The following is a 56,235-nucleotide window of genomic DNA, read 5'->3' as shown; positions in this document are numbered from 1 at the left end:
TGACAACCGCACCTGGCAACCCGAATCACCCCCGATCACCAAGTCGGCGGCTTGACATCTTCATTGAGAGTCCTTTCACCACTACCCCATCGGTCACTGTTTAGCGACGTTAACGAGGCAGGGTGAGCCGGCCACAAGTGCCAGCTGTGCGTTGGCTATGAGGTGGCTCTGAGGGCGGCGGAGCCGCTTACCGACGCAGGTCGGTGGCCGCCACCTGGACGAACACCCCGGTGTCCTCGGCCATCAGCAGGCCCCGGCCGCGAGGCAGCGGGCCGCCCTTCATCTTGCCGCGGATGAAGCCCTCGTCGGGGTCGGCGTCCATCACCAGCAAGGGCGCGTTCGCCTGGTGCAGCGCCCGCAGCATCGGGTCGCTGCCCGCCGACGACCAGCCGCCGAAGGTGCGGGTGATGATCACGTGCAAGCCGACATCGGCCGCCCTGGTCACCCACGGCGCCGCCTTGTGCAGCGGAGAATCGAAGCCCGGCGGGAGCTGCTGCACGTCGTCGATGATCAGGAAGATCTCCGGCCCGCTCCACCACGAGTGCGACAGCAGCTCCTCGGCGGACAGCCCGGGCGGCGGCTCGCGGCGCGCCAGCGCGGCGGCCAGCTGGTCCATCATCGCGGCGACCCCGTCGAGGTTGTACGCGAAATTCTCGACGTAGTCGGAGCCCAGCGTGGTCAGCAGCTGACGACGCGGGTCGACCAGCCACACCTGCGCGGAGGGCCGCGACGTGGGCGGCGCGGTACTGGCGCCGGGTGCGTAGATCCGCCCGATCTCGCGCATGATCGTGGCCAGCGTGGTGGTGCGACCACATTCGCGACGTCCGGTCACCATCAGGTGCGCGTTGTCGTCGAAGTTGAGGTAGACCGGCTGCAGATCCAATTCCGATACAGCCCAAGCGATTCCGCCCGCGCCGACGCCCTGGCGGCGGTCGGCCGCGGCCAGTGCCTGCAGCTGCTCGAGCTCGAAACGCGCCGGCAGGCGGCGCACCGGACGGGTCCGGCCGACCGCTATCTGGCTGACCGCTGCGGCCACGCTGTCCGACTCAAACACCGAGTCGGACGTGGTGCCGAGCGCGGGCCTGGCGATCAGCGTGTGCAGACCGGACTGCGGATCGCTGTCCAACCGCACGTAGTTCACCGCTACCATGCCGCGGCCCGGCTTGACCGGGACGTCCTTGGCGAACCGGGACCGCACCAGCTTGGCGTCCTCCACCGCGGCCAGCCGCAGCTCCACCCGCGAGCCGAATCCGCTGCGGACCGGCGGCCGCAGCTCCGATTCCCGGTCGGCGGTGACGATCACGTGCACACCGAACGACGGGCCCTGGTTGATGATCTGGTTGACCTGCTCGATCAGGACCTCGTTCTCTTCGGCCAGCGCCCGGTAGTTGTCGATCACCAGGTACACGTCGCCGAAGCCGTCATCGGGCACGGGGCCCGGCTCGCCGGCGAACTTGCGCCGCCGGAACATCTCCATCGACGCGATTCCGTGCTCGAGGAAGCTGCGCTTGCGGTCACGCACCAACGCCAGCATCTCGGCGACCGTGCGCCGCACCCCGTAGGGGTCGGTGGGCCCGACGACCTCGCCGACGTGGGGCAGTCCGGCCACAGTCGTCAGCGCGGTGCTGCTGTAGGCCAGGCAGTAGAACTGCACCTGCTCGGGCGTGTGGGTCAGCGCGGCCGAGCAGATCAGTGTCTGCAGCGCGGTGGTCTTGCCGGACCCGCCGGCGCCCAGGACCAGCACGTTGGCGCCGGCCCCGGAGGTGTCCACCGTCCACGGCGGCTGGTCGTGCTTGTACGGCCGGTCGATGATCCCGATCGGGAACACCAGATTGCGAGCGCTGCCGTAGTTCTGCTGCCAGGGCCGGCCCAGGAAGCGGTTCACCAACTCGTCGATCGCCACCGGCTCGTCCAGAGGCGGGTGCCACAACCGGTACGGCTCAAACGGGATCTGGCGCAGCCGGTCGATGATCACGGTGCCGACCTTCGGCGTCCTGATCGCCTCTTCTTCCTCGTCGTCGACGTCGCCGTCGACATCGAGGTCGCGGTCGTCGGCGTCGATGATCACTTCGCCGTTGGTGATCTCGCGCTGCTCGTCGAGATCCGCGCCGCCCACGCTGACTTCCAGTGGCGTGAACGCGGTGGTAAAGAGTTGCGGGCGAATGTAATCGACGTTGTGCACCACGGGCGCCTGGCCGTCCTCGTCGAGCGATACGCCGCGGCGGTAGTCGCGCCACAGGAACTCGGCCTGGAAGCGGATGATCTCGTCGCCGCTCTTTCGGAAATAGCCGAGACCGGCCTGAGCCGGCAGATTGACCGCGTTGGGCACGCCGGCGGCCTGCGCCGCGCCGGCGGTGCGCGCTTTCAGCACCAACCGATAACCCATGTTCTCCATGAGCTTTTCGGCCCGGCTCTCGATGGTCTGCGAGGCCATCATCAGGTGGATCCAGTAGGCGCGGCCCTGCCGGCCGATCGAGTCGAGGACGTCGACCGCGGTCGGCATGATCCGGAACCACTCGTAGAACTCGTCGATGACGACCACCAGCATCGGCAGCGGCGGCATGTCCTGGCCGCGTGCGCGCAGCCGGGCGCGCATCTCGTTGTACTCCTTGGCGTCGTCGACACCGGCGTTGTCGCAAATCGCCTTGCGCCGGGCGATTTCGCCCCACAGGGCGTCCAGGAAGCGCTCCATCAGCGCCTGGTCTTCTTCCAGGTCGGTGATGATCCGCGACACGTGCGGCACCCCGGCGAACGGCTTGACGGCCGAGCCACCCTTGAGGTCGGCGAGCACGAATTGCAGTTCGTCTGGCGGATGGGCCAGCATCAGCGACTCGAGCACGGTGCGCACCAGCGTCGACTTACCCGAACCCGTCGTTCCGGACATCACGCCGTGCGGGCCGTCGCCGCCCTCGTCGAGCGACTTCATGTCCAGGAACAACAATTCGCCGTTGTCGGAGCGGTTACCGAATGGCACCCGCAACCGCGACCGGCGCATCGAATCGCCGCGACCGTTCCACAGCGTGTTGAAATCGATCGACGCGGGATCCTCGATCCCGTAGTAGGACAAGATGTCTCGCGCACCGATGTGCGCTACTCGCTGCCCGATCTCTTCGTAGGCCTCGGCGAGCCGCCACTGCGCCATGCGCAGCGAGAACTGTTCGGCCTCGGCTTCGGTCAGCTGATCGGCCAGCGCGAAGAACCACTTGTTGTCGTCGATCACCATCCAGGTGTCGCGGTCGCGCGGCAGCGCCTCGATCACCCCGGTTTTGTCGAAGGTCAGCACCCGCTCGGGGACGGCGGTCCACAGGGCTGAACCGGTCAGGTCGAAGAACGTCACACCGTCGACGCCGCCGGTGCTGACCACGTATTCCCACTGCGGATCCTCGATGTCGCAGATGACCACGTGGTGCGGGGTGGGCGTCTCGGCCGACGAGCTGGCGTGCCGCGGCGTGAACGACCCACGGCCAGCGAACAATTCGGCCTGGTCGGCGGCGAACTCGCGGACCGACCCGTACACCATCCGCGCGTTGCCCGCGGCGTCGCGGCGGCGCGGATCACCGAAGTGTGGCAGCCACTTGACCCAATCCCATTGCGCCACATTGGAAGTGACGACGATCATCTGGACGTGGTCGGGTCCGTGCGAGAACGCCAGCTGGCAGATGATCGCTCGCATCAGGCCCAGCGCCTGCTCGCGCTGGCCCACCAGGGAATACCACGGCTCGACGAGCAGGGACAACATTTTGGGCAGGTTGTAGACGACGCTTTGGTAGCGGCCGAACTCCTGCAGGGCCTTGCCCGTGACCGGCTCCAGTTCGATGTCGGTCGGCATGTTCTGCGGCTCGCCCCAGGTCACCTCGGGCCGGGTCATTCCGACGCCGACGCGGGCGACCCCGAAGTTGAGGTCCTTGCCGTCGGGCTTGCGCTCCCACATGCGCGGCGAGCCCACCGCGGCCGACAGGGTCGTCGGTTCCGGGTGGTACCACCGGTAGTTGGCGTCCATGGAATCGGCTGATTCCTGGGCGGTTTCGCGCAGCATGTCCAGCATCAGCATGAACTGGGCGCGCATCGCGTCCAGTTTCGGCCGGCTCATCTGCTGCTGGCCGCCGAAGCGCCCGCCGAACATCATCATCGCGACACCGCCGATCATGAAGATCGGGAAGATCGCGCCGGCACCAAGGAACATCCGCGAGCCGCTGGCGACAGTCATGCCGACCATGCCGACCAGCAGGCCGACCACCAGCACGCCGACGACCACCAGCCACCACGGCTTGCCCTCGGGGGGTGGAACACTCAGCGGCGTCGGAAGGACGATGTTTTCCGGCTTGACTACCGGCGCCCGCTCCGGTGTGGGCCGCGCAAAGCCACGTTTCACTTGGGTACCGCCAATTCTGCAGGGTTCATGTCGGTCGGAAGGGTGTCATGGCGCACCAACGCGTCAGCTCGTGACAGCGTCGGGCCCGGTGCCAGCAGCCGCAACGCCACCCACGGCGCTGGGCTCGGCGTCGAAGTCAGGCCCAGCGCGGTGCGGGCGTCGCGGGTGTTGTCGACGCCGAACCGCACACCCGAATCCGAAAGCCACCACAGCGATTCCGTCGTCGACGCACCGGGGTCATTGCCGGTGACGGCGACGAAGTTCGCAAAGTTGGGGCCGAAGTAGACCCGGTCGGCTTCCCGGCCGGAATTGTCGGCCTTCACCAGCGACACCACCTTTTTGGTGTCGGACTGGGCCACCGGGATGGTGGGACCGGACACCACCTCGGTGCGCGCCCGCTCCTCACCGGCGGTCTTCTCCCACCACCAGCAGGTCGCCGGGTTGTCGCGAATGTCGACCACCTTCAGCGGGCCGTCGGGATAGGCCGACAGATCCAGACCGGTGACCACCGGCATTTTCGCCAGCGCAGGCGGCGCCACCGTCACCAGGTGAGCGCCCGGGGTGGCGCCGGCGTTCTGCAGGATCTGGGCCACCACGGGTGTGACGGTCTGCACGCCGTCCATCAGCACCACCGAATATTGTTGCGGCCCACTGATTTGCGGTGTCACGAACACCGTTCCCACTGGACCGGGGGCGCCCGGAAAATTGGCCGGACTACCGGCGTCGGGCACCTTCGGCACCGTCAGCTCGGGGCCCACCGGCAAAGCGTCGTAGAGCGCGCGGCTCATCGGGCGGGCCTGGGTGACTTGTTCCGGCGTGATGCCGAGCGGCAGCAGCACGGCCCGGTTGCCCGCGTCGATGCGCGACCGGCGACCTTCCCTGATCACCCAGGTGTCGTTGCCGTAACGCAGTACCACTGCGTCCGATCCGCTCAGCACTCGCCGGTGATTCGACAGGTCAGGGGTGCCGTCGATCACCGTGACTGTCACCGGGGACGGCGCCCCCGCCCCTGCCGTCGAGGTGACCGCGTCACACACCAGCCACGATGACGACGCGGGAGTGGTCGGCGAGAACGACGACGGCGCCCCGGGGATACCGACCATGGGGCCGTGCGGTTGCTCGGCGATCTGGCTTGAGCGCACCTTGTGCGGGTTGTCGGCGCGGCCGGCGATCAGCCGGGCCGATGCCAGGTTCAGCGCCGGATACAGGGTGTCGCCAACCCGGACGTACAGCGCGCCGGAATCGCGGTCGGCGATGATCGGCGACTCGTTCAGCTGACCGGAGGGGTTGAGGAACGACCACAGCAGGGCGCCCAGGCAGATCACCGCCGCTGCGGACACCGACGCAACCACGGCCAGCGTCTGGCGCCGGCCCGGTTCGATCTCCATCCGGACGCGCCAGCGCGTCAACGCCATCGCGGTCCGTCGTGCCAAGAACTGGTAGCCGGTTACCTGGGTGCGCGTCGACAGCCCGAGGCCGTACCCCGAGCCGCGCTGGCCGCCCTGCTCAGACGGCACGGTGGATCACGGCCCGAACCGGCGGAACGCTTGCAAAGTGCTGATCGCCACTATTCACATCGATAACCGTAGGGCACCCTCACCGACCTCGCCACGCGAGCAGCGATGTCGTGGCCCCTCCCGATCGTGGCCTGCACCACAATGTCATCACTTGCCATCTGTCCTGCTGGAATCCTCAAGCCTTCATTGGAATGGTAGCGACGCGGAGCAAAGTCGGCTCGTCTTGCAAGACTGGCTGCATGACGTCCACTGCCCCGTCGTTGACCGAACTTGCCGATCGGCTGGGGATCGCCACCGACTACGAGGACTGGACCGGTCGGCGGGTGCCCGTCCCGGACAGCACCGTGGTGGCGGTCCTCGCCGCGTTCGGGGTGGCCGCGGGTACCGAGTCGGAACGTGCCGCCGCGCGGGCCGCCCTCGACCGCGCGTACTGGGCGCGTCCGCTGCCCGCCACCGTCGTCGGCCGCGCGGGCGCGCAGACCCGATTCTGGGCCCATGTGACCCACGGTCATCCCGCCGAGGTGTGGGTGCAGCTCGAGGACGGAACGCGGCGCCGCGGGGTGCGGCAGGTCGACAACTTCACCGGACCGTTCGACCTCGACGGCCGCCTGGTCGGCGAGGCCAGCTTCGAGCTGCCCACCGACCTGCCGCTGGGCTACCACCGCCTGCATCTGCGGTCCGGCGACCAGAAGGCCGACACCGCGCTGATCGTCACGCCCGACTGGCTGGGACTGCCGGAGCGGCTCGGCGCTCGCCGCACCTGGGGCCTGGCGGCACAGTTATATAGCGTGCGATCGGCGCGGTCGTGGGGTGTCGGCGACCTGACCGACCTCACCGACCTCGCGGTCTGGTCGGCGTCGCGGCACGGCGCCGGCTACCTGTTGGTCAACCCGCTACATGCGGCCACCCCGACCAAGCCGATGGAACCGTCGCCGTATCTGCCGACGTCGCGGCGCTTCGTCAACCCGCTGTATCTGCGGGTCGAGGCGATCCCGGAGTTCGCGTATCTACCCAAACGCGGCCGGGTTCGGCGGCTGCGTGACCGGGCCCGCGACCGCGCGGCCACCTCCGACTCCATCGACCGCGACACCGCGTGGGCGGCCAAGCGCAAGGCACTGCAACTCGTCTACCGGGTTCCGCGTTCGGCGGGCCGGCAACTGGCCTTTGCGGCGTTCTGCGCGCGCGAGGGCACCGCCCTCGACGACTTCGCCACCTGGTGTGCGCTGGCCGAGGAGTACGGCGGTGACTGGCGTCAATGGCCGGAATCGCTGCAGCACCCGGGCGCGCCCGGCGTAGCCGATTTCGTCGCCGAGCACGCTGCGGAGGTGGACTTCCATCGCTGGCTGCAATGGCAGCTCGACGAGCAGCTGGCCACCGCCCAGTCACGGGCGGTGGCGGCCGGCATGTCGCTGGGCATCATGGCCGACCTGGCCGTTGGCGTGCATCCCAGCGGCGCAGACGCCTGGGCGCTGCAGGACGCGCTGGCGCTGGGTGTGACGGCCGGCGCGCCACCGGACGAGTTCAACCAGCTCGGCCAGGACTGGTCGCAGCCGCCGTGGCGCCCGGACCGGCTCGACGAGCAGGAGTACCAGCCGTTCCGGGCGCTGATCCGCGCCGTCCTGCGGCACGCCGGCGGGGTGCGCATCGACCACATCATCGGACTCTTCCGGTTGTGGTGGATCCCCGACGGTTCGCCACCCACACACGGCACTTATGTGCGCTACGACCACGAGGCGATGGTCGGCATCGTCGCGCTGGAGGCCCATCGCGCCGGAGCCGTGGTGGTCGGTGAGGATCTCGGCACGGTCGAGCCGTGGGTGCGTGACTATCTGCGGGCGCGCGGCGTGCTGGGCACCTCGATTCTGTGGTTCGAGCGCGACCGCGACGGTGACGGCGGTCCGCTGCCGGCCGAGCGCTGGCGGGAGTACTGCCTGTCGTCGGTCACCACGCACGACCTGCCGCCGACCGCGGGGTATCTGGCCGGTGAGCATGTGCGGCTTCGGGATTCGCTGGGGCTGCTGACCCGGCCGGTCGACGAGGAACTTGCCGCCGCCCAGGCCGATCGGGAGGCGTGGCTGGCCGAGCTGCGCCGGGTCGGGCTGCTGGGCCGGCACGCCGACCTCGACGAAACGGTGGTGGCGCTGCACGAGTACCTGGGCCGTACGCCGTCGCGGCTGCTGGGTCTGGCGCTGACCGACGCGGTCGGCGACCACCGCACCCAAAACCAGCCGGGGACCACCGACGAGTACCCCAATTGGCGGGTCCCGCTGTCCGGTCCGGACGGTCGGCCGGTGCTGCTCGAGGACGTCTTCACCGACCCGCGTGCCGCCCGGCTGGCCGAGACGCTGCACGCCCAGACGGCCGGTTAACCTCACGGGTGATGAAAGTCGCGGTGGTCGCCCCGGTCGGCGCCGGTGTCACCGGCGATCCCGCGTGGATGGCGGCGTTTGCGCGGCATCTGGAGGTCTGCGGCTTCGAGTCGATCGTGGTCGTCGAGCACACCGTGCTGGCGACCCGCTACGACAGTGTCTACCCCTACGACAGCTCGGGCCGGGTGGAACTCGCGGCGGACTGCCCGGTCCCCGATCCGCTTGACCTGCTGGCGTTCTTGGCTGGTCACACCGAGCGGCTCGGTCTGGCCACCGGGGTTCTGGTGCTGCCCAATCACCATCCGGTCGTGCTGGCCAAGCGGGCGGCCACCGTCGACGTGCTGTCGGGCGGGCGGCTGCGGTTGTGCGTCGGTGTCGGTTGGCTGCGTGAAGAAATCGAAGCCTGCGGAACCGAATTCGGCAGCCGGGGCCGGCGGGCCGACGAGCAGTTGGCGGTGCTGCGGGCGCTGTGGGACGACCGAGCGCACGGGGTCAGCCACCATGGCGAGTTCTTCCACTTCGACGACATCACTTGCTATCCGAAACCCGTTGCAGGCGCCGGCCTTCCAGTGCACATCGGCGGGCACAGCGCCGCGGCGGCCCGACGGGCCGGGCGCCTCGGCGACGGTTTTCAGCCGTTGGGGGTCGCCGGCTCCGGGCTGAGCGCACTGCTGTCGCTGATGCGCGACGAGGCCTTGGCCGCGGGCCGCGACCCTGACCGCCTGGAGGTGTCATTGGGCCACTCGGTCAGCAAGATCGACGCCGAACGCGCGGACAGGCTGCTCGAGCAGGGCGCCGACCGGATCGTGTTGGCCATGCCGCCGATCACCGACATCGAGCAGGCCAAAGACGCATTGTCAGCCTGCGCACAACGTCTGTCGCTGGCGCCATGACGCTCACCGCGAGCGAGCGCGCGGCACTGTCCGATCTGGTGCACCGATACGCCGCCGACGTCGATGATCGCCAATTCGACGCTGTTGCAGCACTTTTCACTGAAACAGCCCAACTTGCGGTGCCCGACCCGCCGGCCTCGCTGGAACCGGTTCAGCGCCACAGCGGTCGGGCCGCCATCGCAGCGGCGATCGCCAGGGTCGCCGTCACCGTGCGCACCGAGCACGCGATCGTCGGCGAGGTCTACGACGAGGGCGCGCGACCCGACACCGCGCTCGGCCGCATTACCTGCATCGCGCACCATTGGAGCCGCGATGCGGACCGGATCACCGACGTCGTCTGGCACCTGCGCTACGACGACGAGTATCTGCGCGCCGACGGCGGCTGGCGGATCAACCGGCGTGAGCTGACGATCAACGCGATCGAAACCCGGCCGGTGCGACGCGTACGGTCGCGCTAATCCATACGGCCACGGCGGGCGGTGTCTTCCAGCAGATCGGCTGCCAGAGCGGCGCTTTCGGCGGGTTTAGTCAGCTGGGCGGCGACCTCGCGGGCGCGGGCGAGGCATTGCGGCGTCAGGAGCGATTCCATGTCCGCCACCAGAGATTCCAGCGTGGTATCCGAAAACTGGTGTCCTGAACCGATTTTCAGGCGAGTAACCACGTCTGCCCAGAGCGGCTGATCCAGCCAGCGCCAGAGGATCAACGTGGGGACCCCGGCCCGCATGCCCGCGGCGGTGGTCCCGGCACCGCCATGATGGACGACCGCTCGGCACGCCGGCAGGACGGCCGCGTGGTTCACTGTGTCGGCGACCTTGACGTGGTCGAACTGCGGAATGTCGCCGAATTCGCTTGCGCCAGAGCAAATCAACGCTCGCTCACCCAGCTGCGCGCATGCCTCGCCGATCACGGCGATCGTGTCAGCCACAGATGCCAGCCGAACGCTGCTGCCGAAGCCGAAGTAGACCGGTGGTGTTGCCGCGCCGATCCACGCCAAGACCTCGTCGTCGGCATCGGTAGGCAACTCCAGCGTCAACGCGCCGACGAAAGGCCGTCGGGTATTGCCTTTCGCCCATTCGGCCGCCAGGTCGGGAAAGCACAGCTCGTCGTAGGCCTGGATCTCCAGCGTTGGGCCCCGCACCACCTGCTCCGCAGGCAATCCCAGGGCCCGGCGTTGAGCCTCGTCCACCTGTGCTGTCACGTTCTCGAACGGCGATCCGGGCGCCGACACCGGCGCCGGGAAGAAGTGCAGCGCGGCCAGCGGAATGCCGTAACGCTCCGCGACGTTGGCGGCCAGTCCCTGCTCGCTGGTGCCCGTCAACAGCAGGTCGGCACTCTGTGCCAGCTGCGTGAGTGTCGCGGCCGATGCCGCCAGAGCCTGGCTGACGTGGTCCATTAGCTCGCCGATCATGCTGAGCGGATTTTGGGCGTGGCGAGGCTGTGGGTTCGGCCCGTAGGCCACTCCGGCAAGCCCGGCCGACTCGACGATCCCGAGCATGTGTGGCGGGGCGGCCATGCACACGTCGTGGCCGCGACGCAGTAGCTCGCGCCCCACCGCGGCGAACGGCTCGACGTCGCCGCGGCTTCCGTAGCTTGCCAACGCAAATTTCATTTCGCAGGACCTCACTCGCGCGCCGTCCGGCGTGACGTTAGTTGCCCGGCGGCCAACGTGCCGGGTGGGCTTGCGTGACGCCGTGCGTAGTGGCGCGCGCAGTGTGACGAATCTCACTGCCGTTGCCGGTCCTGGCTCGTGGGCGGGGCTGGTGCTGACCACCTGTGTGTGCTAAGAGCCCAGCGCCAGAACGTTTTCGGCGGCCACCAACGATTAGGCACCACCGACAGGCAGCCGAGCCGATCGGCTTTCGGCCGGCGCAACCGCGCGAACAAATGGGCGTCCTAACCGTATATTCGGAATAGCAGGCTAAAAATATCCGCATATGCGACTCAATTCGGGGCGCCGCGTTTGCACCACTCTCCAGACGCGGCTATGAGCAGGGAATTCACGGCCAGTGTTTCCCTGATGTTTACCGCGGTAACAATGGCGTTTCGTGTATGTTCGGCCGCGTGACGACCACGGACGCTAATGGCCCCGAGGGGCGCATCGATTTGGCCGAGACCGACGTCGTACCGACAGACTCCACCCACCATGTCGACTTTCCCGCCGAGGTCGTCGACGTGGAAATGGAGCTGGAGCAGGGCTACCGCACCGAGGTGCACAAGGCCCACGACGTCGTCGATGTGGAGAACTACGGCGGCGGATTCGACCTCACCCGGCGGGCCACTGCGCCGAAACTGCGGGTGGGCCGCGACAAGTGGTTCAATCTGCTCTGGCTGATTCCAATCGGCTTCGCGCTGCTGGTCGCCGGGGTGGCGATCGGCAAGGGCCTCTACAACACGCCCGCTGTGCGGGACTTCGTCGGGCGATACCCCGGTTCTGACCCGTCCGGTGTCATCCCCGGCATGCCGGCCTGGGTCGGCTGGACCCACTTCTTCAACCTGTTCATGATGATGTTCATCATCCGGACGGGCATCCAGATCCTCTGCGATCACCCGCGGTTGTACTTCAGCCGCAACTCCACGCCCGGCAAGGACGAGTGGCTGCGGGTCGGCCCGCCAGTCCCAGACGACGAGTACTGGACCGCCAACGCCGACACCGTCGCACTGCCCCGGCATTTCGGGCTGCCCGGCTTCCGCCACTCGATCGGGCTGGCCCGCTGGTGGCATCTCGGTGTGGACGTGCTGTGGCTGCTCAACGGCGCGGTGTTCTACGTGCTGCTGTTCACCACCGGGCAGTGGCGGCACATCGTGCCGACCAGTTGGGACGTCTTCCCCAACGCCGCGTCGGTGGCCATCCAGTACCTGTCGCTGCACTGGCCGACCGACAACGGGTGGGAGGCCTACAACGGCATGCAGTTGCTGGCGTACTTCACCACCGTCTTCATCGCCGCGCCGGCGGCGCTGATCACCGGCCTGGGCATGTCGCCGGCGCTTTCGCAGCGCCTCACCATCATCAGCAAGCGGCTGAATATCCAGATCGCCCGCTCGCTGCACTTCGTGGTGCTGGTCTACTTCCTGTTCTTCATCCTCGTGCACGTCACGCTGGTGTTCGCCACCGACGCGCTGCGCAACCTCAACCACATGTTCGCGGCCCGCGACGACAACAGTTGGGCCGGCTTCCTGGTGTTCACCGTTGCGATGCTGGTGACGGCGGTCGCCTGGGTGTGGGCCACGCCGTTCACCATCCGGCACCCGCGCGTGGTGCAGCGGGTCGGATACGCGTTGATCGGCCCCTTCCAGCGGCTGCTGGAAAACCTCAACCCGAAGCCAGGCGCTTTCACCGAAGAAGACATCTCGCCGCACCACTGGCGCAACGGCCGGTTGCCGGAGACCGTCGAGTACAAGGAATTGGAGAAGAACGACTTCCGGGATTGGCGGCTCAAGGTTTACGGGCTCGTCGAGAACCCGATGGAGTTCTCGCTCGACGATTTGAAGGCTCTGCCCTACCACGACCAGATCACCCAGCACTTCTGCATCCAGGCCTGGTCGGGTGTCGCCAAATGGGGTGGCGTGCAAATGAAGACGCTGATGGAGATCGTCAAACCGCTGCCTCAGGCCAAGTGGGTGGTGTTCTACTCGATGGGCCTGGGCGCCACCGGTGGGATCTACTACAACGCGCATCCCATCGACCAAATGTGGCACCACATGTCGATGCTGGCCTACAACATGAACGACCAGCCGCTGCCCTACATGCACGGTAAGCCGCTGCGCTTGCGCAACGAGTTGCAGCACGGCTTCAAGCAAGTCAAGTGGATCAAGGGCATCGAGTTCGTCGAGCACTACTCCGAAATCGGCAGCGGCTACGGCGGTTACAGCGAAGACCACAAGTACTTCGGTCGCCACCAGACGCTGTAAAGGCACGCCTCAGTCGGTCTTCGGCAGCGGAATCCCTTCGCTGGTGGAGAACTCGGCGTCGCTTTGCGTCGACAATCCCATCGACACCAGCGTGCGGGCGAAGAACATGTCGGTCACGTAGGCCAGCGACACCGCCCACCGGTTGACGAATCGCGGTATGGCGTAGAGGTGATACGACCGGGTGACGAACTTCGCCGGGTATCCGGACAGGTGCACGCCCAGCGGATTGGCGACTGCGGAGCGCGGCCCGAGATCGACCACCAGGCCCATGTTCCGGTGCTTGTACTGCTTCGGCTTGCCGTAGCCGAGGCTGGCGGCGACGTTGTTGGCCAGCACCTTGCCCTGACGGATCGCGTGCTGGGCGGTCGGCGGGGTGATCTTCCCCGGCTGGGTCACATCGGGAACGGCGGCGGCGTCGCCGGCGGCGAAGACGTCGGGATGGTCGGGGACCTGTAGGTCGGTCTGCACCTTCAAGCGGCCCTTTTCCGTTGGCAGGCCGAGTGTCTCGATGAGCGGCGCAGCCGTCACCCCGGTTACCCAGGCGACGGTGCGGGTGTTGACCCGCGAGCCGTCGCTCAGCACCACGTAGTCGGGATGCACCTCTCGCAGCGTCACGCCCAGCCGGACGTCGACACCGCGGCGCCGAAGCACGCGCATTGCCTTGTCGCCCAGCTTTTCTCCGACTTCGGGCATCACCTGTTCCGCCAGGTCGAGAAGCAGAAACTTGACGTCGCCGGATTCAAAATCCATGTGCTTGGCGGCGGCGTCGGCCAGCGCGCGCAGCTGTGCGGTGAGCTCGGTTCCGGAGTACGACGCCCCGACGACGACGATCGTGCGCCGCGCCTGTGCGCTTTCGTGGTCAGACTCCAGACAGGACAGCTCGAGTTGCTCGAGGACGTGGTCGCGGAGGTACAGCGCTTCCGCGATGGACTTCAAACCCCTTGCGTACGTGGCTAGTCCGGGGATGTCGAATAGCCGGGTGACCGATCCCGGGGTGAGCACCAGCCGATCCCAGGACAGCTCACTGGCGCGCTGCTCGAGGTCGGTGAAGGTGAGGGTGTGCCGGTCCAGGTCGACACTTTCGACGCGGCCCCGCACCTTGCGCACACCATGCAGCGTGCCGGCCAGCGGGATCGTGACGAACCGGGCGTCGACCACACCTCCCGCCACGTCGGGCAGCAACGGTGTGTAGAGCATGTAGTCGACCGGCGAAACGATCGTGATGTCGACATCGCGTCTGCCCACCTTGCGGGCCAGTCGGCGCGCGCACTCGAAACCGGTGAAGCCACTACCCACGATCACGACGGACGTCATTGTCCCCAGGGTAGCGACCCCGTCCGGTTACGGGCTGGCCAGCAGAGTGGCGAACTTGGCCGCCAGCCAGGGCTTGCGGCCGCCGGCGACCAGCTTGCCGCGGATGATTTGCGGCCACTGCGCCACCCGGCCGAAGCCGAGCAGCAGGAACGTGACCGGGTCGGCGGTGATGACGCAGTCCGCCTTGCCGCCTGCCGCGGAAACGACGGCGCTGCCGTCGTCGACGGCGATCCGATACCGGCCGCCGCCGCGCATCCGCAGTTCGAAGCTGACGTGCATGTCGCGAGTTCGCGACTGCCGCAGGTAGTTCGGCGCCAACGCCAGCGCGGCGGGCACCACCCGCAAGGCATCCTCGCGGCTGATCGTCCATGGTCTGCCGGTGGCCCGCGCGATGTCCAGCCCGTGCACCAACTGCTCGCCCAGCAACAAACACGTCATGAACGACGGTTCCAGGACGAGGCTGTCGGCGGTGACGATCGGGGTGTGGTCCACGGCAGCCGCGGCTCCCAGGTAGTGCTCGGCCGTTTCGTGCAGCATGTCGGCCAGCCGACGTGGGTCACGTTCGGCGACATCGACGAGGTGGCGGTCGTTGACCGCGTCCGCAACTTGGCCGGCGACCCGGCCGGGATCGCGTCGCCGTCGACGTCGCCGCGCAGCTGGCGGGTCAGCGCTTCGGCGTATTCACGCATATCGCCGACCACATGCGCCGCGGTCTCGGCGGCGGTCCACCTCAGCCCAGGCACGCGCGCGCCGGGATTGTCGATACCGCGCCACAACTCGACGCCGCGGGCGACCGCGGCGGCCAAGGCGGCTCTGGTGTCTGCGTCGGCGCGCCGCACCTCGTCGACGGGCCCGGCGAGAACAGGCGCTGGTTTCATCCGAAAACCTCCATCCATAGTGAGATAGTGTCACTATGTCACATAGTTGTACTATGTCAATAGGCTGATCAGCATGCCGGAAGCGACGCCGCCGTCGTCGCTGCGCGCCCAACAGGTTGCGCAGACGCGCGACGCGCTGGTTCGCGCGGGTCGGGAGCTGTTCGGCAAGAACGGTTTTCGCGAAACGTCGGTGCAAGACCTGGCGCGCGCTGCCGGTGTCACCACTGGCGCGCTCTACCACCACTTCCCCACCAAGACCGCGCTGTTCGAGGCCGTTTTCGAGCAAGCACACACCGAGCTGATCACGGCGGCCGTGGAGGCGGCCCAGGACGCGTCCGCCGACCTCGACGAGCTCGCGCGCGGCTTCGAGGCATTCCTGGACGCGGTGCTGGAACCGGAATTGCAGCGCATCCTGATTCTCGACGGACCCGCGGTGCTGGGGCTGGCCCGCTACACCGAACTCGATGAGCGCTACGCCTTCGCGGTCATCGTCGAGGCGCTGCGGGCCGCCACCGAGGCCGGCACGTTGCGGGTCGACGATCCCGAGACGGTCACCCGGCTGCTGCTCGGCGCGCTGACGCGCGGTGCGATGCTGATCGCGAACTCTGCAGACCCCGTCCGGACGCGGCATGCGGTCGCACAATCCATGCGCGCACTGCTGAACGGCTTTGCCCCACAGTGAGACTCACGCCACGACGCGGATCTGCTCCAACCGCGGGTCCGCACAGTCGGGCAACGGCATGCCGGCCTCCATTCCCGTCCGCAGGAATTCGATAACGGCGTCGTTGAGCCGTTCGCCGGGCACCACAACGGGAATGCCGGGCGGATACGGCGTGATCTGCTCCGCGGCGATCCGGCCCGCTGCCTTCTGCGCGGCGACCAACTCGGTGGGACCGAAGAACGCATCCCGCGGAAGCATCACGTTCTCCAGCTGCAGCTCGTCCGGCGTCGGCAGCCGCACCTGTGGCGGCCGGTCGAACGAGTCGGCCGCTTCTCGCCAGGCCGCCAGTGCATCGACCAGACGGTCGACGCTGCGTCGATCGTCGGCAAAGGACAAGGTCGCCAAGACGCGGCGGTGGTCGGCCAGCCCCACGTCGAGGTAGCGGTGCTCGCGCAGCCAGTCACGGGCCTGATACCCCGACGTGCCTGTCGCCGACACGTCCAGCAGCACTTGCAGGCGGTCCAGGTCGTGCGACGCTTCCACGCCGAGCAGCTCGTCCTCGAGAACCACCACGTCGGGGATCCGGCTGAGCCGGTCGCGCACCTCGGCGGCCAAATCCAATGCGGCACCGAGTAATTCGCGTCCGTGCTGCACCATCTGCCGTCGCCAGCCGTCCAATGCGGCGTAGATCAGCACGTTGGGACTCGTCGTCATCAACTGGTCCGCGCACGCCGAAAGCCGGTCGGGGTCAACCAAATCCCCTTGCACGTGGTAGACCGAACCCTGCTCGAAGCCGGCCCCCATCTTGTGCACGCTGACCACGCAGACGTCGGCGCCGGCGTCCATCGCCCAGGTCGGCAGGTCCGGATGGAACGGCAGATGCGCGCCCCACGCCTCGTCGACGATCAACGGCTTGCCTCGCTCGTGGCAGATCTCCGCGATCTTCGCGATGTCCGCGCAGGTGCCGTACGGGGACGGGCTGACGATCAACGCGCCCGCGGCGTCGGGATACTGCTCCCACGCGCCGGCGACCCGCTCCGGTGACGGCGGGTGAGAAAGATGGCGTTCGGCGTCCCATCGCGGGGTGATCCAGCGCGGCTGGATACCGGAAAAGATCAACCCGCCGACGATCGACTTGTGGCTGTCCCGGGGCACCAGCAGACCGCCGTCGGAGCCGCCGGCCACCGCCATCATCGCCGCCCTGACCGACAGCGAGCTGCCACATGTCGAGAAGAACGCCGACGACGCCCCGACGGCGTCCGCCATCAGCTCCTCGGCGTCGGCCAGATGGCCGCCGGACGAGCGCCAGTCGTCCAGCCCGCCGCTGGCCAGCACGTCGTCCCGGAACGGGTCGCGGCCCAGAACCGCCACTACCCGCTGGTCGGCGCCGCGACCCTGACGGTGGCCGGGCGGGCTGAATCCATATCGGTCGAGCCGGTGATAGTCGGCCAAAGCAACCAACAGCGGCGCCCGGCTATGGTCCATTACGCTGGCTTACCCCAACGGCGACGTTTACTGCAATGCGGCCAGGTTGTCGATCGACCGGCGCACGTCGGACTTGAGCACCCGCGCCACCAGCCGGCCGATCGGGCCGTTGAGCAGCCCGCCCTTGAGCTCGGCGCTCAACTGAAAGGTGGACCCCGGATCGTTGTCACGGACCGACATCGTCACCGCGATCCGGATCCCGCCCCGGCCGCGGCCATTCAGCTCGATCTCGTGCGGCTCGTCGAAGTGGGTGACCGTCCAATGCACGATGTTGCGAAAGCCCTTGACCTTGATGCACGACGACACGCAGGTGCCTTCCTCGATGCGCGACGGGACGGGGCTTCGCCAGCCGGCGAAGATCGTCATCCACTCGTCGAACCGGCTCAGATCCGAGGCCAGCTTCCACGCCGACTCCGGCTCGAGCTCCGACGACGTCGAAACCTCTACGCGTGCCACGCGGTGTCCATACCCGTCATCGGATCCGGTTAACCGGGCGTCAGATCCCCTTCCAGGCTTCGTCGAGCTGGGCCGCCACGTCGATGACCTGCGCGGCCTGCGATTGCGGCGAATCGATCTCGTCGGCGACGTACTTGGCGATGAACCGCCGGATCTCGCCGTCGACACCGGCGATGACCCGTAATACCTCGCCGCGGATGGTGTTTGACGAGACATGCACGGTGATGTCCGACGCCCGCGGCTTGGCGACGTCGACGATCAGCAGCAGCGGTTCGGCGGCTCGCGCCGTGGCGCGCAACGCGATGTCGCCGTCGACCAGGAAGCGCTGCTTGTCCAGCCGGAGGTCGACGAGCAGGTCGATCGCCAGCGGGATGTGGATATCGAAGGTGATCGCGTCGCCCACGCTGCGTCTGATCTGCGGATCCTGGATCTTGACCTTGGCGCTGACCTTGGCGATTTTGCCCGGCCCCTGACCGATCGGAGCCATCTCGAACTCGTCGCCCGCAATCTGGGCGAACGCCGCGCCGACGCGCTCCTCGGTGACAGCCACTTCGAAGAATCGCCGGCCGAAGTCCTCGTAGGTCATGTAGTCGAAGGTCTGCATAAGTTGATACCGTCTCACGTCCTGTTCTGAGCCGACGGCTGATCCCGCTGTGTCGGCTTGAGCCTGGTGTTATCCGACTTCGGCGCGGGTAAACCGGTGCCGACATGAGACTGCGCAAAAGCACTGTGGGCGGGCCTGGCTACCGCCGGGTCCGCCGCGGTCGCGGCTTTGCCTACATCGACGAACAGCGCGAGCCGGTCGACGACCCCGAGGCGCTGGCCCGGATCCAGGCGCTGGTGATACCGCCGGCCTGGAAGAACGTGTGGATCTGCGCGCATCCCAACGGTCACATCCAGGCGGTCGGCACGGACGCCGCCGGCCGGCGCCAGTACCTCTACCACGAGCAGTGGCGGGCTGAGCGGGCCGAAGAGAAATACGAGCGGGCGCTGAGCCTGGCGAAACGGCTGCCCGACTGGCGCACGCGGGTCCTCGCCGATCTGCGGGGCCGTGGGTTGCAACGCGACCGTGTCCTCGCAGTCGCCCAGCACCTGATCGATCGCGGCTACTTCCGTGCCGGCGGGGAAGAATACGCCCAGGAGAACGGCAGCTTCGGACTGGCGACGCTGCTGCGTGACCATGTGCGGGTGCACCGCGACTGCGTGGAATTCGACTACCCGGCCAAAAGCGGTGTGCGACGGACGGTTTCGCTGGAGGATCCATTGGTGATCCGGGCGGTACGGTCGTTGCTGCGCGCCGACACCGACATTCCCCGTCTGCTGGTCTACCGCACGTCCGACGGCTGGAGTGAGGTGCACGCCGACGACCTCAACACACGGTTCCGCGAGTTGGTCGGCGACGAATTCAGCGTCAAAGACCTGCGAACGTGGCACGGCACCGTGTTGGCGGCCGAGGCGTTCGCAAACGCGCGGGAGCCGACGTCGAAGACCGCGCGCCGTCGCGAGGAGGCTGCCGTGATGCGTTCGGTTGCCGAGGAATTGGGCAACACGCCGGCGGTTGCCCGCAGTTCGTACGTGGATCCGCGGGTCGTGACGGCCTACGAGCAGGGCATCACGATCGCTCCGGCTTTGCGCCGCGCCGAGCGCGAACGCACGCCGTTGGGCCGTCAGCACGTGCTGGAGAAGGCCACTGCCCGCGTGATCAAACGAGTGGCCTGAAGTCGTTGCGCCGCAACGGCCTACAACGAATCAGCTGAGCGGCCTCCGCGCACAAAGAATGCGGCGGCGACGGCGATCGCGCCGATCACCGCCACCGGGATGGTCCATGACCGACGGCTGGAAAGCGCCGACTGGCATTCGGCCACATAGTCGGTGTGCGGCACGACCTGGTTGAGGATCGGGATGCTCGCCACCGACTTGTTGTTCGCGGATTCGGCGCTCTTGGTGTCGCTGATCAGCGCGTTCCCGCAGCCGATGTTGCCGCCGTTCTGGTCGGACACCGACACCGGCACCAGCAGCCCGATGATGCCGACGACCAGAACTACCGCCCCAATTGCCAGAACCAGCCGTCGTACCGTCACAACGTGCTCCTTTGCCCGCGCTTATGTCAGCGCATAACTACCACCCCGGATGAGCGGCTAAACCAGTGTGAACCACATCACAGCCCGGCGCTTCAATTCGGCGTGTCCGGCCGCAGCCTGGAACCCTGAGACATCATGTGCGCCCGCAAGACATCCGAACCGCATCTGGCCGCCGTGCTGACTTGGCTCGGCGGTGGCCAGTGGAATGAGCTCGGCGAACGGCACGAACGATCTGCCCACGCGGTGGCCGGCGTGGTGGTGTTGCTCAACGCCGCGCTGACCTGGCTGGTCGCCACGCTCGCGGTCGCAGGATCGACCCGTTGGCCGGTCCCGGCCGTGCTGCCGCTGACGCTGGTGTTCGGGCTGCTCGTCGGCGCCGTCAGCCGCGCGGTCGCGAGCGGCCCGTCGCGCGGTGGCCTGATCGGACGCGCAGCGGTGGCGGTAGCGGTCGGCGTCGTCGTGGGCGAACTGGCCGCTCTCGTCATGTTCGCCGGCGCGATCGACCGGCGTCTGGACGAACAGGCCGCCCGTCACGCCGAGTCCGCCCCCGCGGTGGCGCAGTCGGCGGCCGAGCTTCACCGGCTTCGTGACGTCCGCAGCGGGCTCGACCAGGCCGTGGCCGAAGCGCGCACACGGCGCGACGAAGCGCTTGTGGTCGCCCGCTGCGAGTATCACCCGACCCCGGCTTGCCCGCAGACCCACATCACCGGTGTGCCCGGCGTCGGCCCCGAAACCCGCACCGCCAACGAGCTTCTCGCCGACGCGCAGCAGGAGCTGGACAACGCCGTCGCCGCGCGCCAGCAGCAGGCCGGGCCGCTGGATACTCAAATCGCCGATAGCGCAGCCCAATTCGCGCAGGCTCGCCAGGCGGCAAGCGCCGACGCCGATCGCGGGTTCGGTGCACGCTGGCTGGCGTTAGGAGAACTCTGCGCGGCCAACCCCGCCGCACTGCTGTTGCGGGTGATCACCGCCGGGTTCTTCGTGCTGCTGAATCTGTTGCCGCTGATCCTTCGGATGTGGCCTGGCGAGACGAGCCACGATCGCCACGCGGCCGCTCGCGTGGAGCGTGACCGCGCCGAGGTGGCGGCCGACACCGCGATCGCGGTCAAGCGTGCCGAGGTGCGGGCGGCTGCCGAAACCCTGTGGGCCGAGCAGCAACTCGCACAGGCGCGACTGGCGATCGAAGCTCTCGAAGCACCCGCACCCACTCCGGAATTGCCGCCAGGCGACGAAACCGACTCGCAGACAGCGAATCTGCCGGCACCCGCGCCGGCCGCATCACCGGTTCCCCTCATCCCTGGAGTCACCAAGGCCGCTGCCCGGTGGCTCGGCCCGCTGGTGCCGACGATCGTGACCCGGGCGATCGACACCACAACCCGGCCGCTTCGCACCGCCCGTCAGGTGCTCGAGGAGTTCGAGGAGATCACCTTCTCGCTCAAGCGCACTCGCAGGGTGGTCATCCACGAGGCCGGCCAGCCACCCGGATCGGCCGTGGTGGACAACGGCCCGCGCAACATCAAGGCTGAGCGTGTGGGAACCGATGCAAGGGCCCAACTTCGAACCGCCGATACCCCACCGCAATTGCCGTCCGCGGACTAATCTCCGGCACGAAATAAGGTGATCTGCATTACTTCTCCATCGCGAAAACGAAACGGCAAGCGTACGTTTGTATTACACGTACATGGAATATCAGTCTGAAAAACCGTATTTACCTAGGTTTTTGAGACGGTATATGTAGTGTAGGTCATTGGCGCGCATTAAACGTGGTGGCCGCCACAATTTTTGGCGGCTATCTGCGGCGTTGTTAATGTCCCGCCGCATGTTTGTTTTAGCAACGTTGATGACACTTATTCAACAGGTGTCAGGCACGCCGTATGTCACCGGCGGGGATTCCCCTGCGGGGACGGACTGTTCGGGCCTGGCGTCCTGGGTGTCCAATGCAGCGACGGATCGCCCGGTATTCGGCAATAGGTTCAACACCGGAAACGAAGAGTCCGCCCTGCTGGCTCGCGGGTTCCGCTACGGCACTGCGCCCGGCGCCTTGGTGATCGGCTGGAACGGTGGCCACACCGCCGTGACGCTGCCGGACGGCACTCCGGTGTCCAGCGGCGAAGGCGGCGGCGTCAGAATCGGTGGCGGCGGCGCGTATCAGCCCCAGTTCACCCATCACATGTACCTGCCGGTGGACCCGGAAGCGCTCGAGGACGCACCGCCCCCGCCGGACGAGGCCGTTCTGGTCGGCGCGGTGGCTCCCGAGGAGGCCCCGCCCGCTCCCGCTCCCGAGGAGGTCGTCGAGGCCGAGGCGCCTGCGCCCGAACCCGAGCCGGAGCCGGTACCCGCGGCCGATGAGGCCGCTCCGGAGCTGTAAGTCACCGCAAGAAACGCTCAACGTAGGAACCGAAGCGCACGGCCAGGTCGTGCTCGTCGAGCCCGAACATTTCGGCTGACGTCGCGACCTGGCCGAGCCGGCCGCGCTGATGGCCGGCCAGATATGAAGCCATCGCAGCGCGCGCCTCGGCCGTGAGCGTCTCGCCGGCAAGCTGATAGACCCGTTCTGCGACACGGAGCTCGTCGGCCATGAAGTCGTCGAAGCGGATGTCGACCGAGCGGCCCGGACCGATGACGTCCCGGTCGCGCACCAGCGCGGCCAGCATCAAATCCAGCCGGTCGATCCACGACGCGGCGATCTCGGTGATCGGCACCGGCCAGCGGTGCATCCGCGCGGTGTAGGTGATCATCGTGATCATCGACAGCGCGACCGGCACCGGATCTCGGTGGGTGAAAACCACCACCACGCCGGGAAACACCGCATCCAATACCGGCAGCTGCTCGAGATGTGACGGCGACTTGAGCAGCCAGCGGCGCCCACCGCGCAGGAACTGCAGCGCCTTGAGCTGCAACGCGAGATATTCGTAGGCCGGCGTCTGGTCGTGGGCCAGGTAGTAGTCGCGCCACCGCGGCACGTCCGCCAGGGTCTCGAACAGCATCGAGGAGAAGGCGTTGGCCAGCAGCTGGATCTCCTCGTGGACATGGTCGGTCGTCATCTCGTGCATGAGCCGAAAGTGCGGCATGACGGCGTTCATGAATTCGACGGCCGCGTCCATCCGGGTGCGCCGCGGATCCGGCTCGACCCCCGCCTCGCCGGGCAGCGGAAACGGTTCGACGCTCTCCCAGTACGGAAGGGTACGGAACGTCGGCGCCGCCGCGAGCAGGTTGTGCAGGTGGGTGGTGCCGGTGCGCGGCAGGCCCGCGATGACGACCGGCGGCAGCAACTCGATGTCGCGGATCTCCGGGTGCCGCTTGAGCAGGTCGGTCAGCAGCAGCCGGTTCTTGAGCCACTGCAGCAGCTGCGCGTGAAAGTTGACGATTCCCGGCCCGTGCAACCCGCTGACGTCGTGTAGCGCCGCGAGATAGACGTCGAGGCGTTCCCGGTAGTCGTGGGGCCCGAAGTCGTCGAGTCCGGTTTCCGCGGCCGCTTTGGCGTGCAGCGCGTCGGCGTCCAGCGGGCTCTCGGGCGCCATCGCTGCCATCAGGTCGCGGATCTGCTGGATCTCCGGGCTGAAGCGGGGCTCGGCGAGATCGTCCAGGTAGACGGTTGTGGCATCGGTCACGGCGACTTATGTTACTATGAGTTTCGTAATGACGACGGAAATTGGCCGACCCCGCGACAAACGCATCGACGGCGCGGTGCTGCGCGCAACCGTCGAGCTGCTCGCCGAGACCGGCTACGCCGATCTGTCGGTGGACGCGATCGCGCGCCGGGCCAACACCAGCAAGCCGGCGATCTACCGGCGCTGGCCGGGCAAGGCGCATCTGGTGCATGAGGCGGTGTTCCCGCTCGGCGACGCCACGGCGCTGCCCGACACCGGGTCGCTGGCCGGCGACGTGCGGGAGATGGTGCGCCGCACCGCGGCCGTATTGACCACTCCGGCCGCCCGCGCGGCGTTACCCGGCCTGGTCGCCGAGATGGCCGCCGACCTCACGTTGCACTCGGCGCTGCTGGAGCGGTTCGGCGACATCCTGTCCCGCGGCCTCTCGCAGCGCCTCGCCGACGCCGTCGCACGCGGCGAAGCGCGACCCGACGTGACCGCCGCCGAGGTGGTCGAAGCCGTCGCCGGCACCACATTCCTGGCGCTGCTCACCCGCGCAGACCAGCTCGACGACACCTGGATCGAGCGCACCGCCGCCCTGATCACGAGAGGAATCAGCGCATGACCCACCAATCGAAGGCTGCCTGGCGCGAGCTGCTGGACACCCTGGGCGGCCTGGATCGCTCGTTTCTCGAAGGCGACCGCGCGGTCACCGACGACCGGCACATCGCCGACGGCTACCGCATGCTCGCGACCACGTTGGGGGTGGCGTTCGACACCTATTTGTTCGCCGAACCCAGCCGGCCGATTTTCGTCGAGGTCAACACGCCGTTTCGGCGGGACCGGCGCTGGGGCGGCGACAACACCGACGCCTATTACTGCATCTGCCCGATCGACCCGAAACGGCGCTATCGGATCAGCGGCAACAAGGGCGACAGCGTCTACTTTTCGCTGACCGCATACAACGAACCATCGCCCGGAGCGTGGTCGGACCGGATCGTGGCGATCGTGCGCGACGACGATCTCGACGTCGACGCGGACGGTAACTTCTCCTTCGAATTCGGGCCGGAACCCGACGCCGCGGTGCTGATGACCCGCGACTACCAGGGCGACCCGCTGACCGGCCGCCCGGTGAGCTGGCGCATCGAGTCGCTCGACGAACCCGACCCGATCCGCCACGGCGACGCCGAAACCGCTGCCGCACTGCGGGCCAGCGCGGCGTGGCTGCGCACGATGTTCGCGATCGTGCCGCTTGCCGTCGGCGCGCGCAGCGACGACGCGCACACCATGGGACACGAAACCGATTACAGCGCAAACCAATTCGCTGAACCCTATCAGGTGCCCGACGCGAACTTCGGCTGGTCAGCGCGCGATGCCTGTTACGCCTACGGCAGTTTCGATCTCGCCGACGGCGAGGCCCTGGTTATCACCCATCGGCCGCCCGCCTGCCGGTTCTGGAATCTCGTGGTGTGGAACCAGTTCATGGCCACGCACTGCGTCACCGACGCGCGCAGCTCGATCAACGGCCATGCCGCAGTGCCCAACGCCGACGGTTCGGTGACGATCGTCGTCTCCCGCGGCATCACCGCGCACCCGAATTCGCTTACCACACTGGACTATCCGCGCGGCAACCTCGCGTTCCGCTGGTTTTTGGCCGACGCGGTGCCCGACCGGCCGCAGGTGCGGCTGGTCAAGGCATCGGATGCACCGACGGGCGTGGACTGAACCTGGTCTACAGCTGGGTGGACGCAGCGCATGTGGTTTGCGCCCGCGCTGCCCGCAGCACACCATCCGCGGTTCGGCATGCCGGGGTGTCGAGGTGGAGCGGATCGATGGGTAGTCCGGCGGCGCGGCGCAGCACCAGCACCGCCAGTGCGGTGTCGGTTCGGCACGGCACGATCAGCAGCGTCGCACTGCCGGCAGTGCCGGTGATCGTCATGACGTGCTGCCGCTTTGCTTCCCAGCCATAGGAGTCCAGCTTGGGTGGACCCTGTGATGTCGGCCAGTTGACGTTGATGCCGATGATGTCGCCCAGGCGGGTGCCCAGCAGCGCGATGAGTTCGGGCAGCTCTCGCGCAATGCCTGGTGTGCGCGGCCACCATGCCCCGTCGATGTCGTGGCCGAGCTGCAACGAAAGGGTCACGCGTACCGGGGTGCCGCGAGGGCGCATAACCCGACGCTACGCCACTCCCGCGGGACCGTTCCTCAGGGGCCAATGCTGACCGGGTCGCCGATGCGGATGGTGCCCTCGGTGAGCACCTCCAGGTAGACGCCGGCGCACGGCAACGATTCCACCCGGTTTTCGGCCACCGGCGTGCGCAGCGCATGCGGGGCCGGGGGCAGCGTGCCGTGCTCGAGCGTGGGCACCGCGCACCGCGACGTGGGCTTCAGCACGTACAGCCTGGTCTCGCCCACCGTCAATTCCCTTCCGACCCAAGTGTTTTCGGCGTAGGGCGGATATCCGGGCGGTGTCTCGATCACCAGGTTCGGCCGATACCGCAGCGCCTCGGTGCCGATACGCTCGCAGGTGGCCGTTGTAATCGCATGCAGCGGCGCGAGATCGGTGAACGAGTCACCCGGCGTCGCCATGGCGATCTCGACGATGCGGGTATCGACCTCGGCGTCCACGCCGAACTCCAGCACCTGCTCGGGGTCGGGCCGTTCGAGCGTGGCGCCGTCGGGTCGTTTGCTCACCAAGTGGACCGGCCGACCGATAAGCCGCGAGAGCAGGTTGTCGACGCCGGGGTCGTCGGCGGCCACGCTGGTTCCGTCGGGTACGCGGATGTGCACCCGGCCGCTGTCTGCGGCGGCGGAGAAGCGCAGCAGCTCACGCCATAACCGTGGCTGCTTGGCGCTGGCCACCCGCCCCGTCGTCGCGTCCACCAGCGCCAGCCGCCGGTCACCGGCGGCCCCGCCTTTGTCGACGAACAGCGTCGTCACCGTCTCGCCGAGCATCGACTTGACCGGGTAGCGGCGCAGACTCTCCACGCGCATCTGCAGCTGACCGGCCACGGCGTTCAGTATGCGCTTATCGCCTCGCCAGTACCCAGGCCACTCCGTCGGCCTCGTCCGCTGCGATCGGCTCGAGTTCGGCGAACGCGGCGGTCAGCTCGCCGGGGGCGGCGCGAAACGGTCCGGGCTGGGCACCGACCTCGCTGAGCGCGCTGACCGCGACCAGCCCGCCGGGCGCCAGCCGCCGGATGATCGCCCGGTCGAGGCGACGGTCCCGGAACCGGTGGCAGACGACGACGTGCGCCGGTGGACCGTCCGGCAGCCCGTGATCAAGATCGACGACGTCGAACCGGCAGCGATCCCCCACCCCGCATCGCCGGGCCAGGTCCCGCGCCTGGTCGATGGCCACCTGCGAGACGTCGCATCCCCGGACGTCCATGCCGCGACGGGCCAGCCACACGGCGGCAAGCCCCTGCCCGCAGGCCAGATCCAGGGCATGCCCGGCCGTCGGGAACAGATCCTCGAAGCCGGCGAACACCGAGGGCAGGCCCACCGCATCCGCCTGCGGCGGCCCGCTGGCCGTGTAAATCTCGTCCCAGCGAACACGATCTTTGTCGGTCACCGGCTACACCGAAAGCTCTGTGCCGGTTTCCTTTTCGGCGAAAGCCACCACCTGTGCGGCGGCGTCGTAGTCGCACGCGACCGCCGAGCGGCCGGCGAGCAGCGGCCCGCCGCGCAGGCCGAGCCTGCCGCTGACACCGACATAGCTGCCCGGCGGTATCGGCTCGCTGATGCAGTACAGCGTGGGCGCAGCTCCCGCGTCGATGTCGTTGGCCAGCCGGCCGGCCACGAACCTGACCGCCTTGTGCGCCAGCGACAGCAGCGGCGAGTCGCCGACGTGCGACAGGTTCGAGGCCACCCAACCCGGGTGGGTGAGGTGCGTGACGACCGGTGATCCGGCGGCCCGCAGCCTGCGGTCCAGCTCCAGCCCCCACAGCATCACCGTGAGCTTCGAGGCGGCGTAGGCACCCGTCGTCGTCCACGTGTGGTGGCGCAGGTGCAAGTCGTCGAGACGCAGCGTCGCCGACCGGTGTGCGTCCGAGCCGACGTTGATGATCTGCGAGCGCACCCGGGGCAGCAGCAGGTTGGTCAATGCGAACGGCCCGAGCAGGTTGGTGGCCAGCGTCGTCTCGAAACCGTCGACGGTCTCGGTGCGGCGCTGCGTCAGTGTGCCGGCGTTGTTGATCAGGATGTCGACCTCGCCGTCGATCAGCCCGGGGAGAGCACGCACCGACGACAGGTCGGCCAGATCGAGCTTGACCACCGAAGTCGAGCCGCCCATCTCGGCCGCGCGTTGCTCGCCGAGCCGGGTGTTGCGCACCGCCAGGATCACGTGCGCGCCCGCCTTTGTCAGCGCGCGCGCCGTGCCCAGCCCCACCCCGTTCGTCGCTCCGGTCACGACGATGCGCCGGCCGGTCAGGTCGCCGAGCCGGCTCGGTGTCCACGGTGTTGTCACGAGCATTACACTAACGGCTTGAAGTGGAAAGATCGCAAGCTGGCTAGTTCACGGAAAGCGGAGTCCGGCCAAGGTGATTCGGCGTGAATGACAGCGCAGTGGAGATCACCAATCTGATCTATCGCTATGCCGAACTGCTGGACGCCGGCAACTTGGACGCGGTCGCCGGGTTGTTCGAGCACGGCCGTATCTGCGGTGTGGAGAACGGCCCGCCCGAGACGGTGTTCGCCGGGTCTGCCGCGGTCCGTCGAATGTATGAGATGGCCACCCGCATCCACGACGACGGCACTCCGAAAACCAGACACCACACCACCAACGTGCAGCTCTACATCGACGAGGCCGCCGGCACCGCGCGCAGCACGTCCTATTACTGCGTCACCCAGGCCACGCCGGAGTTGCCGTTGCAGGTCATCGTGACCGGGCATTACAAGGACACGTTTCACCGGCTGAACGGCACCTGGTGGTTCGACACCCGGACGATGTTCGTCGACCAGGTCGGCGACGTCAGCCACCACCTGAAGTTCTGACGGTTTTGAGGAGCAGTTCATGGCAGACCATCCTGTGGCGACGGCATCTCAGCACGAACAGGAGTTGGCTGCGCTTGCGCTGATCGAGCACCCGACGGTCAAAGCGGCGTACGGCAGCGTCGCGGACAAGTGGCTGCAGCGGGCCAAGCCGTCGGATGCCATGCGGGAGAGGTTCGACGACGCGTTCGCCGAAGTGATGTTCTCCGCGGCGATGTGGTCGTCCAACCAGGACAAGCTGCGGCCCAAGGTCACCTGCATCACCCGGCTCGCGCATCCGGTGGACGGCCGCCGCATTCCCGGATCTCGTTGGGGCATCGACAATCCCGACAGCATCTACCGGGTGATCCCGATCTCCGGCGACGAGCGCTATGAAATCCATGGCCGCGTCGGCGACAACCGGATGACCGAGAACTACTTCACGCTGTGGGACGCGCAGATGGGCACCGTCGACGTGCTCAACGGCCGCACCATGGCGGTCGACTCCGACGGCAGCTTCACCATCACCGTCGACGCCGAGCCCGCCAACGGCCGGCCCAACCACGTGCAGACTTCGCCTGCGGCACACGAGTTCTACATCCGCGACGTGCTGCTGGGCTGGGGCCGCGACGATCCCAACCACCTGGAGGTGCAGCGGCTCGGTGGGCCGGTTGCGGGGGCGGCGCGCACCCTCGACGAGCAGGCCGAGGCGACCGCCGACATGATGGCCTACTTCGCCGATTTCACCGGCAAACTCAGCCACGGCGTCTACAAGATGCCGCCCAACCATTTCGACCTGGCGTGGTCGGCGGACAAGGTGGGCGCGATGCGCAACCAGGTTTACGTGATGGGCCGCTTCGACCTCGCCCCGGATGAGGCGTTCGTGGTCGACCTCAATGACGGTGGCGCGGAATACTTCACGGTGCCGCTGAGCAACATCTGGGGCACCACACTGGACATCGTCGACCGCACCGGCAGCCTCAACAAAGCGCAGTCGGTTGCCAACGAGGACGGCAGCTACACCTACGTGATCTCCCCGGTCGATCCGGGCGTGGCCAATTGGATCGACTCCGACGGTCTGCGCGAGGGCATCCTCACCTTGCGGATGGCGGAATTCGGTGACGCGGGCCCGCGTCCGGAGCTGGGCGCGCGTGGGCGTGTCGTCAAGCTGGACCGGCTCGACGCCGACGTGCCGCAGTTGCCGCGGGTCGGCGCGGATGAGCGGAAAGCCCAACTCGCCGAACGGCGACGAGCGTACTTACGGCGGCTGCCGGAAGGGACGGCCTAGACATGGCCCGCTGGTTGATCACCGGATGCTCGACCGGGTTCGGCCGTGAAATTGCCCGCGCCGCACTACAGGACGGCCAACAAGTCGTGGTGACCGCGCGACGGGCCGATGCGGTACAGGATCTCGTCGACGAGTTCGGCGAGATGGCGGTGGCCGCCGCGCTCGACGTGACCGACGCCGGCCAGATCGCCGCCGCCGTGGCCGCGGCCGAGGACGCATTCGGCGGAGTCGACGTGCTGGTCAACAACGCCGGTCACGGCTACCTGTCCGCGGTGGAGGAAGGCGAAGACGCCGAAGTCCGAAAGCTGTTCGACATCAACTACTTCGGCGCCGTCGACATGATCAAGGCAGTGCTGCCCGGGATGCGCGCCCGGAAGTCCGGGCACATCGTCAACATCTCGTCGATGACCGGATTGGTGGCCAATCCGCCCAACGCCTACTACTCGTCGACCAAGTTCGCGCTGGAAGCCGTGACCGAAGCGCTGGCCGCCGAGGTGCGGCCGCTGGGCATCAAGGTCACCGCCATCGAACCGGGCGCGTTTCGCACCGATTGGGCCACCAGGTCGATGAAGGAGTCCGGCACTCCGATTGCGGACTACGCCGATGTCGCCGCGCGCAAAGACTTGATCAAGCAGTTCGCCGACCATCTGCCGGGCGACCCGCGCAAGGTGGCCGAAGCGGTGTTGATGGTGACCAAACTCGACGAGCCGCCGCTGCGGCTCTTGCTGGGCCGCGACGTGCTCAAGGCAGCACGGGACAAGATCGCGGCGATGGCGGCGTCCATCGACGAATGGGAAGCCGTGACGAAGGACGTCGACTTCGGTCAGGACCGTTCGTGATCAGCTGCCATCCTGGCCCGAATGTCCTCGCGGAGCAGGGCTTTGGCGATCTTTCCGCCGGAGGATCGGGGCAGTTCGTCGACCACGACGAGCCGTTCGGGTAGCAGTTCCTTGGAAACCCCCAGCGCCAACAGATGCTCGACCAGCTGCGGCAACTCAAGGGTGCGAGGTTTGGCGAGTTCGGCGTAGACACAGACCTTTTCGCCGAACACCGGATCGGGCATCGCCACCGCGGCGGCGACCGCGATCGCGGGATGCGTCATCACGGCGTCTTCGACCTGGCTGGCGCTGATGTTCTTACCGCCGCGCAGGATGAAATCAGATGTCCGGCCGGTGACGCGCAGATACCCGTCGGCGTCGATCTCGCAGATGTCGCCCATCCGCATCCACCCGTCAGGCGTGAACAGCTTGTCGTGGTCAACACCGTCGAGATAGCCGAGGCTGGTGGCCGGTCCGCGGCACACGGGCTGGCCGCGCCCCGTCGCCGTCACGTCGCGATCGCCGTCGAAAAGCCGGACCGACATTTCCGGCACGATGCGACCGGCGGTGCGGAGTCGGCGGTGCCGCGAGTCAGCCGTCGTGGTCACACTGAGCAGCCCGGTCTCGTTCGAGCCGTAGAACTGCAGAATCGTCGCGCCCGTGAGTTCCTCGAACTCGACGGCCGGCCGATACGGCAACGCCTCGCCGCCCGTGAAAACGACGCGCAGTGAGCTCAAGTCGTAGCGGCGACAGGCCGGGTCGGCCATCAGCATCGTCAATTGTGTGCTGACACAGCACAATACGGTGACTTTGTGACGTGCGATGGCCTCGCATGTCGCCGTAGTGGTGAACCGTTGCAGGGTGACCGCGGTGGCGCCCAGGTGGATCGGCGTCGTGTGGCTGGTCCAGATCCCGAAGCCGAACGGCGTGGGGATGACGGGCAGGAAGATGTCCTCGGATGTCAATCGCCCGTTGGCGACGGCCTGCTGATGGAAGTAGTGCCAACGGTTCTGGGTGTGCACCACACATTTGGGCGATCCGGTGGTTCCCGACGTCGAGTTGATCAGGAAAACGTCGTCGGGCCCGAGTTGGGACTCGCGCGTCAGCGTCGAGGGCTAAGCGTCGGTGGTCAGGCGCAGCGTCTCATCCATGACGTGCGTGGGTCGACCCGCCACGGTTCCGCGCTGTCGATCGGTAATCAGGAGCCTGGGTTGCGTGCTGCGCAGGATCGCTGCGACTTCGCGGGCGCCGGCGCGCACGCCGATACCGACCACGACAGCGCCGCAGCGTTCGATGGCCACGTACAATACATGGATGGCGGCGGAGTCAGCGTGCCACACCGCGACCCGATCGCCGCGCGTAACGCCGACGCCGGCGAGCTGTTCGGCTAAAGTGGTTGCCGCAGAGTCGAATTCACTCCAGGTCAGAGATGTTGCAGGGTGGTCGATGTAGGCGACACGGCCGGGTGATTGTTCGGCGTTGCGCCGGACCGCGTCGGACAGCGTCGAATCGATCCACCAGCCCGCGGCGCGATACCGGGCCGACTCCGCCGCGGTGAATGCCGGCGAGCCCGCGATATCCAACCCGCGTGTCCTCATGCGAGCACCGTAACGCCGAGTCGCCGCGAAAATGGGAGGCCCAATGCTTACTCTTCTTCAATGCACGCGAAGAAAGCTGCCATCGCCGCAGCGGCGATGGTGCTCGCGGGTTGCGGGGGGTCGAGCCGGTCGCTGGCGACGGTGACGTCGACGGTGCAACCGGTAATCACCAAGACGGTGACGGTAACCGTCCCGCCGCCCGCGACTCCGCTGCCCAAAACGACCATGGACACCGATGGCACCTACCGGGTCGGCACCGACATCGAGCTGGGCACGTACCGCACCGGCGGTCGGAGCGCGGACGGAGAATCGGATTGCTATTGGGCCAGGCTGCACAGCCTTAATCCGACCGACATCATCGACAACAACATCGGCAACGGTCCGCAGGAAGTTGCGATTCAGCCGAGCGACGCGGCGTTTCTGACGCACAGCTGCCAGCGCTGGGAGAAGACGCACTAACCATCTGGCAAGACGTCCGTCAACTGCGTCAGGCTGCTTTACGCTCAGATCATGCGCGATCGGGACGCGATCGACGCCGAGTTGCGGCGCCTGGCGGCAGCGCGCAACCAAGGTGGTGCGCCGTCCGCGCGTGAGTTCGACGCGCTTCTCGACGAGCGGCTGGGACATTTGCCCGAGGTGCCCGAAGCCGAGACGGTTCGCGCGTCTGTCGTCAGGCCGTCCCGGCGTAAGGGTGTGCGGTTCCGGGTCGGCCTCTTGGCGGCGTTGCCGCTGTCGCTGATCGCGGTCGTCGCAGTGGTGGTGGCGATGTACACGTTCCACAGCCCGCCACCGGCGGCGCAGCCGCCGGCGGAAGCACCGCCGGCCGAATCGCCGCCGTCGGCAGCGCGACCCAACCCGGCTCCCCCGACTGCTCACCCTCCGCCGCTCGACATGGTCGACAAGGCGTTCATCGACGCCCTCAGACAGGAGCAGGTGCCGATCCCCAGCCGCGAGTATGTGACCAGCCACGGGCATGCGGCCTGCGACTTCCTGGCGCAGAAGCAGAATTTCGCGGACGCCGTGCATTTCGTTCAGGAATCGTCGGTGTGGGACGCCAATCAAAGCGCCTACGTCACGGCGGGCGCCATCGTCTCGTACTGCCCGCAGTACCTATCGACGACGAACGACGTGCAGGCATCCCAGACTCCGCTGCCCGATCTGCCCAACATCCAGGGTGACTTGGAAGGGATCGAAGGCGTTCTGCGGGGCATCCGAGACGATCTGCAAGGCATCACGGGTCAGCAGTAGCCCCTGTCGGCGTCGGACTGACATGATTGAAGGAGATGAAAGCACTCGGGATCGCGGCGGCAACCGCGATAGCTCTTGCGCCGCTGCCGGCGGTAGCCGCCATCACACCCGGTGTGGCACACGCAGCACCTTGCACCGGCGCCGGATCGAACCCCACCTTCTGCGACGAATGTCTGTTCTGGGTGGCCCAATATCACCTTCGGTCGACACGATCGTGCTACGAGGAAGGCCCGCCGCCGCGCCCGGCCCAGCCGCCGTCGAGCGCCGTGCCAGTGCAGATTCCGCCGGCTCCGCCGGTGCCTGTTGTGCCGCAACCGCCGCCGCCGAGGATGACTCAGGTCGTTCCCGCGCCGCCCAGCCCAGTTCACGGCCCGCAGATCAACCCGCTGCCGCCGGGTGCGTCGCGCAGCGCCCCGCTGGTGGCGCCGCCGAAGAGACTGGATGCACCACCGCAGGCAGTTGAGGCGGCCAAGGCGGCTCCGGCGACGCGGGTGAATCCGGGCATGGACAAGATGCTGCAAGTGGTGGATTTCAACCACCAGGTGCAGACCGTGGTCGACGCCCACAACGGCAACGTCGACGTCATCGAGGCCGACAACCAGTCGCTGCCGCGCCCGCGACATTGGGACTACATCGACTACGACACCTACCACCGGCCGATGCTGTACAACCCGCTCAGCGAGGCGATGACCTTCCGCTACTTCTACAACGGCGCCTACCGGGAGGCGTATGTTCCGGCCGGTGGCCGGATTGTGCTCGATGCGGCGGCCGCCGGCATTTTCCCGTTCACGGCGGTCGGCGACAGTCACGTTGCGACCGGCAGCTTCCGCGGCGGGGCCTGGATTCCGCCGGAGGGTTGGGACGGCCCGCCGCCGCCCGACTACACCCCGCCGGCCGCTCCGGAGGTGTACAAGGACGTCGTGGCCGAGGTTCCCGCCGACGACAAGGCCGTGTCCGTCGGGCAAGTGCAGCTGGTGGGCCACGACGACAGCCAACCTGCGGGCGGCCGGGACACGTTCCTGCTCGACGACTCGACCCTGGCCTGGGGTCAGATCAACGATCCCGGCAGCAGCTCCCAGATCAAGGTGACCAAGACTCAGTCGCTGCCCGGAGTTGGGCCGACTGACAATGGCAGCTACCTGGTGGCGCTGGCCGCTTTGGAGGAGCCCAATCCGTCGAGCGGAGCCTGGTGGCCTGCGGCGCTGGGCTATGGCGGATTGGCGCTGGCAGTAGTCCTCGTCGCCTGGGGGCTCAGTCGTGGGAATCGCGAAGAGACTTGACCTTCGGTAATGCTGGTCGGGCTGACAGGATTTGAACCTGCGACCACTTGGCCCCAGGCTCAATTCTGATGGCTGCGAAATACTCATCGGGTTGATGACCTCTTGAGCAGCGACCGGCAAGCGGCAGTTGGAAAATTGCCGCAAGCTGGCGCGGCTGACCGGGCGGCGCGATCCGCGGCGATTCCTGCCTGTCCTCAGATCAACCAAGCCCCCAGACACAAAGGTCAAAGGTAAGGGCCCACCTGCGGTTTTGCCTGCCAATTGGTGTCTCGGAGGTGGCTGACGGTTGGGTATATTTGCCACACGACATATTGCGAGGCGGGGTGCTGGTGGCGGTGCTTGACTTACGCGTCAAGACTGGGGCTCTTTCCGGCGTGGGGCAAGAGTTGCTGAGTGCAGCCAGCGCGATTCCCGACGCTCCGCAGCCAGTGTCTCCGACGGGTGGCGATCCGCTGTCGACGGCCATCGCGGCCCACGTGACTAACACGGTCGCTCCGCTGGTTGCGGATCGCCCGGCGGCCAAGGACGAAGCGAGCAGCTACGCACAGGCTTTGGGCGCGGCCGCTCGTGCCTATGTCGGCACCGATGAGCCGCTGGGCGAGGAGATTGACCGGCAGATATCCGGCGTCCCCGCGTCAGGCTAGTCAATGGGCATCGACCGGCCCGGTGGCCCTTACGGCGCGGAAATGACCGCGCCGTAAGCCTGGCCCGAGGCCGACGAAACCACCCTGTTGGATACCGCCGACGCGTTCGACGCCGACCGGAAGGCCGTCGACGAGCAGCTGTGGGTATTCCAGCAAGCACGGACCAGGCTCTTCGAGGACGAGGTGTGGTCGGGTCAGGCCGCCAACGCCGCGAACGCCAAACACCAGCAGCAGATCAGCACGCTGCAAGCCCACGTGAACGGCTCAGCCGCGGCGGCCAAGCTGTATCGCGACTCGGCTGGCGTGGTGACCAGCACCAAGCAGCAGATCATCGAAAACGTTGAGAAGACCCAACAGCTGATCGACCAGATCGCCAACGATTCGCAAGCCACCGCCGAACAGAAAGACTATTTCATCAAAGGCCTGGTCAAAGAAACGCACGCCGAAAACGTTGAACTCGTGCAAGCCGGCGCAGCCAAGCTGGGCAAGCCGCCGGCAACTCCACTGACTGTGCGGCCAGCATCCAACGGGCGTCAGGTGCCGCTCGCCCCGCCCGGTGACCGGCCGGGCACGACGGTACCGCAAGACCCCAAGCAGTTCACCGATTTTTGGAACAAGCTGAGCCGCGAAGAAAAAGACCGGCTCTACGCCCAAGACCACTTCATCGGTAACCACGCCGGCATGCCGTTCATCGACCGCGATCACTACAACCGGATGCATCTCGACGAGCTACAAAAAGCCAATCAGGCTGAGCTGGATCGCTTGCGCGCCGCGCATCCAGATTGGGCCGCCGGCAAGGCACCGGGAATAGCGCGTTTAGATTATTTGCAGTACTCCGAATGGAAAAAGCAGTGGGACGCCGCCAATCACACGCGCGACGGTTACGCACAGGTGAAAAACGACCTCGGCCCACCACCGGATAAAGTGGCCCCGGGCCAACTACCAAAGTATCTCGGCATCATCGACGACAAAGGCCACGCCGCGGTCTCCATCAACAACCCAGATACCGCCAAACGCAACGCCACCTTCGTGCCCGGCACCGGCCAAGACCTCACCCGCTTCGATGCCAGCGCCGCTAAGTCAGAACAAATGTATTGGCCACAAGGAATGCCGATCGTACGCTTCAGGCGGGCGATGTTTCCGTGACGACATGGATGGGCTATGACCGGCCAATGAACGTCCTCGAGGCCGCATCAACCAGTTACGCGCACAACGGAGCCGCCGCGCTGGACGATTTCCAAGCCGGACTGCGAGCCTCTCACAACGACGCGCTCGCAGGCGGACCGTCGCTTAACACGGTCATCGGACACAGCTACGGCTCCACCGAACTCGGTGCAGCGGCACTCGGAGGACACCACCTCGACGCGAACAACGTAATCGCCGTCGGCAGCCCGGGGATGCTCACGGGGCACGCCAGCGACCTCAACCTGGACCCCGGCGCCCACGTCTACGCAACCCGAGCACAAAACGACATCATCGACTGGGTAACCGATTACACCCTTGGCCCCGACCCGACCGGAGCAGGATTTGGTGCTGTCCCTTTCCAGGCAGCACCCGGACCGGCCGGCCCCCTCGGTTTACCCTCAATAGCAGCCCACAGCAGTTACTGGACCGACGGAAACCCAGCGCTCATGAACATGGGCCGCATAATTGCCGGCAGAACAGACGTCACTCCTCCATCATGATCAAAATTCGTTTTTATTCAGTGATCGCCGTCGTGGTCGCGCTGATGGTCGCGTGCTCATCAACCAAGCCAGCCGCGCCACTCGGGCCGCCGACCCCCGCCGGTGCTACACCTATCCCAGGAGGACCCATGGAGCCCATTCCGACCCCATCGGCGCCGAAGATTCCGAGCAGTCAGCAGGAAGCGCAAGACACCGTATTGCATTACCTGCAGAAAACCGTCGCCGGCTTACCGGCCGGCACGGTTCTCGACAGCACCGACTTTCGCGGCGGCGGCAAATGTACCGTGCGACGACAACTACACAGGGCCCGGTAAACCGCCCACCGAGTACGAATACTGGACCCACGTCAACGCCCCACCCGGCACCAATCCAGATGAACTGATCAACCGCACCGGAGACATATGGCGCAGCTGGGGGCTCACCGTGGTGGAGCGCAACGGCTTTGAGAAACCCAATCGCTTCGGCTACGCCGCCGACGGATACAAGCTGCACATCGAGGCCGCATATCCAAAGGGATATCCGCCCACGCTAATCGTCTCGTCACCATGCTTCCCGGGCGACCTAGTGCGCGATGACATCCCTGCGCCGCAAGTGATTAGGCAAGGCTCGCCGGCAGCCTAGAAGCCAGCCCCTAGGTTGCCGCATTCGCCTTAGCACGTGTCACGCCACGCTCGCGAATTCGCATTGGCCTCAAGCGACCGCTGAATGTCCGCGGCGACGCCCGCAACTGTCCAACGAGCCGCGTGTAGCTTTCTCTGACGCCCGGTGAACGCCCCCGGAGGATCGGAATCCTCCGCGCCGAGTGGGAGTGATCGCTTCAGAGGTGAGTCGCCCGCTGAGGTATCGTTCTCTCGCGTCGGTCGACTTGTTCCGACGGTTCCACGGGCTGTGGCGCAGTTTGGTAGCGCACTACACTGGGGGTGTAGGGGTCGCAGGTTCAAATCCTGTCAGCCCGACCGATCGTGATAGCGCATCATGGGACGCAGTAGGGTAATGTCGTGTCATGAGGCGCTATTCGGATGCGCAATTGGTCGAGGCCGTCGGGGCTTCCCACTCCTGGCGCGGTGTCCTTCGCGCACTCGGCCTCTCGGCCACGTCCGCGGCGGCCATGCGCTCGGTCCGTGGCCATACCGACCGGCTGGGACTCGACTACAGCCACTTCACCGGCCAGCGGCGCTGGACGGACCGGCAGCTCGAAGCCGCGATCGCCTCCGCCACGAGCTGGACACAGGTCGCGGAGATGCTCGGATTGGCCGGCGGGTCGAGCACGACGACGATCCGCGGCCACGCCGTACGACTCGGCCTCGACACTGCTCACCTCGCCCCGCCGAGAAAGCCGCAGCCGCCGGCCGGATTGATGCGTCCGCAGCAGGCGAACCTCGCCAGGGCCGGGCCACTCATGGCCGCGGCGTGGTTTGAGCTCTGCGGTCATGCTGTTTCGTGGCCACTCGAGCCTTGCCGCTACGACCTACTGGTCTGGATGGGCACGACGGCCGAACGGATCCAGATCAAGACGACCACGGTGAAGCAAGGGACGTCTTGGACTGTGTGGATCTCCAATACCGGCAAGGAACGCAGGACGTACGACCCGGATGAGATCGACCGATTCTTCGTCGTCGACGGTGACTTCGACTACTACCTGATCCCCGTGTCCGCTGTGGGGGGTTTGACCGCGATCCAGTTGTCCGCCTATCGGGACTACCGACTTCCCCGGGATGGCCGTCGCTGGTCGGCTAGCACCACGGATTCGGCCAATTCACCCGCGCGGTAGGTCATCCACGGACGAATCACCGTGACCGAGCGCCCCGCTTCTCGCGCACGCGGACGTTGATACGAATCGGGCTGCCCTCGAAACCGAACGTTTCCCGCAGTCGTCGCTCCAGGAACCGTCGGTAGCCAGCCTCGAGAAAGCCGGTGGTGAACAACACGAACGTCGGGGGCCGCGCTGCCGCCTGGGTGGCGAAGAGAATCCGGGGCTGCCGTCCGCCGCGCACCGGCGGCGGCGTCGCGGCCACCACCTCCTTGACCCAGGTGTTCAAACGACCGGTCGAGATCCGCGTATCCCATGACGCCAGAGCACTTTCCAGCGCCGGCACCAACTTCTGCACTGCCCGACCCGTTTTCGCCGAGATGTTGACCCGCTGCGCCCAGCGCACCTGTACCAGCTCGCGGTCGATCTCCCGCTCCAGCAGATAGCGGCGGTCCTCGTCGACCAGATCCCACTTGTTGAACGCCAGCACCAGCGCTCGCCCGGCCTCGATCACCATGGACAGCACCCGCTGATCCTGTTCGGTCAGCGGCACCGACGCGTCGATCAACACGATCACCACCTCGGCGGCATCGATCGCGCCGTGGGTGCGCACCGATGCATAGAACTCGTGTCCGCTGGCCTGTCCCACCTTGCGGCGCAAACCGGCGGTGTCGACGAAACGCCAGACCTTGCCGTTCATTTCGATCAGCGAGTCCACCGGGTCGACCGTGGTACCGGCGACCTCGTGCACCACCGCCAGCTCATCGCCCGCTAGCCGGTTCAGCAGTGAGCTCTTGCCGACATTGGGCTTCCCGACGAGCGCCACCCGCCGCGGGCCGCCGGACGTGGCCGCCGATTCGGCCACCTGCGGCAGCGCAGCAACAACGTCGTCGAGCAGGTCGGCCACGCCCCGACCGTGCATCGCGCTGATCGCATACGGCTGCCCCAGCCCGAGCGACCACAGCGCGGCGGCGTCCGCCTCGCCCCGTTCGCCGTCAACCTTGTTGGCCGCCAAGAACACTGGCTTGCCGGCACGGCGCAAGATGCGGGCCGCGGCGTCGTCGCCGGCGGTTGCGCCCACGACCGCATCCACTACCAGGATCACTGCGTCGGCCGTGCGCATCGCCACTGCCGCCTGCTCGGCAACCAGCTGCTGCAGGCCCTTGGCGTCGGGCTCCCAGCCGCCGGTGTCCTGCACGACGAAGCGGCGTCCGGTCCACAGCGCGTCGTAGGACACCCGGTCGCGGGTCACGCCGGGAACGTCCTGGACCACCGCCTCGCGCCGGCCCAGGATGCGGTTGACCAACGTCGACTTGCCGACATTGGGCCGGCCCACGACCGCCACCACCGGCGGCGGGCCGGAAGCCTCGACGTCCCAGTCGCTTTCGTCGCTCCAGGTGCCGTCGTGACTCACCGGACCGCCTCGCGTCGCTGCTCGACCAACTCCAGCAGGTAGGCGACCACCTCGGCTTCGGTCATCTCGCTGGTGTCGACGACCACCGCGTCGTCAGCGGCCCGCAGCGGCGACACCGCCCGCGTCGAATCCAGATGATCGCGGCGGCGCACGTCGGCCAGTACCCCCTCGTAGTCGTCGGGCAGGCCCGCGGCGATGTTCTGGTCATTGCGCCGCCGCGCCCGCGTCTCGGCCGATGCCGTCAGGAAAATTTTCACGTCGGCCTCGGGCAGCACCACCGTCCCGATGTCACGGCCTTCGACCACGATGCTGCCGCCGCCGTTCGCCAGCGCACGCTGCAATTCCACCAGCCGGGCCCGCACCGCCGGAACCGATGAGACCGCGGACACCGCACGCGTCACCTCGTCCCCGCGGATCTCGGCCGAAACATCTTCCGAGTCAAGGCAACAGCGGTCCACATCCGGGTCGTAGCCCACCGACAACTGCACCCCAGCCGCAACCTCGCCGACCGCCGCCTCGTCGGCAGGGTCGACTCCGGCCCGCAACACCGCCAGCGTCACGATCCGATACATGGCACCGGTGTCCAAATACCGCGCATTCAGCCCGCGCGCCAAACCTCTTGATACCGAAGACTTTCCGGTCCCAGCCGGCCCGTCCACGGCGACAACCACGCTCACAGGCCGACCGCCCGATACAGTTCGCCGATCTCGTTGCGGCCCAACGGACGTACGCTGCCCGGCCGCTGCTGTCCCAGCGATACCGCACCGATGTCGGTTCGCACCAACGCCTGCACCGGGAAACCTGCGGCGGCCAACAGCCGTCGCACAATGCGTTTGCGTCCTTCGTGCAAGGTGACCCGCACCAGCGTCTTGCCCGGGACGGTGTCGACCACCGCGAAATCGTCGACGGACGCCGGCCCGTCGTCCAATTCGATTCCGGCGCGCAGCTTTTTGCCCAGCCCGCGGGGCACCGACCCGGCGACCGTCGCGACGTACGTCTTGGGCACGCAAAAGGAGGGGTGCATCAGCCGGTGCGCCAGCTCCCCGTCATTGGTCAACAGGATCAGGCCCTCGGTGTCGGCGTCCAACCGCCCGACGTGAAAAAGCTGCTGCTTCTGCTTTCCCCGCACTCGATGCTCGACCAGATCGCCGATGCAGGGCCGGCCGCGATCGTCCGACATTGTCGAGTGCACGCCGCGCGGCTTGTTGAGTGCCAGATACACCATCGAATCGTCGAGAACGATCCGCGCCCCGTCGACGCGGATTACCGACAGGTCCGGGTCGACCCGGGTGCCCAATTCGGTGACCAGCTGCCCGTCCACCTCGACGCGGCCGTCGGTGATCATCCTCTCCGCGACCCGCCGCGACGCAATTCCGGCCTGCGACAACACCTTTTGCAGGCGAACGCCGTCGGTCATTCCTGGTCCACGTCGAACGAGAGCGGCTGATCCGGCTCGGGGCCGCCGGAGAGTTTGACGAAACGTGGCTCCTCGTCCAGCGATTCGCTCAAATCGTCGATCATGTCGACATCGGGAAGCAGCGGCGCGATGTCGGGCAGGTCGGCCAGCGACGACAACCCCAGCCGCTCCAAAAACAGCTCGGTGGTGGCGAACGTCGTCGCGCCGGTATCCGGATCGGTGCCCGCCTCGGTGATCAGGCCGCGCGCCAGCAGCGTGCGCATGACGGCGTCGACGTTGACCCCGCGCACCGCGCTCACGCGTGCCCGGGTCACCGGCTGGCGGTAGGCCACCACGGCCAGCGTCTCAAGCGCGGCGCGGGTCAGCTTCGAGCGTGAGCCGTCCAGCAGCAACCGCTCGACGTACGGCGCGTAGCGGGCGCGGGTGTACATCCGCCAGCCACCACCCGCCTCGCGCAGGTCGATCCCACTGTCACGCTCGGTGAGCTCGTCGGCCATCAGCCGCAGCTTGGCGGCGATCCGGTACACCGGCTGTTCGGTGGCCGCGGCCAGCGCCTCGACGGTCACCGGGGTGTCGACGACCAGCAGCAACGCCTCGAGCACCGCGCCCAGCTCGTCGTCGGGCAGCTCCGGCGCGGTCGCGACGTCAATACCCAGGTCAGGATCGGTCATGATTGGTCTCGAATTTCCAGGTCTTCGTTGGTCGGCCGTTCTCCGGTCCATGAAACCTGGAGTACACCAAGCGGTTCTGACTGGTCGAATGCTACCGCCCGGGCCCGATACAGTTCGAGCAGCGCCAGGAACCGGCCGACGATCTCGATCGGGACCCGGCAGTCGGCCACCAGCTCGGAAAACGACGCCCACTGCCCGATCCCGCGTGACTCCAGCAGCGACAACAGCTGCCCAGCCTGCTCGGGTACCGACACCATCAGCTCGTGCAGGTGCTCGGTGGCCACCGTCGGCACGGGTCGCGGGGTGAATGCGGCGGCGGCGATCTGCGCAAAGCGCTCGGCGTCGACGCCCAGCATCACCTCGGGCAGCAGCCCGGCGAACCGGTCCTCCAGCGACACCGCCCGCGGATAGCTGCGCAGCGCGGCCGCCTCCAGCTCGGCGAACATCTGCGCGACGTGCTTGAACGCCCGGTACTGCAGCAGCCGGGCGAACAGCAGGTCGCGCACCTCCAGCAGCGCCAGGTCTTCCTCGTCGTCGACCTGCCCGGACGGCAGCAGCCGCGCCGCCTTGAGGTCGAGCAACGTCGCGGCGATCACCAGGAACGCAGTGGTCTCCTCCAGCCCCAGCTGCGGGCCGATCGTGCGGGTGTAGGCGATGAAGTCGTCGGTGACCTGATGCAGCGCCACCTCGGTGACGTCGAGGCGGTGCGCGAAGATCAGCTGCAGCAGCAGGTCGAACGGCCCCTCGAAATTGGTCAGCCTGACCTGGAAGCCGTTCTGCGTCGCGGTGTCCGGGCTGCTCACGCGCCGAACCGGGCGACGACCTCGCGCGCTAGCGAGCGGTACGCCTGCGCACCGGTCGATTTCGGTGCCCATGTCGTGATCGGTTCACCGGCGACGCTGGTCTCCGGGAAGCGAACCGTGCGGGTGATCACCGTGTCGAACACCAGGTCGCCGAACCGCTCCACAACTCGGGCCATCACCTCGCGCGAGTTGACGGTCCGCGGGTCGAAGCGGGTGATCAGGATGCCGCTGATTTCGAGCTTGGGGTTGAGCCGGTCGCGCACCTTGTCGACGGTGTCGGTCAGCAACGCCAGGCCCCGCAGTGAGAAGTACTCGCACTCGGTGGGAATGATGACGCCGTCGGAGCCGGCCAGTCCGTTGACGGTGAGCAGGCCGAGCGACGGCTGGCAGTCGATCAGCACGTAGTCGTAGCGGTCCAGCACGGGATGCAGGGCACGCGCCAGCGTCTGCTCGCGGCCCACCTCGTTGACCAGCTGGATCTCGGCCGCCGACAGGTCGATGTTGGACGGCACCAGATCCATGTGCTTGACCCTGGTGTGGACCAGCACGTCGTCGATCGACACCCGTGGTTCGACCAGCAGGTTGTGGATGGTGTGGTCCAGTTCGTAGTGCGGTACGCCCAGACCCGCCGACAGCGCGCCCTGCGGATCCATGTCCACCAGCAGCACGCGGCGGCCGTAGTCGGCCAGCGCGGCGCCCAGGTTGATCGCCGACGTGGTTTTGCCGACGCCGCCCTTCTGGTTGCACATCGCGACGACCTTGGCCGGGCCGTGCGCGGTCTTGGGTTTGGGTTCCGGAATTGTCCGCGGCGGCCGCCCGGTCAGGCCGACCTCGGCGCCGCTGTCGGCGTCGTCAGTCATGCCCAGAGCGTTCGGGTAGTGGCGGACATCGCAGGAAAGTGTAGCGGTTTTGCGGGTTTGCGCCGGAAGACCCGCAGGCAAGGTAACCAGCGAATTCGCCGGACGACTAGCGTGATGCCTCATGGGCCTCAAACAACGCATCCCGTTTCTGCGGTGGTCGGTCTGGCGGATGGCGACCGGCGCCCGCAACATCGTCACGACCGGCCAGATCGGCGACGGGCGGGAGGCCGCAGCGGTCGCCTACGTGCTGGAAAACGCGAAAGCCGGTGACATCGACGACGTACTGGCCACCATCGACCGGTTCGCCTACGAGAAGTCGCTGCTGATCAACGTCGGCGACGAGAAAGGCAAGCTGCTCGACGCCGCGGTCCGGCGCGCCGACCCCAAGCTGGCGCTCGAGCTGGGCACCTACTGCGGCTACGGCGCGCTGCGGATCGCCCGGGCGGCCCCGGCCGCCAAGGTGTACTCCGTTGAACTCGCCGAAGCCAACGCCGTCAACGCCCGGCGGATCTGGGCGCATGCCGGCGTTGCCGACCGCGTGACATGCGTGGTGGGCACGATCGGCGACGGCGGGCGCACGCTGGAGGCGCTGGCCGCCGAGCACGGGTTTACCGCAGGCGTGCTGGACTTCCTGTTCCTCGACCACGACAAGGATGCATATCTGACCGATCTGCAGAGCATCCTGGACCGCGGCTGGCTGCATCCCGGTTCCATCGTGGTCGCCGACAACGTCAAAGTGCCCGGCGCGCCGCGCTACCGCGAGTACATGCGCCGCCAGCAGGGCACGCTGTGGAACACGGTCGAGCACAAGGCGCACCTGGAGTACCAGAGCTTGATCTCGGATCTGGTGCTGGAGTCGGAGTACTTGGGGTAAGCGCTTCGTGCGCGCGAGCGTGCACAGAATGCCAGGGGTAACGGCGTGTCGACGTACAAACACGCACGTTCGCGCATGGGGTAAGCGCTAGCGCGCCCGCGGGTGGGCGCCGGCCCAGACTTCGCGCAGCGCATGCACGGTCACCAGCGTGTAGATCTGCGTCGTCGTCACTGAGGCATGGCCCAGCAACTCCTGCACGACACGCACGTCGGCGCCGCCGTCCAGCAGATGGGTGGCGAACGAGTGCCGCAGCGTGTGCGGCGACACGCCCGACGTGATGCCGGCGCGTTCGGCGGCGTCCTGCAGCACCTGCCAGGCGCTTTGCCGCGACAACCGGCCGCCGCGGGCGTTGAGGAAGATCGCCGGCGTGCCGCGCCCGCGGCGCGCCAAGTCCGGCCGTCCCCGCACCAGATAGGCATCCAGGGCCTGCACCGCGGGTCGGCCCACCGGCACCAACCGCTGCTTGCCGCCCTTGCCGCGCAGCAGCACCGACCGGTCGTGGGTGTCGACGTCGTCGACGTCGAGCCCGACGGCCTCGGAAATCCGTGCCCCGGTCGAGTACAGAAGCTCCAGCAGCGCCCGGTTGCGCAGAGTCAGCGGCCCGTCTGCGGGGCCGTCGCCGCCCGCGCCGTCCAGCAGCGCCGAAACCTCGTCCACGGACAGGCTTTTGGGCAGCCGGCGCCCCGGCGTCGGCGGCTTGACGGCGCGCGCCACATCCAGTTCGGCCAGCCCTTCCGCGGCGGCGAACCGGTGCAGACCGCGCACGGCGATCAGCGTCCGTGCCGCCGACACCGCCGACAGCGGCGCCACACCCGCTTCCGGGTTTCCCTGCCGCAGCGCCACCAGGAAGTCGCTGACGTCGTCCTCGGTGACCTTGGCCAAATCGTCGATGCCGCGCTGCCCCAGATGCTCGGAGTAGCGGCGCAAGTCGCGACGGTACGAGCTCAACGTGTTGGCTGCCACTCCCCGCTCGATCGTCAGATGGTCGAGGTAACCCTGCAGCTGGGACTCCAGCGGCGGCGCCAACGTCGTCATCGCGCGGCCTGTCGTTTGGCGAACGCCGTCGGCTTGTCGATCCACGGCGCGTCCACCGGCCGCGGCTCCGCGACGCCACGGCGCACCGCGTGTGCGGCCAAAATCCCGGCAACCGCAAGGGAATTCACGATCTCGCCGCTGAACACCCGACGGACCGCCTGGTCGAGCGCGAACCAGCGCAAGGTCATGTCGGCCTCTTCGTCGTGCGCCTCGGGCCGGTCCACTTGGGTCAACCCGGTGGCCAGATAGACGCGGACCGACTCGTCGCTGAATCCGGGCGTGGAATCCAGATCGACCAGCACGTGCCATGTCTGGGCTTCCAGGCCCGCCTCTTCGCGCAGTTCGCGGGCGGCGGTCAGATGTGCTGCCTCACCGTCGACATCAAGCAGGCCGGCCGGCAGCTCCCACAGCCGCCTGCCGAACGGGTGGCGGTACTGGTAGACCAGCGGGAGGTTGCCGTCGTCGTCGAGCGCGACGACGGCTACCGCGCCAAAGTGCTCGACGACCTCGCGGATGACCGTTTTGCCGCCAGGCATCCGGACATGGTCGGTGCGAAGCGCGAAAATCTTTCCGGTGTGCAATGTTTCGGACGACGTGGTCTCGAAAACGTGCTCACCCACGGGTCACGGGTTCGGCTACTGGGGCGCTGACGCCGTCGCGGTGTTCGTTGCCGTTGGCCCGGTGCTCGGGAATTTCCACCGGCAGCCGCTCGGCCGCCTTGTAGTCGAGGGCCGCTCCCACGAACGCGACGAACAGCGGGTGCGGACGGGTGGGCCGACTCTTCAGTTCGGGATGCGCTTGGGTGCCGACGACGAACGGGTGCGTTTCGGCGGCATATTCGACGAATTCCACCAGATGGCCGTCGGGCGAAGTGCCGGAAAACCTCAGCCCGCTTTCGGCGATCTTCTCGCGGTAGGCGTTGTTGACTTCGTAGCGGTGCCGGTGCCGCTCGCTCACTTGAGTCGACTGGTATGCCTGCGCGACAATCGAATCCGGCTCCAGCACCGCCGGGTAGGAGCCGAGCCGCATGGTGCCGCCGAGATCCGCCTCGCCCGCGACGATGTCCTGCTGGTCGGCCATCGTGGAAATGACGGGATCCGGCGTGGCCGGGTCGAACTCGGCGGAGTTCGCCTGCGTCAGGCCGACCGAACGTGCAGCCTCGATCACGATGCACTGCAAGCCAAGACACAGTCCCAGCACCGGCAGACCCCTGGACCGCGCGTAGCTGATCGCGCCGATCTTGCCCTCGATACCGCGGATCCCGAAGCCACCAGGAATCAGCACGCCGTCCACGTCGCCCAACGCGGCCGCCGCACCGCTTGCGGTATCGCAGTCGTCGGACGCCACCCAGCGCATCTCGACCTTCGCGTGATGCCTGAACCCCCCGGCGCGCAGCGCCTCGGTGACCGAAAGGTAAGCGTCGGAAAGGTCGATGTACTTGCCCACCAACGCGATTCGCACAGTCTCCTGCGGCTCGTGTACCCGGCGCAACAGGTCGTCCCATTCGGTCCAGTCGACGTCGCGGAACGGCAGGTTGAGCCGGCGCACCACGTACGCGTCGAGTTCCTCGCGGTGCAGCACCTTGGGGATGTCGTAGATCGAGGGCGCGTCGGGAGTGGAGATGACGCCGTCGATGTCGACGTCACACATCAGCGCGATCTTGTTCTTCAGCGGCTCGGGAACATCGCGGTCACAGCGCAGGATCAACGCATCCGGCGTGATACCGATGCTGCGCAGCGCCGCCACCGAGTGCTGGGTCGGTTTGGTTTTCAATTCGCCCGACGGCGCCAGGTAGGGCACCAGCGACACGTGCAGGAAAAAGACGTTCTCCCGGCCGAGATCATGACGCACCTGACGCGCCGCCTCCAGGAACGGCTGTGACTCGATATCGCCTACAGTGCCGCCGATTTCGGTGATTACCACGTCCGGGCGGTTGCCGTCGGCGTCCGGCTGGGCCATCGCCAGGATCCGCCGCTTGATCTCGTCGGTGATATGAGGGATCACCTGGACGGTGTCACCGAGGTATTCGCCGCGGCGTTCTTTGGCGATCACCGTCGAATACACCTGTCCGGTAGTGACATTCGCCGAACCGGACAGGTCGCGGTCGAGGAACCGCTCGTAGTGGCCGACGTCGAGGTCGGTCTCGGCGCCGTCCTCGGTGACAAAGACCTCGCCGTGCTGGAACGGGTTCATGGTGCCCGGGTCGACGTTGAGGTACGGGTCGAGTTTCTGCATGGTCACCTGCAACCCGCGCGCGGTCAGCAGTTGCCCGAGGCTGCTGGCCGTCAAGCCTTTGCCCAGCGAGGAAACGACGCCGCCGCTGACGAAGAGGTGCTTGGTGGCAGTTTGCGGATGCTTACGCAAAAGAGCAACCTCCGTGAAGACGGCGCAGGGTTGGCTTCCGACCCACGGAACCCCACCCTAACACTGACCTCGCGCGCCGGTCGCTGACACGCCCTGCAGACGGCTACTGCGCGACGGTGAGGGCGCCGGCGCCGTGACCGGTGCCGTACTGGCCGGTGTGTCCGCCGTTGACCAGGTCGGCCAGACCCAGGATGGCGGTGATCCGGCCGGGTTCGGCGTCCACGTCGTCGACCGTGCTGATCGCCGAGGCCACGCCCGCGTCGGCGCGGGCCACCGCGACCGCGGCCGTTCCGACCGACGACCCGTCGCGACCGGCCAGCACCACGCCAGAACCATGGGGCGCCAGCCCCGCGGCGAACCGCGCCACGGTGGCGCCCTGGTTGCCGGCGTCGTCGCCGAGCCCACCGCCGGTGACCACCAGCGCAGCGTTCGATGCGCCGATGTGCTGGTCGCGGTAGGCGATAAATCCGGTGTCGCGCAGCGCCGCCAGCACGGTGTCGCGCTGGGCGTCGTCGACGGGCGGCACCACAGGATCACGGTTGATCAGCAACGCGATCCCCAGCAGGTCGCCGGCCTGCGAGCCCTGATCCACCAGCTTGGTACTCAGCTGGGCGCCCGCCGGCACGATGGACGAGTTCACCACCGACCGCAATTTCTCCGCCGAGTTGGCGTCGACGAACTCCTGCGTCAGCGACACGGTGCCGCTGACCGCTCCCCCGGCCTGACCGACGACCTTCGACAGCGCGTCGACGTCGTCGTCGTGTGCGTCGGGGGTGCGGAAGACGACGACGGACTTGCCGCTCAGCGCGTCGTGAACAATCCGCCCGGCGATCTGGGCGTCGAAAGCGTTTGCCGCGGTGAGCTTTTCATTCAGGACGTTCTTCTGGTCGTTCAGCGCGTTGATCTGGGAGTGCAGATCCCGCTTTTCCTCGCGCAGTCCCGACAGCAGCGTGTCCGACAGCACGCCCGAGCCCAGGACGACGCCGACCGCCAGCGCAAGGAACACCGCGGCCAGCGAAATCGCGTGGTGCCGTAGGGAAATCACCGTGCTAGCTGACCCAGCCCTGAACCCACAGGGAGAACCGGTTCCAGTACTCGACAACCCAGTGCATCACCACGGCATCGGTACGCGAGACCCACAGCATGATGCTGACCGCGACCAGCATCGCCAGTATTAGGAACGCGATGGCGCCACCCGAAATCCGGTTGCGGTACAAAGTGGCAACCGCCTTGGCGTCCACCAGCTTTTCTCCCACCCGCAGCCGGGTCAAAAACGTCGAGGGGTTGCTCTGCTGGCGGGTCCGGTCGAAGAACGTCTCGATGTTGGCGGTATGCCCCGCGGTCACCAGCAATGCGGCGCCGTGATGGTCGGCCAAGAGCAGCGCCAGGTCCATGGGCGAACCGGCGGCCGGGAATGTCATCGCGCCGACGCCGAGATCCTGGATGCGCTCCAGGCCGGGCGCGTGGCCGTCGGCGTCAGCCGGCAACACCACCTGCGCGCCGCACTTGAGGACGTCAGCGCTCATCTGGCTCGGATCACCGACAATGATCTGCGGGCGATAACCCGCCTTGCGCACCACGTCGGCGCCCATGCCGACACCGATCAACACGGGTTGGTATTCCTTGATGAACGGCTTGAGGCGCTTGAGGTCTTCCTCGGCGTGCGGCTCGTCGCCGACCAGCACCACGTGGCGCCGGCGCAGGTCGACATCGACGTCGGGGATGCCGATTCCGTCGATCAGCAACGGGCTTTCGCTGCGGATGAATTCAATCGTGTTGCCCGCGAAGGCTTCCAGGTGCGCAACCAGTCCACTCTTGGCCTCCTGCATGAGGTCGGCGATCTCGTGGTCGGTGCGCTCGGTGCCCCGCACCAACCGCCGATCGCCGGAGTAGACGCCGCCGTTGTACAGCCGGATCTTGGCGCCGTCCTTGACCTTCTTGAAGACCTCGGGTCCCGTCTCGTCGATGAGCGTGACACCGTTGGCCACCAACACCTCTGGGCCCTGATTGGGCTAACGCCCCGACACCGACGGGGACGCGTTGACGACGGCCGCGATCTCGGCGTCGACGAGCGCGTCGGCGGTGATCCGGTCCAGGTCCAACACGTCGAGCACCACGATGTCGCCGGGGCAGACGCGTCGCAGCAGCCGGTCGATGTCGCGGTCGACTCGGGCGGTGCCGACGACACCGGGCCGCTCGGTGTTACGGGACAAAAGAGCTGACATCCTCATGCGGCGATTCTGTCGGTGAACCCGCGATCAGACGTGGAGGCGCGCCGTAACAGGAGCCTCAGAAGTTGTATTGTCACATCTGTCACAACGACAAAGTGGTCAGGAGGTCGCGATCCGATCACATTGGGCGGCCTCGAGCAGTTCGCGCGCGTGGGCGCGGCCGCTGTCGGACTCACCGAGCCCGGCCAGCATCCTGGCCAGCTCGGCCACCCGCTCGTCGCCGTCGAGTCGCCGCACGCCGCTGGCGCCGTCCCGCCCGGCGCTGTCCACCATCAGGTGCACGTCGGCGTAGGCGGCCACCTGAGGCAGATGCGTCACGACGATCACCTGCTGGCTGCGGGCCAACCGCGCCAGCCGCCGGCCGATCTGCACCGCGGCTCGGCCGCCGACGCCGGCGTCGACCTCGTCGAACACCATCGTGGTGCCCGCCGTCTGTTTCCGCGACGTCGCCAGCACCACCTCCAGGGCCAGCATCACCCGGGACAGCTCGCCGCCGGACGCGCTTTTGGACAAGGGCAGCACCGTCATGCCGCGGTGGGCGGCGAAGCCGAACTCGACCTGGTCGATGCCGTCGCCGCCGGCGTGCGCGCGCGCCCCCGAGGGCAGCGTCAGCGCCGCGGGGTCGTCGTCCCCGCTGGACAGAGTGCTCACCGAGATGGTGAATTCGGCATCGGCCATCGCCAAGCCCGACAGCTCAGCGGTGACCGCTTTGGCCAGCCGCTTGGCCGCTTGGCCGCGGGCCTTGCTGAGATCGGCTGCGGCATCGGCTAATTGGACGGCCAATTCGTCGACGCGGCGCTGCAGCCCGGTCAAGGCCTCCTCGGAAACATCCAAGTGCGCCAACCGTTCTCGCGATTCACGGGCCCAGGCCAGCACCCCGTCGATATCGGCGGCGTATTTGCGGGTCAGCGTGCGCAACTCGGCCTGGCGGGCCAGCTTGGTGTCCAATGCGCTGGCATCGGCGGGAAGTTCGCTCAGGTACGCGCCCAGTTCCCGAGCGGCGTCGCCGACCACTGTCAGCGCTTCGTCGAGTTGATCGGCCAGGCCGCGCAGCGTGGCGTCGTCGGTCGACTCCAACGCCGCCTTGGCCCGGGCCAGGCAGTCGGAAGCCGAGGCCGGCCCGGACTCCGCGGTGTCCTCGACCGCTCCGGCCAACGCCGCGCGGGCCCGGGCGGCCGCCTCCCGCAACGCATCGAGTTCGGAGAGCCGGCGGATGTCGTCGATCAACGCGTCGTCCTCACCGGGCAACGGGTCCACCGAGTCGATCTCGTGCAACGCGAATTTGAGCCGATCGGCCTCCTGCGCCAATTCGCGTGCCCGGTCGCTGCGGTCGACGAGGTCGCGTCGCGCCGACAGCCACGCGTCGCGCAGTTTGCGGTAGCGCTCCAGCCGCGCACCGGCGTCTGCGAACCGGTCGAGCGCAGCGCGTTGCTCGTCGGGCCGCATCAGGCGCAGCTGATCGTTCTGTCCGTGTAGCGTAAGCAATTCCGCGGTGAAGCCACTCAGCGACTTGGCCGGCACGCTGCGGCCGCCGAGATAGGCGCGCGACGGCCCGTCACGGCTGACCGAACGCAGCGCGATCACGCTGCCGTCCTCGTCACGCTCGGCCCCCGCCGCGTCGAGTATCTCGTCGATGCGTGACGCCGCGGCCTCGTCGAGATCGACTGTGCTGAAACGCCCTTCGACGACGGCCCGGTCGGCCCCCGAACGCACCCGGGTGGCGTCCGCGCGTGCGCCGCCGAGCAGATGCAGCCCGGTGACCACCATGGTCTTGCCGGTGCCGGTTTCGCCGGTCAGCACCGTCAGGCCGCGGTCGAACTCCGCGGTCGCGACGCTGATGGCGCCGAGCGACTCGATCCGTATTTCGGTCAGCACGGCTATTGCCCGCGCCAGCCGGTGACCGGCAGCCGGAACTTTCGCACCAAACGGTCGGTGAACGGCGCACTATCCAACCGCGCCCATTTCACCGCCGTCTCACAGCGTGTCACCTCAAGCCGTCCGCCCGCCGGCACCAGCATTTCGCGGCGCCCGTCGCAGAAAACCAGCGCGTCATGCCCGCCGGCCTCGACTTCGATCGCAACGGTGGCGTCGGGGCTGGTCACCATGGGCCTGGCGAACAGTGCGTGAGCGTTGTTGGGCACCACCAGGATTGCCTCCAGGTCCGGCCACAGCACGGGCCCGCCGGCGGAGAACGCATAGGCGGTGGATCCCGTTGGCGTCGACACCAACACCCCGTCGCAGCCGAACGTCGACACCGGCCGGCCGTCGACCTCGACGACCACCCCGAGCACCCCGAGCCGCGGGCCCTTCTCCAGGCTAGCGTCGTTGAGCGCCCATCCGCGATCGATCACGCGGCCCTCGGCCCGCACCGCGACGTCCAACGTCAGCCGCTCCTCCACCCGGTACGTCCGGGCAATGACATGCTCGAGCACGGTGTCGATGTGCTCCGCTTCCGCTTCGGCCAAAAAGCCGATGCGGCCGAGGTTTACGCCCAATACCGGAATGCACGCGTTGCGTGCCAGCTCGGCGGCCCGCAAGAAGGTGCCGTCACCGCCGAGCACGATCACCAATTCGCAGCCGTCGGCGGCGTGCGGATCGGCGTCGACCACGTCGATGTCGACGCCCAACGCGCGCATGTCGTCGGGCGCCAGGTGCAGCGATCCTCGATCAACCGCCTCGGCTGACAGCATGCGCAGCCCAATACCGTTGTCGCCCAGCACTTTCTCGACGCGACGTGCGGTCTCCGTCGCCTCTTCGCGGCCGGTGTGCACCACCAGCAGAACGGTGCGTTCCTTGGTCATCGCGGGCCCTCGTCCACGGCGCCGCGGACCGCCTGCACCAATGCGTCGCCCGACATGCCTTGACTGGTGCGCAGCCACAGGAAGTATTCGACGTTGCCCGACGGACCCGGTAGCGGGCTGGCGGTGACGCCGATGGTGTGCCAGCCCAGCGATTCGGCGCTTCGCGCCACGCTGAGCACCGTGTCGGCGCGCAATGCGGGATCGCGCACCACTCCGCCGGCACCCACCTGGCCTTTGCCCACCTCGAACTGCGGCTTCACCATGGGAACGATATCGGCGTCGGGCGACGCGCATTCAGCCAGCGCGGGCAACACCGTCGTCAGCGAGATGAACGACAGGTCAGCCACTATCGCGTCGACCGGCCCGCCGATGCTCGACGGCGACAGATCCCGGGCGTTGGTTCGCTCGACGACGACGACCCGTGGATCTGAGCGCAGCGACCACGCCAGCTGACCGTATCCGACGTCGGCGGCAACCACTTCACGAGCTCCGCGGTCCAACAGCACTTGGGTGAAGCCACCGGTCGACGCGCCGGCGTCCAGGCAGCGACGGCCTTCGACGCTGATGCCGAAGGTGTCGAGCGCGCCAATGAGTTTGTGGGCGCCACGCGACACCCAGGTGTGGTCGGCATCGTCGGCGACGCGCAGGGTGGCAGTGACCGCGACCGCGGTGGCGGGTTTGACCGCCGGCATGCCGTCGATGCTCACCTTGCCGGCACCGATCAGTTCGGCGGCCTGCTGGCGGGATCGCGCCAACCCGCGCCGAACCAGTTCGACGTCAACACGGGCACGCCGTGGCACCGCGCACTCAGCCCTTCTCCGCCATCTCCAGAGCGCGCACCAGCGTGTCGTGCGCCGCGGAAAGGCGGCGCGCTATTTCCTCGAGTTTGGCCTCGTCAAGCTCGTTCTCGCCGTCGGCAAGCTCGGGCAGCTCGGCGAGCACAGCGTCGATCTGGGCACGAATCTGATCAGGTTCCGTAGTCATTGCGCTCCTAACGCTAGCGGATTTACGCCAGGGACCAGCGCTGCAGGGCGTCGCGGGCCGCGTCGTCGCCGGCCTCGACAACGACAGGACCGTCGTCGACGTGCGCTTCCCACACCGCGCTGGCGACGGCGCGAACCACCGACAGGCCGTCGCCGTCCTCGTCCTCTCCACGGCTGGTGACGGTCACTGTTCCCTCCCGTAACTCGGCATGCCAAGCCCTCTGCGGCGCAACCTCCAGCGTGTCGCTGTCCTGATGCAGCGAGCGCAGATCGTGACCGATATAGGTGGGCCGTTGTGCCGGTATGGCATGCACCGCATCACGCGCGGAATTGACCCCGGTGAGCACCATGATGCTGCGCAACCCCGCCGCATTCGCCCCGGCGATGTCGGTGTCCAGCCGGTCCCCGACAACCAGTGGTGCGCGAAAGTCGCCGCGCGCCAACGCGTCTTTGATCAGGGCGGGCGCTGGTTTGCCGGCTATCTGCGGCTCGGCGTCGGTGGCGGTTTTCAGGGCGGCGACCATGGACCCGTTGCCGGGCAACAGTCCGCGCTCGGACGGCAAAGTGGGGTCGACGTTGGCCGCCACCCACAGCGCGCCGGCCCGGATGGCCAGCGCGGCCTCGGCCAGGTCGGCCCAACAGGTTTGCGGCGAGTGGCCCTGCACGACGGCGTCGGGTTTGTCCCGTGACAACCGCACCGGCTGCAATCCGCGCGCGGTGATTTCGTTGGCGAGCGCCTCGGTGCCGACGACCAGCACCCGGGATTTGGGCGGCAGCTGGTCGGCCAGCACATGGGCGGCGGCCTGCGCGCTGGTGACGACGGCGTCGCCGGTGGCGTCCAGGCCGAGATCGCGAAGATGGGCCGCCACCTCGTCCGCGCTCCGGGAGGCGTTGTTGGTGATGAACAGCTTGCGGCCGGGCGCCTTGTCCAGCGACTCCACCGCCCCTTCGGTGAGCTGATGACCGCGGAACACCGTGCCGTCGAGGTCCAGAAGCAGGCAATCGTATTCCTGCGCAAGCGTTCCCACGTCAGCCGAGCTCACTGACCCGGTCTTCGGCGTCGGTGACACCGTCGACGTCGGCGGCTGCGGCGCGCAGGAACCACTGCAGCGCCTCGTCGCCGCGGTCGAGGGCCAGCAGCGTGTCGGCGTAGGCGTAGAACAACCGGGCGGCGGTGGTCCCGGTCCGCGTCGGATCGAGCTGCGGGGTGGACAGCACCATCAGCGCCTGTTCGAGCTGGCCGAGGTCGGCGCGGGCGCCGGCGGCGACGATGCGCAGCTCGTCGGCGTCGTCGCCAGTGAGTTGCGCCGCTTCGGGGCCGCGCGCCAATTCGACGGCGCGCTCGGGCCGGCCGAGACCGCGTTCGCAATCGGCGATCAGCGGAAGCAGCGGGGATTTGCTGCCCATGCGGCGGGCCGCGCGCAGCTCGGCCAGGGCTTGCGCCCAGTCGCCGCAGTGATAGGCCGCGATCCCGACCGCTTCGCGGACCGCGGCGATGCGGCCGGACCGTGCGCGGGCCGCCCGTGCATGCTCCAGTGCGGCCTGCGGGTCTTCGTCGAGCAGCTCGCCCGCAGCGACGAGGTGGCGGGCCACCGCATCGGCGGTAGCACGGTCCAAAGTGCTGAGCTCACGCCGGATTTCGGGTGCGAGCTGGCGTGGCTCGATATCGGGTGGGAGCGGCGGCGCGGTGCCCCTGTCGTCTTTGGGTGGGGGTTGCGGCTGAGCTCTGCGCGCGCGGCCCGGACCCGAACGAGGCCCGCGCCGCGGCGCCCGTTCCTCCCTGCCGTTGTGCATGTCCACTCGTGCCATTCACCTCCGGTTACGTCCCTGCGCTAAAGGATACGGGCACATTCAGCGGCGCCATAATTAAGCACCTGTGAATTGCAATTTTTGGGAATTAAAAAAGGGCACCTTGTGGGTGCCCTTTTTTGTGGGTGTTCGGCGGTGTCCTACTTTTCCACCCGGGTGGGTAGTA

Annotated in this window: 53 protein-coding genes, 1 tRNA gene and 2 pseudogenes; 23 read left to right on the top strand and 33 right to left on the bottom strand. The window is 67.5% G+C overall.

Features of this window, described 5'->3' with window-relative positions; genetic code table 11:
- Positions 1–187: 187 nt before the first annotated feature.
- Positions 188–4,372 carry a type VII secretion protein EccCa gene (gene eccCa / locus AWC14_RS20790; protein WP_057003239.1) on the bottom strand — a complete coding sequence of 1,395 codons (4,185 nt, stop codon included), beginning with the start codon at positions 4,370–4,372 and terminating at the stop codon, positions 188–190.
- Positions 4,369–5,889, bottom strand: a complete 1,521-nt coding sequence (gene eccB, locus AWC14_RS20785) for a type VII secretion protein EccB (RefSeq protein ID WP_045379699.1) — start codon at positions 5,887–5,889, stop codon at positions 4,369–4,371. Before eccB ends, eccCa begins: the two co-directional genes overlap by 4 nt.
- 239 nt (positions 5,890–6,128) lie before the next feature.
- Between eccB and malQ the strand changes: the two genes are divergently transcribed.
- Genes malQ through AWC14_RS20770 form a run of 3 tightly spaced genes read left to right on the top strand, consistent with a single transcriptional unit; the run spans position 6,129 to position 9,609 of the window.
- A complete protein-coding gene (malQ, locus tag AWC14_RS20780; RefSeq protein ID WP_045379697.1) occupies positions 6,129–8,258 on the top strand; it encodes a 4-alpha-glucanotransferase in 2,130 nt (709 codons plus the stop codon).
- A gap of 11 nt (positions 8,259–8,269) precedes the next feature.
- On the top strand, positions 8,270–9,151 hold the full coding sequence (locus AWC14_RS20775) for an LLM class F420-dependent oxidoreductase (protein WP_045379694.1): 882 nt from the start codon (positions 8,270–8,272) through the stop codon (positions 9,149–9,151).
- Positions 9,148–9,609: a nuclear transport factor 2 family protein gene (locus AWC14_RS20770; RefSeq protein ID WP_045379691.1), complete on the top strand. Its 462-nt coding sequence runs from the start codon at positions 9,148–9,150 to the stop codon at positions 9,607–9,609. Before AWC14_RS20775 ends, AWC14_RS20770 begins: the two co-directional genes overlap by 4 nt.
- Here the strand turns inward: AWC14_RS20770 and AWC14_RS20765 are convergent.
- Positions 9,606–10,760 (bottom strand): glycosyltransferase, encoded by a 1,155-nt coding sequence (locus AWC14_RS20765; protein ID WP_057003240.1) that lies wholly within the window; start codon positions 10,758–10,760, stop codon positions 9,606–9,608. The two genes, AWC14_RS20770 and AWC14_RS20765, sit on opposite strands and share 4 nt — an antisense overlap.
- Positions 10,761–11,329: 569 nt before the next feature.
- Between AWC14_RS20765 and AWC14_RS20760 the strand changes: the two genes are divergently transcribed.
- A complete protein-coding gene (locus AWC14_RS20760; RefSeq protein WP_057003254.1) occupies positions 11,330–13,060 on the top strand; it encodes a molybdopterin-dependent oxidoreductase in 1,731 nt (576 codons plus the stop codon).
- A 9-nt stretch (positions 13,061–13,069) separates the two neighbouring features.
- On the opposite strand, the gene AWC14_RS20755 is transcribed toward AWC14_RS20760, so the two are convergent.
- Genes AWC14_RS20755 through AWC14_RS20745 form a run of 3 tightly spaced genes read right to left on the bottom strand, consistent with a single transcriptional unit; the run spans position 13,070 to position 15,252 of the window.
- A complete protein-coding gene (locus AWC14_RS20755; RefSeq protein ID WP_045378839.1) occupies positions 13,070–14,374 on the bottom strand; it encodes an NAD(P)/FAD-dependent oxidoreductase in 1,305 nt (434 codons plus the stop codon).
- Positions 14,375–14,401: 27 nt separating this feature from the next.
- Positions 14,402–14,911, bottom strand: a complete 510-nt coding sequence (locus AWC14_RS20750; protein ID WP_249026340.1) for a maleylpyruvate isomerase mycothiol-dependent enzyme family protein — start codon at positions 14,909–14,911, stop codon at positions 14,402–14,404.
- Complete coding sequence (locus AWC14_RS20745; protein ID WP_085241429.1) at positions 14,809–15,252, bottom strand: hypothetical protein; 444 nt, start codon at positions 15,250–15,252, stop codon at positions 14,809–14,811. Before AWC14_RS20745 ends, AWC14_RS20750 begins: the two co-directional genes overlap by 103 nt.
- 73 nt (positions 15,253–15,325) lie before the next feature.
- Between AWC14_RS20745 and AWC14_RS20740 the strand changes: the two genes are divergently transcribed.
- On the top strand, positions 15,326–15,934 hold the full coding sequence (locus tag AWC14_RS20740; RefSeq protein WP_045378836.1) for a TetR/AcrR family transcriptional regulator: 609 nt from the start codon (positions 15,326–15,328) through the stop codon (positions 15,932–15,934).
- A gap of 3 nt (positions 15,935–15,937) precedes the next feature.
- Here the strand turns inward: AWC14_RS20740 and AWC14_RS20735 are convergent, their stop codons facing one another.
- Genes AWC14_RS20735 through AWC14_RS20725 form a run of 3 tightly spaced genes read right to left on the bottom strand, consistent with a single transcriptional unit; the run spans position 15,938 to position 18,458 of the window.
- Complete coding sequence (locus tag AWC14_RS20735; RefSeq protein WP_045378833.1) at positions 15,938–17,398, bottom strand: aminotransferase class I/II-fold pyridoxal phosphate-dependent enzyme; 1,461 nt, start codon at positions 17,396–17,398, stop codon at positions 15,938–15,940.
- A gap of 27 nt (positions 17,399–17,425) precedes the next feature.
- Complete coding sequence (locus AWC14_RS20730) at positions 17,426–17,854, bottom strand: type II toxin-antitoxin system Rv0910 family toxin (RefSeq protein WP_045378830.1); 429 nt, start codon at positions 17,852–17,854, stop codon at positions 17,426–17,428.
- 40 nt (positions 17,855–17,894) lie between these two features.
- Positions 17,895–18,458, bottom strand: coding sequence for a hypothetical protein (locus tag AWC14_RS20725; RefSeq protein ID WP_045378827.1), 564 nt, complete (start codon positions 18,456–18,458; stop codon positions 17,895–17,897).
- A 104-nt stretch (positions 18,459–18,562) separates the two neighbouring features.
- Here AWC14_RS20725 and AWC14_RS20720 point away from each other — a divergent pair, with 104 nt between their 5' ends.
- A complete protein-coding gene (locus AWC14_RS20720; RefSeq protein WP_045378825.1) occupies positions 18,563–19,573 on the top strand; it encodes a DNA topoisomerase IB in 1,011 nt (336 codons plus the stop codon).
- Positions 19,574–19,593: 20 nt separating this feature from the next.
- On the opposite strand, the gene AWC14_RS20715 is transcribed toward AWC14_RS20720, so the two are convergent.
- Positions 19,594–19,935, bottom strand: a complete 342-nt coding sequence (locus tag AWC14_RS20715) for a hypothetical protein (protein WP_045378822.1) — start codon at positions 19,933–19,935, stop codon at positions 19,594–19,596.
- 135 nt (positions 19,936–20,070) lie between these two features.
- On the opposite strand from AWC14_RS20715, the gene AWC14_RS20710 reads away from it, so the two are divergent.
- Entirely contained in the window at positions 20,071–21,534 is a 1,464-nt protein-coding gene (locus AWC14_RS20710) for a DUF4407 domain-containing protein (protein WP_045378819.1), read from the top strand.
- A 208-nt stretch (positions 21,535–21,742) separates the two neighbouring features.
- Positions 21,743–22,303, top strand: a complete 561-nt coding sequence (locus AWC14_RS20705) for a peptidoglycan endopeptidase (RefSeq protein ID WP_428838991.1) — start codon at positions 21,743–21,745, stop codon at positions 22,301–22,303.
- Position 22,304: 1 nt separating this feature from the next.
- Here AWC14_RS20705 and AWC14_RS20700 read toward each other — a convergent pair whose 3' ends face one another.
- The gene (locus AWC14_RS20700; RefSeq protein WP_045378814.1) at positions 22,305–23,546 is read right to left on the bottom strand and encodes a sulfotransferase family protein; all 1,242 of its coding nucleotides are present in this window, start codon (positions 23,544–23,546) and stop codon (positions 22,305–22,307) included.
- Positions 23,547–23,574: 28 nt separating this feature from the next.
- On the opposite strand from AWC14_RS20700, the gene AWC14_RS20695 reads away from it, so the two are divergent.
- A complete protein-coding gene (locus tag AWC14_RS20695; protein ID WP_045378811.1) occupies positions 23,575–24,150 on the top strand; it encodes a TetR/AcrR family transcriptional regulator in 576 nt (191 codons plus the stop codon).
- Complete coding sequence (locus AWC14_RS20690) at positions 24,147–25,250, top strand: DUF1214 domain-containing protein (protein ID WP_045378808.1); 1,104 nt, start codon at positions 24,147–24,149, stop codon at positions 25,248–25,250. Before AWC14_RS20695 ends, AWC14_RS20690 begins: the two co-directional genes overlap by 4 nt.
- Positions 25,251–25,257: 7 nt before the next feature.
- Here the strand turns inward: AWC14_RS20690 and AWC14_RS20685 are convergent, their stop codons facing one another.
- Genes AWC14_RS20685 through AWC14_RS20670 form a run of 4 tightly spaced genes read right to left on the bottom strand, consistent with a single transcriptional unit; the run spans position 25,258 to position 27,993 of the window.
- Positions 25,258–25,695, bottom strand: coding sequence for a DUF5994 family protein (locus tag AWC14_RS20685; protein ID WP_045378805.1), 438 nt, complete (start codon positions 25,693–25,695; stop codon positions 25,258–25,260).
- Between the two features lie 35 nt (positions 25,696–25,730).
- The gene (locus AWC14_RS20680) at positions 25,731–26,519 is read right to left on the bottom strand and encodes an MOSC domain-containing protein (protein WP_045378857.1); all 789 of its coding nucleotides are present in this window, start codon (positions 26,517–26,519) and stop codon (positions 25,731–25,733) included.
- Between the two features lie 34 nt (positions 26,520–26,553).
- Positions 26,554–27,099: a class I SAM-dependent methyltransferase gene (locus AWC14_RS20675; RefSeq protein WP_045378803.1), complete on the bottom strand. Its 546-nt coding sequence runs from the start codon at positions 27,097–27,099 to the stop codon at positions 26,554–26,556.
- Between the two features lie 3 nt (positions 27,100–27,102).
- Positions 27,103–27,993: an SDR family NAD(P)-dependent oxidoreductase gene (locus AWC14_RS20670; RefSeq protein ID WP_045378854.1), complete on the bottom strand. Its 891-nt coding sequence runs from the start codon at positions 27,991–27,993 to the stop codon at positions 27,103–27,105.
- A gap of 83 nt (positions 27,994–28,076) precedes the next feature.
- Between AWC14_RS20670 and AWC14_RS20665 the strand changes: the two genes are divergently transcribed.
- The 3 genes from AWC14_RS20665 to AWC14_RS20655 are packed head-to-tail and all read left to right on the top strand — an operon-like array spanning position 28,077 to position 30,623.
- Complete coding sequence (locus AWC14_RS20665; protein WP_045378800.1) at positions 28,077–28,520, top strand: nuclear transport factor 2 family protein; 444 nt, start codon at positions 28,077–28,079, stop codon at positions 28,518–28,520.
- A gap of 19 nt (positions 28,521–28,539) precedes the next feature.
- Positions 28,540–29,784, top strand: a complete 1,245-nt coding sequence (locus AWC14_RS20660; RefSeq protein ID WP_045378797.1) for a DUF1214 domain-containing protein — start codon at positions 28,540–28,542, stop codon at positions 29,782–29,784.
- Positions 29,785–29,786: 2 nt separating this feature from the next.
- Positions 29,787–30,623 carry an oxidoreductase gene (locus AWC14_RS20655; RefSeq protein ID WP_045378794.1) on the top strand — a complete coding sequence of 279 codons (837 nt, stop codon included), beginning with the start codon at positions 29,787–29,789 and terminating at the stop codon, positions 30,621–30,623.
- On the opposite strand, the pseudogene AWC14_RS20650 reads toward AWC14_RS20655, so the two are convergent.
- Positions 30,608–32,200 (bottom strand): annotated as a pseudogene (locus AWC14_RS20650) (class I adenylate-forming enzyme family protein). The gene AWC14_RS20655 and the pseudogene AWC14_RS20650 overlap by 16 nt on opposite strands.
- Positions 32,201–32,260: 60 nt before the next feature.
- Here AWC14_RS20650 and AWC14_RS20645 point away from each other — a divergent pair.
- The 9 genes from AWC14_RS20645 to AWC14_RS20600 all read left to right on the top strand — a co-directional run bounded on the left by AWC14_RS20645 (position 32,261) and on the right by AWC14_RS20600 (position 38,828).
- Positions 32,261–32,659 (top strand): Rv1352/Rv1906c domain-containing protein, encoded by a 399-nt coding sequence (locus AWC14_RS20645; RefSeq protein WP_045378790.1) that lies wholly within the window; start codon positions 32,261–32,263, stop codon positions 32,657–32,659.
- 51 nt (positions 32,660–32,710) lie between these two features.
- The gene (locus AWC14_RS20640) at positions 32,711–33,448 is read left to right on the top strand and encodes a DUF732 domain-containing protein (protein ID WP_045378787.1); all 738 of its coding nucleotides are present in this window, start codon (positions 32,711–32,713) and stop codon (positions 33,446–33,448) included.
- 35 nt (positions 33,449–33,483) lie between these two features.
- A complete protein-coding gene (locus AWC14_RS20635; protein ID WP_045378784.1) occupies positions 33,484–34,728 on the top strand; it encodes a hypothetical protein in 1,245 nt (414 codons plus the stop codon).
- A 329-nt stretch (positions 34,729–35,057) separates the two neighbouring features.
- Positions 35,058–35,372: a PE domain-containing protein gene (locus AWC14_RS20630; protein ID WP_211282308.1), complete on the top strand. Its 315-nt coding sequence runs from the start codon at positions 35,058–35,060 to the stop codon at positions 35,370–35,372.
- Between the two features lie 183 nt (positions 35,373–35,555).
- Complete coding sequence (locus tag AWC14_RS29780; protein WP_057003242.1) at positions 35,556–36,518, top strand: hypothetical protein; 963 nt, start codon at positions 35,556–35,558, stop codon at positions 36,516–36,518.
- Positions 36,519–36,544: 26 nt separating this feature from the next.
- Complete coding sequence (locus tag AWC14_RS29775) at positions 36,545–37,057, top strand: alpha/beta hydrolase (protein WP_235215903.1); 513 nt, start codon at positions 36,545–36,547, stop codon at positions 37,055–37,057.
- Positions 37,054–37,371, top strand: coding sequence for a hypothetical protein (locus AWC14_RS20615; protein WP_085241425.1), 318 nt, complete (start codon positions 37,054–37,056; stop codon positions 37,369–37,371). Before AWC14_RS29775 ends, AWC14_RS20615 begins: the two co-directional genes overlap by 4 nt.
- A 568-nt stretch (positions 37,372–37,939) precedes the next feature.
- Positions 37,940–38,013: transfer RNA gene (locus tag AWC14_RS20605), tRNA-Pro, on the top strand.
- Between the two features lie 47 nt (positions 38,014–38,060).
- Positions 38,061–38,828, top strand: coding sequence for a group I intron-associated PD-(D/E)XK endonuclease (locus tag AWC14_RS20600; RefSeq protein ID WP_045378778.1), 768 nt, complete (start codon positions 38,061–38,063; stop codon positions 38,826–38,828).
- Positions 38,829–38,844: 16 nt separating this feature from the next.
- Here AWC14_RS20600 and der read toward each other — a convergent pair whose 3' ends face one another.
- The 6 genes from der to AWC14_RS20570 are packed head-to-tail and all read right to left on the bottom strand — an operon-like array spanning position 38,845 to position 43,972.
- Positions 38,845–40,221: a ribosome biogenesis GTPase Der gene (gene der, locus AWC14_RS20595; protein WP_045378775.1), complete on the bottom strand. Its 1,377-nt coding sequence runs from the start codon at positions 40,219–40,221 to the stop codon at positions 38,845–38,847.
- Positions 40,218–40,898, bottom strand: a complete 681-nt coding sequence (gene cmk, locus AWC14_RS20590; RefSeq protein ID WP_045378772.1) for a (d)CMP kinase — start codon at positions 40,896–40,898, stop codon at positions 40,218–40,220. Before cmk ends, der begins: the two co-directional genes overlap by 4 nt.
- Positions 40,895–41,638, bottom strand: coding sequence for a pseudouridine synthase (locus AWC14_RS20585; RefSeq protein WP_045378769.1), 744 nt, complete (start codon positions 41,636–41,638; stop codon positions 40,895–40,897). The genes cmk and AWC14_RS20585 overlap by 4 nt, the downstream gene beginning before the upstream one ends.
- Positions 41,635–42,309, bottom strand: a complete 675-nt coding sequence (gene scpB / locus AWC14_RS20580; RefSeq protein ID WP_045378766.1) for an SMC-Scp complex subunit ScpB — start codon at positions 42,307–42,309, stop codon at positions 41,635–41,637. Before scpB ends, AWC14_RS20585 begins: the two co-directional genes overlap by 4 nt.
- Positions 42,306–43,184: a segregation/condensation protein A gene (locus AWC14_RS20575; protein WP_235215902.1), complete on the bottom strand. Its 879-nt coding sequence runs from the start codon at positions 43,182–43,184 to the stop codon at positions 42,306–42,308. The genes scpB and AWC14_RS20575 overlap by 4 nt, the downstream gene beginning before the upstream one ends.
- Positions 43,109–43,972 (bottom strand): ParA family protein, encoded by an 864-nt coding sequence (locus AWC14_RS20570; protein ID WP_045378760.1) that lies wholly within the window; start codon positions 43,970–43,972, stop codon positions 43,109–43,111. Before AWC14_RS20570 ends, AWC14_RS20575 begins: the two co-directional genes overlap by 76 nt.
- A 121-nt stretch (positions 43,973–44,093) precedes the next feature.
- Between AWC14_RS20570 and AWC14_RS20565 the strand changes: the two genes are divergently transcribed.
- Entirely contained in the window at positions 44,094–44,846 is a 753-nt protein-coding gene (locus AWC14_RS20565) for an O-methyltransferase (RefSeq protein ID WP_045378757.1), read from the top strand.
- Positions 44,847–44,933: 87 nt separating this feature from the next.
- Here AWC14_RS20565 and xerD read toward each other — a convergent pair whose 3' ends face one another.
- From xerD to AWC14_RS20515, 11 genes and pseudogenes are all read right to left on the bottom strand, one after another.
- Positions 44,934–45,881: a site-specific tyrosine recombinase XerD gene (gene xerD, locus AWC14_RS20560; RefSeq protein ID WP_045378755.1), complete on the bottom strand. Its 948-nt coding sequence runs from the start codon at positions 45,879–45,881 to the stop codon at positions 44,934–44,936.
- A complete protein-coding gene (locus tag AWC14_RS20555; protein ID WP_045378753.1) occupies positions 45,878–46,501 on the bottom strand; it encodes an NUDIX domain-containing protein in 624 nt (207 codons plus the stop codon). The genes xerD and AWC14_RS20555 overlap by 4 nt, the downstream gene beginning before the upstream one ends.
- Positions 46,494–48,245, bottom strand: a complete 1,752-nt coding sequence (gene pyrG / locus AWC14_RS20550; protein ID WP_045378751.1) for a CTP synthase — start codon at positions 48,243–48,245, stop codon at positions 46,494–46,496. Before pyrG ends, AWC14_RS20555 begins: the two co-directional genes overlap by 8 nt.
- Positions 48,246–48,348: 103 nt before the next feature.
- On the bottom strand, positions 48,349–49,290 hold the full coding sequence (locus AWC14_RS20545) for a copper transporter (RefSeq protein WP_045378750.1): 942 nt from the start codon (positions 49,288–49,290) through the stop codon (positions 48,349–48,351).
- A 4-nt stretch (positions 49,291–49,294) separates the two neighbouring features.
- A pseudogene (gene steA, locus AWC14_RS20540) lies at positions 49,295–50,476 on the bottom strand (putative cytokinetic ring protein SteA).
- Positions 50,477–50,575: 99 nt separating this feature from the next.
- Entirely contained in the window at positions 50,576–52,351 is a 1,776-nt protein-coding gene (gene recN / locus AWC14_RS20535) for a DNA repair protein RecN (RefSeq protein ID WP_045378748.1), read from the bottom strand.
- A gap of 2 nt (positions 52,352–52,353) precedes the next feature.
- Positions 52,354–53,277, bottom strand: a complete 924-nt coding sequence (locus AWC14_RS20530; protein ID WP_045378746.1) for an NAD kinase — start codon at positions 53,275–53,277, stop codon at positions 52,354–52,356.
- Entirely contained in the window at positions 53,274–54,077 is an 804-nt protein-coding gene (locus AWC14_RS20525) for a TlyA family RNA methyltransferase (protein ID WP_045378744.1), read from the bottom strand. The genes AWC14_RS20530 and AWC14_RS20525 overlap by 4 nt, the downstream gene beginning before the upstream one ends.
- Positions 54,078–54,084: 7 nt before the next feature.
- The gene (locus tag AWC14_RS29050; RefSeq protein WP_162835655.1) at positions 54,085–54,261 is read right to left on the bottom strand and encodes a hypothetical protein; all 177 of its coding nucleotides are present in this window, start codon (positions 54,259–54,261) and stop codon (positions 54,085–54,087) included.
- A gap of 22 nt (positions 54,262–54,283) precedes the next feature.
- Positions 54,284–55,288 (bottom strand): HAD-IIA family hydrolase, encoded by a 1,005-nt coding sequence (locus AWC14_RS20520; RefSeq protein WP_045378845.1) that lies wholly within the window; start codon positions 55,286–55,288, stop codon positions 54,284–54,286.
- A 1-nt stretch (position 55,289) separates the two neighbouring features.
- The gene (locus AWC14_RS20515; RefSeq protein WP_081968141.1) at positions 55,290–56,069 is read right to left on the bottom strand and encodes a tetratricopeptide repeat protein; all 780 of its coding nucleotides are present in this window, start codon (positions 56,067–56,069) and stop codon (positions 55,290–55,292) included.
- Positions 56,070–56,235: the final 166 nt, after the last annotated feature.

It is taken from the genome of Mycobacterium kyorinense, from assembly GCF_002101735.1.
GTDB lineage: Bacteria > Actinomycetota > Actinomycetes > Mycobacteriales > Mycobacteriaceae > Mycobacterium > Mycobacterium kyorinense.
Note: the sequence above shows the minus strand (reverse complement) of the source record. Positions and strands in the feature narration are given on the sequence as shown.

Excerpts from the sequence above, each read along its gene's own strand:
- AWC14_RS20530 (WP_045378746.1), bottom strand. The coding sequence starts at position 53,277 with ATGACCAAGGAACGCACCGTTCTGCTGGTGGTGCACACCGGCCGCGAA.
- AWC14_RS20750 (WP_249026340.1), bottom strand. The coding sequence starts at position 14,911 with ATGCTGCACGAAACGGCCGAGCACTACCTGGGAGCCGCGGCTGCCGTG.
- AWC14_RS20600 (WP_045378778.1), top strand. The coding sequence starts at position 38,061 with ATGAGGCGCTATTCGGATGCGCAATTGGTCGAGGCCGTCGGGGCTTCC.
- AWC14_RS20725 (WP_045378827.1), bottom strand. The coding sequence starts at position 18,458 with ATGCAGACCTTCGACTACATGACCTACGAGGACTTCGGCCGGCGATTC.
- xerD (WP_045378755.1), bottom strand. The coding sequence starts at position 45,881 with ATGACGACGTTGGCGCCGCCGCTGGAGTCCCAGCTGCAGGGTTACCTC.
- AWC14_RS20690 (WP_045378808.1), top strand. The coding sequence starts at position 24,147 with ATGACCCACCAATCGAAGGCTGCCTGGCGCGAGCTGCTGGACACCCTG.
- AWC14_RS20565 (WP_045378757.1), top strand. The coding sequence starts at position 44,094 with ATGGGCCTCAAACAACGCATCCCGTTTCTGCGGTGGTCGGTCTGGCGG.
- AWC14_RS20635 (WP_045378784.1), top strand. The coding sequence starts at position 33,484 with ATGAAAGCACTCGGGATCGCGGCGGCAACCGCGATAGCTCTTGCGCCG.
- AWC14_RS20660 (WP_045378797.1), top strand. The coding sequence starts at position 28,540 with ATGGCAGACCATCCTGTGGCGACGGCATCTCAGCACGAACAGGAGTTG.
- AWC14_RS20685 (WP_045378805.1), bottom strand. The coding sequence starts at position 25,695 with ATGCGCCCTCGCGGCACCCCGGTACGCGTGACCCTTTCGTTGCAGCTC.
- AWC14_RS20765 (WP_057003240.1), bottom strand. The coding sequence starts at position 10,760 with ATGAAATTTGCGTTGGCAAGCTACGGAAGCCGCGGCGACGTCGAGCCG.
- AWC14_RS20645 (WP_045378790.1), top strand. The coding sequence starts at position 32,261 with ATGCACGCGAAGAAAGCTGCCATCGCCGCAGCGGCGATGGTGCTCGCG.
- AWC14_RS20695 (WP_045378811.1), top strand. The coding sequence starts at position 23,575 with ATGACGACGGAAATTGGCCGACCCCGCGACAAACGCATCGACGGCGCG.
- scpB (WP_045378766.1), bottom strand. The coding sequence starts at position 42,309 with ATGACCGATCCTGACCTGGGTATTGACGTCGCGACCGCGCCGGAGCTG.
- AWC14_RS20705 (WP_428838991.1), top strand. The coding sequence starts at position 21,743 with ATGTCCCGCCGCATGTTTGTTTTAGCAACGTTGATGACACTTATTCAA.
- AWC14_RS20585 (WP_045378769.1), bottom strand. The coding sequence starts at position 41,638 with ATGACCGACGGCGTTCGCCTGCAAAAGGTGTTGTCGCAGGCCGGAATT.
- AWC14_RS20755 (WP_045378839.1), bottom strand. The coding sequence starts at position 14,374 with ATGACGTCCGTCGTGATCGTGGGTAGTGGCTTCACCGGTTTCGAGTGC.
- AWC14_RS20735 (WP_045378833.1), bottom strand. The coding sequence starts at position 17,398 with ATGGACCATAGCCGGGCGCCGCTGTTGGTTGCTTTGGCCGACTATCAC.
- AWC14_RS20640 (WP_045378787.1), top strand. The coding sequence starts at position 32,711 with ATGCGCGATCGGGACGCGATCGACGCCGAGTTGCGGCGCCTGGCGGCA.
- AWC14_RS20740 (WP_045378836.1), top strand. The coding sequence starts at position 15,326 with ATGCCGGAAGCGACGCCGCCGTCGTCGCTGCGCGCCCAACAGGTTGCG.
- AWC14_RS20745 (WP_085241429.1), bottom strand. The coding sequence starts at position 15,252 with ATGAAACCAGCGCCTGTTCTCGCCGGGCCCGTCGACGAGGTGCGGCGC.
- AWC14_RS20770 (WP_045379691.1), top strand. The coding sequence starts at position 9,148 with ATGACGCTCACCGCGAGCGAGCGCGCGGCACTGTCCGATCTGGTGCAC.
- AWC14_RS20655 (WP_045378794.1), top strand. The coding sequence starts at position 29,787 with ATGGCCCGCTGGTTGATCACCGGATGCTCGACCGGGTTCGGCCGTGAA.
- AWC14_RS20515 (WP_081968141.1), bottom strand. The coding sequence starts at position 56,069 with ATGGCACGAGTGGACATGCACAACGGCAGGGAGGAACGGGCGCCGCGG.
- malQ (WP_045379697.1), top strand. The coding sequence starts at position 6,129 with ATGACGTCCACTGCCCCGTCGTTGACCGAACTTGCCGATCGGCTGGGG.
- AWC14_RS20760 (WP_057003254.1), top strand. The coding sequence starts at position 11,330 with ATGGAGCTGGAGCAGGGCTACCGCACCGAGGTGCACAAGGCCCACGAC.
- AWC14_RS29775 (WP_235215903.1), top strand. The coding sequence starts at position 36,545 with ATGAACGTCCTCGAGGCCGCATCAACCAGTTACGCGCACAACGGAGCC.
- AWC14_RS20710 (WP_045378819.1), top strand. The coding sequence starts at position 20,071 with ATGTGCGCCCGCAAGACATCCGAACCGCATCTGGCCGCCGTGCTGACT.
- AWC14_RS20720 (WP_045378825.1), top strand. The coding sequence starts at position 18,563 with ATGAGACTGCGCAAAAGCACTGTGGGCGGGCCTGGCTACCGCCGGGTC.
- AWC14_RS20615 (WP_085241425.1), top strand. The coding sequence starts at position 37,054 with ATGATCAAAATTCGTTTTTATTCAGTGATCGCCGTCGTGGTCGCGCTG.
- AWC14_RS20575 (WP_235215902.1), bottom strand. The coding sequence starts at position 43,184 with ATGGGCACCGAAATCGACCGGTGCGCAGGCGTACCGCTCGCTAGCGCG.
- AWC14_RS20680 (WP_045378857.1), bottom strand. The coding sequence starts at position 26,519 with ATGCGCGTGGAGAGTCTGCGCCGCTACCCGGTCAAGTCGATGCTCGGC.
- AWC14_RS20775 (WP_045379694.1), top strand. The coding sequence starts at position 8,270 with ATGAAAGTCGCGGTGGTCGCCCCGGTCGGCGCCGGTGTCACCGGCGAT.
- AWC14_RS29050 (WP_162835655.1), bottom strand. The coding sequence starts at position 54,261 with ATGACTACGGAACCTGATCAGATTCGTGCCCAGATCGACGCTGTGCTC.
- AWC14_RS20570 (WP_045378760.1), bottom strand. The coding sequence starts at position 43,972 with ATGACTGACGACGCCGACAGCGGCGCCGAGGTCGGCCTGACCGGGCGG.